Origin of the sequence: Pararoseomonas sp. SCSIO 73927 (assembly GCF_037040815.1) — a bacterium.
In the GTDB taxonomy this organism is placed as follows: domain Bacteria; phylum Pseudomonadota; class Alphaproteobacteria; order Acetobacterales; family Acetobacteraceae; genus Roseomonas.
In genome coordinates this window covers 1,645,914-1,701,677 of the sequence record NZ_CP146232.1, presented here as the reverse complement: position 1 = coordinate 1,701,677, position 55,764 = coordinate 1,645,914, and the positions used below count along the sequence as shown (strand labels likewise).

Sequence of the window (55,764 nt, the reverse complement as noted above, 5' to 3'; positions counted from 1 at the left end):
CTGTCGGGCTGGGATACCAGGTACAGATCTTCCCGCTCCTCTCGATGCGCCCGCTGCACCTGACACCCTCGGCCCTGCAATGGCTCGTCGGCGGCGGGCAGGTCTGGGGGGTCGGCATCGTCGCTGCCCTCATGCTGGTGGCCCGGTACTACGTCGTGCGATGGGCCGTCACGCCGGTACTGTCGCCCACCCGGCGATGGGCCTTCGCGACGGCCTGCACCGTCCTGATCGGCTGGCCGGCATTGTGGCTCGCCCGCTTCCATCCTGCGCAGCTTACCGCGACGCTCCTCTTCGTCCTGCTCGGCCTGTCCATCCGGCTGAGCATCCGTCGCGCGCTCCTGCCCTACATCCTGGGCGCCCTGAGCTTCTGCGCCCTCCTCATGGTCTACCAGGCCCTGGCCCTCCTGGTCCTGACCCTTCCGATCCTTGCCTGCCTGTGGGTACCCCCTGGGCAATCCGCGGACATGCGGGCCCGTCTCCGCCGAAGCGCGAGGACGGCGGTGATGGTCGGATTGGGCGCCGTCCTGTACGCGGCCTATGTCCTGGTGATCTACGTCGTCATGGATGGCGCGTACGAGGTGTCGGTGGTCACGGGCAGTGCCCAGACCGGCTTGACGGCACTGCTCAGAAACATCCCCCTCATCTACAAGGCGGCTTTCGAGCGCTCCCCCGAAAGCCTCGGCCTGTTAATCATGCTCCTTTGCATCGCCGCCCACGCGTTGAACCGCAGGGGAGGAGCCGCGCACGCCGTTCTGGGTATTCTTGCCGTCCTCTGCCTTCCCCTGCTCTCGCTCATCTATCTGAACCCGGTTCATATCCAGGATCCTGAGCGGATCATGTTCCCGATCGCGTGTGGTGCGGTCGTGGTGCTGTTCGGACTCTTCGCCCTGTCGGTGGAGGGGAGCGACGGGCGGCCCATCCACATCGTCTTCGTCGGGGCGCTGCTCGTCTCCGGCCTGGTCTCCGCTTCGGAAGCCCGCGGCAGGTGGAACTTTCAGAAGGATCTTGCGAAGCAGGTTGCGGAGCTCGCGGCAACCACCGGCAGCAGGGAGATCGCCCTGCGGGACGAGACGGGATTGCTGGGGGGGATGTACACCTTCTTCGAGGGCATCCTCTCCGACGCCGTCGCCGTGAGCGGGGTCGAGGTGCGCGTTGGCCTCTGCACCTCGTCCGGCGTGGACCGCCTCTACCGCTACACCAACCAGTACCCTCTCATCCCGCGCTGCTCAGGCTCGGGCGAGCAGAACCCGCAGGTTTTGCAGGCCGTGGCCCGGATACAGGGAGAGAGGATCGTCATCGAGCGCGCAGTACCCCGGGGCGCCGGGCAATGACCGACAGGGGGCGCCTCTTCGAAGCGTTCTAGACCCGCGCCAAGTACTCGCCGAGGATCCCGGTCGGGACGACGACCATCGATCCGCCGCCTACTTGGCCTGCCACGTGGCCGATGTGGATCGATGGCCGCCCAGGCGCCATCCGATGGCCAGAACAGACGTGCCATGTCCACCTCCTGATCAGCCGAACCCGATCAGGAGGTCGAAACACCGAGAAGCCAAGCAGCTCTTTGAGGCCCCTTCTCAGGACGAAGATGGGATACGCCGGGCGTAGGACCGTTGCGGATCGAAGGGCGGCCGCCCCTCCTTCCACCCGTACTCGAGATAGTGCGCCAGGCCGGACGGGAATACTCCGTCCTTCACGGCAGCAGCGACGTCGGCGAAGGTCTCGCAGTACCAGTCCTCGGAGAAGCCGGGGACACCGGCCTCGTCCGCAGCGAGCTGCTCCTCGGCAGGAAGAGGCAGAGCCAGGCCGGGCTGCTCGAACCAGGGCAGGGCATTATGCGGCTGGTGTCCCGGCGTCCGGCGAATGACCAGCGCGTCCTGATGATCGTCCCAGCCACGATCCTGATAGGACTGCAGGGACAGGGGGCTGCCGGCAAGGAGCCTCTCATACCACTGGCGCGACACGAGCGAGATGCCGTAGGCGGGGTTGCCGCCGTAACCGCGGTAGCCGTAGCCATCAACCAGCCATTGCCCGAGCAGGCCTCGCGCTGCAGGTTCGCCCAGCCCATAGTCCCACGACCGCAACCGCGTGGCCACGTAATCACCATGGCTCGTCACGATCAGGCGCGACTCCGTCCCCATATGGCGCAGCGCGAAATCCAGGAACTGACGGGTCTGATGCTCCGGAAGATGAGTGAGGAGGGAGCCCACCCAGATCAGATCGAAGGTTTGCCCGAAGTTCAGGTCGCGGAAGTTGGGCTCGGAATAGACGCCGCGCGCGCCGAAGGTTGCAGCAGCGAAGTCGACACCGGCACGATCCAGATCACAGACCGTGATCATCGCACGCGGGTACCGGGCGCGCAGGACGCGAGTGACCCGCCCAAATCCGCAGGGAAGGTCCAGGATAGTTTGCGGTGCAGGCGAACCGAGCAGCGAAGCATCGATGACGGAGAGAGCGGACAGGCCGACGTGCAGGTAATGCTCGGAACTGCCCGCGAACATCGTGTCGGCGGGCGACACCGCGGTGATAAGGTCTCGCAACGGGTAATCGTCAGGCCGGGTCAGGTCAGGCATTCACGAGGGCTCGCAGGAGGGGTTCTCGTATAACAACTGCGATGATGTGACGCCAGGGAACGTGAAGAGCGCCTGATGCGCGACTGGAAGGCTTACGCGACCCCGATGCGGGAGCATGAGGTTGTCGGCCAGAGGAATGGGCCGGAGAGAAATGCGAGTTCGCAGTTTTGGGGCGTGGCGGATCGTCCGACGGGACGGGGTGCAGGGCTTGTCCGGGACACATTCACCGTGATAAAAATTCACAATACCGCGTTTGCGACTTTGCGGTGCAGATTGCGTCTTGCTCGGCCAAGGCCGGTTCGGACAATGCCGTGTTTACACACGACCAATGCAGGGCCTGAATGACGACAGCCTCGGGAATGCGTCAGCAAGCTTCGACCGGCGCCAGATCGACCGAGAGGGAACGGGTCAGCGGCAACGTCTCCGCTTCGGGTTTCACCATCGACGGCCCTCTCCTGATCAAGGCGCGCCGCTTTGGCGACCACCGAGGCTATTTCATGGAGACCTACAGCCGGCGTGACTTCGAGGCCGTAGGCGTCTCGGATGCGTTCGTCCAGGACAACCAGTCTCTCTCCGCCACTCTCGGGACCCTCCGGGGCATGCACTTCCAGGCCCTGCCGCATGCCCAGGCGAAGCTGGTCCGGGTCCTGCGGGGCGCTATTCTCGACGTGGTGGTGGACATCCGCCGTGGCTCGCCGAGCTTCGGGCACCATGTGGCGGTGGAGCTCGCTGCCGACAGCGGGGAGCAGTTCTATGTGCCCGCCGGCTTCGCCCACGGCTTTCTCACCCTCCGCCCCGATACCGAAGTCGCCTACAAGGTGACCGACTACTACGCTCCGGACTGCGACCGGGGGATGGCCTGGGACGATCCCGATCTCGCCCTGCCCTGGCCCGACTTCGCGTCCCTCGGGCTGCCGCAAGGGCCTGTGCTCTCGGACAGGGATCAGCGGCACCCGCGCCTGCGCGACCTGCCGGCCTATTTCTGAGCGCCCCCCCCATGCGCGTGATCGTCACTGGTGGTGCCGGTTTCATCGGCTCTGCTCTTGTTCGGCACCTGGTTCTCGAGCTCGGGCACGAGGTGCTCGTGGTCGACAAGCTCACCTATGCCGGGGACCGCCGGACGCTGGCCCCCTGCGAGGGCCGCCCCGGCTTCGCCTTCCTGCAGGCCGACATCTGCGACGCCGAGCGGATGCGCGCCGCCCTCGCCGACTACGCCCCCGACGCCGTGCTGCACCTGGCCGCCGAGAGCCATGTGGACCGCTCCATCGCCTCCGCCGCCCCCTTCATCCAGACCAACGTGGTCGGCACCTTCGCCCTGCTGGAGGCCGCCCGCGCCCTGGTGGCCGGCTACGACGCCCCCCGGGCCGCGGCCTTCCGCTTCCTCCACGTCTCCACCGACGAGGTCTTCGGCTCCCTCGGCCCCACCGGCGCCTTCACCGAGAGCACGCCCTACGACCCGCGCTCCCCCTACTCCGCCAGCAAGGCCGCCTCCGACCACCTGGCCCGCGCCTGGCACGAGACCTACGGCCTGCCCACGATCGTCACCAACTGCTCCAACAACTACGGGCCCTACCACTTCCCCGAAAAGCTCATCCCGCTCGTCACCCTCAACGCGCTGGAGGGCAAGCCCCTCCCCGTCTACGGCGACGGCGGCAACGTGCGGGACTGGCTCTTCGTCGAGGACCACGCCCGCGCCCTGGCCGCGGCGCTGACCCGCGGCACCCCGGGGCGGACCTACAACATCGGCGGCCGCGCCGAGCGCACCAACCTGCAGGTCGTCCACGCCATCTGCGACACCCTGGACCGCCTCCGCCCCCGCTCCACCAACGAGGGCCCCACCAACGAGGACCCCGCCGACGAGGGCCCCGCCCCGCGCCGCGACCTCATCACCTTCGTCCCCGACCGCCCGGGACATGACCGCCGCTACGCCATCGACCCCACCAGGGCCGAGAGGGAACTCGGCTGGCGCTCCACCCTCACCTTCGAGGAGGGCATCGAGCGCACCCTGCGATGGTACCTCGACAACGAGGCCTGGTGGCGACCCTTGCGCGACACATACGCCGGAGAACGCCTCGGACTCCTCCCCGACAACAAGAAAGACACGGCATGATGCGCATCCTCGTGGCCGGCCGCACGGGCCAGCTCGCGCTCGAGCTGCTGGATCGCCTCCCGCGGGACGGGCACCAGGTGATCGCCCAGGAAGCGCCGGAACTGGATCTGACGGACCCGGCCTCCATCGCCCGCGCCGTGGACGCGGCCTCCCCGGACGCGGTCGTCAACGCTGCCGCCTACACCGCGGTGGACAAGGCCGAGAGCCAGCGCGACCTCGCCTTCGCCGTGAACGCGACCGGCGCCGGGCTCCTCGCCGGGGCCGCCGCCGCCCGCGGCCTGCCCTTCGTCCACCTCTCCACGGACTACGTCTTCCCCGGCGACGGGGGAGCGCCCTATGCCGAGGACGACCCGACCGGCCCGACCGGCGTCTACGGCGAGTCCAAGCTGGCGGGGGAGCAGGCGGTCATGGCCGCCAATCCCCGCAGCGCGATCATCCGAACGGCGTGGGTCTGCAGCCCGCACGGCAACAACTTCGTCAAAACCATGCTGCGCGTCGGCCAGGAGCGCGAGACCGTCTCCGTCGTGGCCGACCAGCACGGCGCACCGACCTTCGCCGCCGATCTGGCCGACGCCATCGCCCGCATGCTGCCGCGCCTGGCCGCCGCCCCGGCCGGCGACGAGGCCTTCGGCGTCTTCCATCTCACGGGCGCCCCGCACGCCACCTGGCACGACTTCGCCGCCGCGATCTTCGAGGGCGCCGCCGCGCGCGGGGTCCGGACGCCGCAGCTGCGCGCCATCACCACCGCCGAGTACCCGACCCCCGCCCGCCGTCCCGCGGACGGGCGCCTGGACTGCGGCCGCATCGCGCGCGTTCACGCCATCCGGCCTGCGGACTGGCGCCAGTCCCTCTCGCGCTGCCTCGACGCGCTCATCGGCCCCGATGGGAACAGGGCATGAAGGGCATCATTCTGGCGGGTGGCAGCGGCACGCGGCTGTACCCGGCGACGATGGCGGTGTCGAAGCAGCTGCTGCCCGTCTACGACAAGCCGATGATCTACTACCCGCTCTCGGTGCTCATGCTCGCCGGGATCCGCGAGGTGCTGATCATCTCCACCCCGCACGACCTGCCCCTGTTCCAGCGCCTGCTCGGCACCGGCGAGCAGTGGGGCATCCGCCTCTCCTACGTCGCCCAGCCCAGCCCCGACGGCCTCGCCCAGGCCTTCCTCCTGGGCGAGGAGTTCCTCGCCGGCGCCCCCTCCGCCCTCGTGCTGGGGGACAACATCTTCCACGGCTCCGAGCTGGACGGGCGCCTGGCCGAGGCCCGCGCCAACGGCCCCGGCGCCTCCGTCTTCGCCTACCGCGTGGCCGACCCCGAGCGCTACGGCGTGGTCGAGTTCGACGAGGCCTACCGCGCCCTCTCGCTCGAGGAGAAGCCGGCGCGCCCGCGCTCGGACTGGGCCGTCACCGGCCTCTACTTCTACGACGGCCGCGCCTCCGAGATGGCCCGCCGCGTCAGGCCCTCCGCCCGCGGCGAGCTCGAGATCACCGACCTCAACCGCCTCTACCTCGAGGAGGGCAGCCTGCGCGTCATCCGCCTCGGCCGCGGCTACGCCTGGCTCGACACCGGCACCCATGACAGCCTGCTCGAAGCCGGCGAGTACGTGCGCGCCATCGAGAAGCGCACGGGCATGAAGGTGAACGCCCCCGAGGAGGTCGCCTGGCGCATGGGCTTCATCGACGACACCGCCCTCCAATCCCTCGCACAAGCACAACGCAAGAGCGGCTACGGCCACTACCTCGAAGGCCTGCTCAACCAACGGCGGTGACCCTCTTCCCAGTGCCGCCGACGGTTGCTAAGGCGTTCCGGTGAACGAAGCGCCGTGACCAGTCCCCCGCCCATCGTCTCCGGGCCATCCTCTCCCGTGCGAGCCGAGGAGGGATGCGAGCCGGTCGTTACCGCCGCCGCGCTGACCAGCCAGATGCGGCGGGACAGGAAGCGCCTGAAGGACGTGCAGGCCGAATTGGAGGTGCTGCGCGGCCAGGTCCTGCGCATGCAGTCGCACCCTGCCCGCCTTGCCCTGATGCGGGCTCGCCGGATCAGGCAGCGGCTGGCCTCGTCGATCCCCAGCCTCCTGCGGGGCTCCCGCACCAGCGCAGAACAGCCGGCGGCGCAGAAATCCCCGCCTCCACCGGCCGCGCCGCGACCGGCCAGCCGCGGGCAGGTCCTGGTCATCGACGACCACTGGCCGCAGCCGGACCGTGATTCGGGCTCGGTCGATATCGTCAACCTTGTCCAGTGCCTGCGGGAACTCGGCTTCGACGTCCGGCTCGCCGCGGCGCGGGACCACGGGTACCCTTCCCCGGCCCGCGACGCGCTGGACGCCCTGGGCATCCGATGCCTCACGATGGCCGATGCCCCCTCCGTGGAAGCCTTCCTGAGGGACAGAGGCGGATCCCTGGACCTCTGCGTCCTCTGCCGCGTCTATTGCGGCGGCCGGTTCCTGGAGCAGTTGCTTCGGGACGCGCCGCAGGCCCGCATCGTCTTCAACTCCATTGACCTCGCCTTCCTGCGCGAGGAGCGGCGGGCTCTGCAGGCGGGCGACGAGGCCAGGCTTGCGGCCGCCGGGATGGTGCGCGAGCGGGAGGAGGCAATCATCCGGGGGAGCGACGCCACGATCGTCGTCTCCCGGGCGGAGCTGGATCTGCTGGCGCAGGGGATACCGGAGGCCCTGGTGGCGGAGCTGCCCCTCGCCCGTCCCCTCGCCCCGCCCACTGCGCCCTTCGGCCGCCGCTCGGGCATCGGCTTCATCGGTGGCTTCGCCCATGCCCCGAACGTCGATGCGGTGCGGCACTTCCTTGCTGCCATCTGGCCCCTCGTCCTCCGCGACCTTCCTAACCTCGAGATGACCATTGTCGGCAGCGATTTCCCGACCGGGCTGCTGGAGGGGATCCCCGGCCGGGTGCGCGCCCTCGGGCACCTGCCGGACATAGGCCCGTGGTTCGAGGGGCTTCGCCTCACCGTGGCCCCACTCACCTTCGGCGCCGGGGCGAAGGGCAAGGTCGCCTCCAGCCTTGCCGCCGGTGTGCCCTGCATCGCCACGCCCGTGGCCGCGGAGGGCATGTCGCTGCGCGACGGCGGTGGCGTGCTGATCGCGGACGAGCCGGAGGCGTTCGCGGCCCGGCTGCGGGAGGCCTATACGGACGAGGTCCTGTGGGGCCGGCTCTCCGCCGAAGGCCTGGGCTATGCCGCCTTCCACCTCTCGCTCGATGCCTGGCGGGCCAGGCTGGATGCGCTACTCCGAACGATAGGGCTATAGCCCGCCTGTCCGGGCCGGGTCGGTGGTTCAGCCTCCGACGTGGTGCTAAGGGCAAGTCCTTCGCGAACCCGGGAACATCGGACGGAATGGCGCTCGCAACACTTGAAAGGGAGCGCTGGGCTGCTGCGGTCCGGCTCGCCGCGTGGCTCGGCATCGCCGGGTTGAGCCTCTGGCTTCGGACAGGCTTCCCGGTGCACGCGATCGGCAGCGCGGAGGCCGATGACGCGCTCTTCATCCGGCTTGCCCGCTCTCTTCTCGCCGGCGAGTGGCTCGGCCCCTATGATAACCTCACCCTGGCCAAGGGGATATTCTATCCCCTTTTCATCGCCACCTCGTCCTTCCTCTCCATTCCGCTGCGCGTGGCGGAGCAGGCCTGCTATCTCGGCGCTTCCGCCCTGGCGGCCGTCCTCGTGTCGCGCTGCACGGGCCGTCGCTGGCTCGGCTTGGTGATCTTCGCGGTCCTCGCCTTCAACCCGGCCCTGTGGTCGCTCTCCCTTGCCCGGGTCATCCGCGAGAATCTCTATATCAGCCTGTCGCTGGCGCTGGTTCTCCTCACGGTTCTGGCCGCCTTCCCGCCACCCGCGTCGAAGCTCTGGCACCGGGCGGTTCTGGGCGTCTGCCTGGGCCTTGTTGCGGCCGGCTACTGGCTCACGCGGGAGGAAGGCGTCTGGCTCCTGCCCGCCCTCGCCGTTGTCCTCCTCACGGCCCTGGCCGGCCTTCTCTGGCCGAGGTGGAGGGAAGCCGGGCCGGCAGGGGCCAACCGCCTCGTCGTCCGCCTCTCCGCATCGGCGCTGCCGCTGCTCCTGGCCGGGGGAGTTTTCGCCGCGGGGCTCAGTACGGTGTCCTGGTTGAACGCCGCCCATTACGGCGTGAGTGGGAACAACGAGTTCAAGTCCAGGGCCTTCGAGCGCGGCTACGGCGCCCTCTCACGCATCCGGCACGACCACTGGCGCCGCTTGGTCGTGTTCCCGCGCGATGCGCGCCAGCGCGCTTACGCCGCCAGCCCTGCCGCACGGGAACTGGAGCCGTACTTCGAAGGGGCCGGAGGTGAAGGATGGCGCCGGGTGGGCTGCACGCAGTCCCTGATGCCCAGCGCGGTGGAATGCCCCGAGATCCTCGCGGGCTGGTTCATGTGGGCCTTGCGGGATGCCGTCACCGCCGCGGGGCATGGCCGCTCCGCGGTCGCTGCGCGCGACTTCTACCTGCGCCTGGCGTCCGAGATCGACGAGGCCTGTGACAGCGGCCGGCTGGACTGCCTGCCCCGCCGCGCCACACTCGCACCACCCTTCCGCGTCGAGTACCTGCGCCACGCAGCCGGCGCGGCCGTCACATTGTTGGAGCGTCTGGTCACCATGCGGGAGGGCCCCGTGGGGTCGGCGCCCAGCATCGGCCCACGCTCCGCGATCCAGGTTTTCGCCGATGCGGTCGGACCGGTCTTCCCCCCCGATGGCCCACAACGGCGGCTGCAGGGCTGGGTCGGCGCCACGGCCGGCCGTCCCGACATCAGCCTGCGCGGGCCGGAGGGAGTCACGGTGTCGGCCTCCGTTGCGCGCTGGCCGGGCGACTACATCCGCAGCACCTACCCCGACATGAACGGCCTCGCCTTCGCACTAGAGACATCATGCCCGCCCTCGCAGTGCGTCATCGTCGTAGAGGTGGAGAATGGCCCGCGCGTGAGCCTTCCCTGGGACAGCGCGCGCCAGGGCATGATCCTGGATACCGGGACGGTCCGGCTCTACGGCGACCTCCTGACGAGCCTGGACACCGATCGGATGGGATCGCGCCGGCGCTCCGTGCAGACGAGCATTGCCGGAGTCATCGGCGCGGGCTACGCCAACGGCTTCCCTGTCCTGGGAGGGCTGGGCCTCATCGGCCTGCTGCTCGCCCTGGTCCGCCACCGCCGCCGGCCCGTGCCGGCGTGCCTGATCGCGCTCATGCTCGGCTGCGGCGCGGCATTCTCGGCCCGCCTGGCCCTGCTCGCCTATCTCGACGCCACCTCAATCCCTTCGGCGAACCTCCTTTACCTCTCGCCGGCTTTGCCCTTCGTCATCATCTTCTCGGTCCTCGGCACTTGGCTCGGCTTCCGTGCCCTGAGGACGGACAGGGCAGAGACACCGGGGTAGTCCCGCGCCCGGGTGACCCTGCTTTGTGGATTCAGGAGCCTCGCCCTATAAAGTCGCGCGCCCAGTCGGACGAAGGGCGGGGATGGGCGAGGACAGATGGCTGAGACGATGCCGGATCCAGTTCAGGATCTCGCGATCGGCGACGAGTTGACCTGGAATGCGGTGCGCATCGCCGAGCCAGGTCCGTGGGTCGGCCACATCCCGTTCGCTTTCTGGCTGGTGAAAGCCCTGCGCCCGGCAAGCCTCGTAGAATTGGGGACCCATTCCGGCAACTCGTACTTCGCGTTCTGCCAGGCCATCGAGGCGTTCTGTCCGGGAGCCCGCGCCTATGCCGTGGATACATGGCAGGGTGACGAGCACGCCGGACATTACGGTGAGGAGGTCTACGCCGACGTCGCTCGCTTCAACGCCGCGCACTTCTCCCGTTTCTCCACCCTGCTCCGCATGACGTTCGACGAGGCGCGCGGCTACTTCCCCGATGGAGGGCCGGATGGCGGCATCGACCTCCTGCACATTGACGGTCTGCACAGCCACGAAGCCGTCCGCCAAGATTTCGAGACCTGGCGCTCCACTCTTTCGTCCCGTGGCGTCGTCCTCTTCCACGACATCAATGTCCGCGAGCGCGGCTTCGGCGTCTGGCGCCTCTGGGAGGAGTTGCGCGCCGAGTATCCTGCCTTCGCGTTCGATCACTCCAACGGTCTCGGCGTGCTCGGCGTCGGGCCGGAGCAAGCGCCGGCCCTGCGCACCCTTTTCAGCCTGGATGGAGAGCGGGCAGCGGCCTTTCGCCGGCAGGTCGCCATGCGTGGCCAGACTTTCCAGCGCCAGGCGGAGATCCTCGCCCTGCGCGGCCAGATTGCCATCAAGGATGCCCATATTGCGGACCTGACCGGCCAGATCCAGGCCGCTGCCGGGAACGCGGAAGCCGCCCGGGCGGAGTTGGGCGGGAAGGCCGAGACGCTGCGCGCGGAACTGGCCTGGAAGGATGCCCTGCTACTCACGCAGCGCGAGGTAACCGCCGCCAAGGATGTCATGATCGCGTCGCTCGGCGACGCCGCCGCCGCCCGTGCCGCGGCGCTCGCGACGCGCGACCGGATCATCGACGCGCGGGATCAGCTCGCCGTCGCCCTCAACGCGGATCTGCGGAACCAGAGGCACGAGTACGAGGTCCGCCTCCTGCAGGCGCAGCAGGACCGCGAGGCGATGATGGCGGAGGTGCGGCATCACTCGGCTCGCGCCGAAGCGGCTGCTGCCTCGGTCGACGCGACCGCGCAGGCCGTCGCCGCCCGCTACGTCAGCTCCACGTCCTGGCGCATCACCCGGCCCCTGCGTGTGGCGGTGCGGCTCCTGCGCGAACGGCGCCTTGCACCATCGCTCTCACAGCCGAGCCTGCCCCCGCCCCTGCCGGCTGCTCCGCCCCCGCAGGCCGAGGCGCCGGCAGCGGAGGCGCCCGCGGTCCCGTCGGTGAAAGCGGCGATGCGCGCCACCCTGTCCGCGCGTCTCAGCGCCTTCCTGGCCACCACCGCGCGCCTGGAACTGCCGCGGGCCGAGGCGCCCGAGGTCAGCATCATCCTCGTGCTCTACAACCAGGCGGAGCTGACCTTCGGCTGCCTTGCCTCCATCGCGGAGACGCTCTCGGGCAAGGATGCGCCGGGGATCGAGGTGGTGATCCTCGACAACGGCTCGGCGGACCGCACGGACCAGCTGCTGGACCGGATCGATGGCGCGACGGTCATCCGCAGCGAGACGAACCTGCACTTCCTCAAGGGCGTGAATCGCGCAGCCAGGTCCGCCACCGGCCGCACCCTGCTGCTCCTGAACAACGACGCGCAGCTCCTGCCCGGCGCCGTCGCGTCGGCGCTCCGCACGCTGGATTCTGCCCCCGACATCGGCGCGGTGGGCGGGCGCATCATCCTGCCGGACGGGACGCTGCAGGAGGCGGGCTCCATCCTCTGGCGCAACGGTGCCGCCTCCGGCTTCGGCCGCGGCGACGACCCGAACGGGCCGGACTACATGTTCCAGCGCGACGTGGACTACTGCTCCGGCGCCTTCCTCCTCACGCCGCGCGCGGTGTGGGAGGAGCTGGGCGGCTTCGACGAGCGCTATGCCCCCGCCTACTACGAGGAGACTGACTACTGCCTCCGCCTCTGGGAGAGCGGGCGGCGCGTGGTCTTCGACCCGGACGTGGCGATCATCCACTACGAGTTCGGCAGCTCCGCCTCCTCTGACGCGGCGTTGGCGCTGCAGGCCGCGAACCACCGCATCTTCACCGAAACCCATCGCGCGTGGCTGGACGGCCAGTTCCCGCTGGATCCGATGAACGTGATCGCCGCCCGCACCACGCGCTCTGATCGGCCACGCGTGCTGGTCATCGAGGATCGCGTCCCGAAGGTGGAGCTCGGCACCGGCTATCCGCGCGCCAACCGCCTGCTTCACGAGCTGGTGCGGGCCGGCGCCGATGTGACGCTGTTCCCGGTCTTCCGCCATCCCGAGACCTGGCACGGCGTCCGCCGCGCGCTCGACAAGCGCATCGAGGTCCTGATCGCGGCCGAGATATCCCAGCTCCGCGCCTACCTGAACGCCCGGCGCGGGCACTTCGACGCGATCATCGTCTGCCGCCCACCGAACATGGCGTCCTTCGAGCAGGCGATCGGCGCGGAGCGGGACCTGATCGGGCAGGCGCGCGTCATCTACGACGCCGAGGCGCTGTTCGTCACTCGCACGCTGCAGCGCCGGACCGCCAGTGGCGATCCTGCGCCGGATCAGGAGCGGCACGAGATGGTCGCCGCGGAGGTCGCGCTCACGCGGCTCGCGGATTCCGCCCTGTCCGTGTCCGCCTCGGAACAGGAGACGCTCAAGGCCTATGGCGCAACGGATGTGCATGTCCTCAGCCACGCCATCGACGACGAGCCCCTGCCCGGCGCCTACGAGGAGCGCGACCAGATCGTATTCCTGGGCGCGGTCCAGTCGGATGACGCGCCCAATGCGGACGCGGTCCGCTGGTTCGCTCAGGACGTCCTGCCCGCCCTTCGCCGCCATCTCGGGACAGAGGTGAGGCTCACCGCCATCGGCATGGTCGAGGCACCGAGCGTGCGCGCACTCGACGGCACCGCACTCGACCTCAAGGGCATGGTGGAGGACTTGCGTGGGGCGCTGTCCCACGCGCGCGTCATGGTGGTGCCGAGCCGACTGGGCGCGGGTATCCCGCTCAAGGCCCTGCAGGGGGCGGTGCTGGGCATCCCGATGGTGGTCACCTCGCTCATCGCGGAACAGCTCGACTGGAAGGACGGCCGGGAGGTGCTGGTCGCCGACGACGCGGCCGCCTTCGCCGCCGCCTGCGCCCGCCTGTACGGCGACCGGGCGCTATGGGAAGCGCTGCGCTGCAACGCGCTGGAGCGGGTCCGGCAGGACTGCTCGCCGGAGGCCTTCACGGCCACGGTGCGCGCCCTGGTGGCCGCCATGCCGATCACCCGCCGCAGGCCCGAGGCGCTCGTGGAGGCGGAGCGCCGGCGCCCCGCGCCGCCGCCGGCCGCCGGTGAGCCGAACACCAGCCGTCCGGCCGAATCCGACTACAGCTTGGCCATTCCCTTCGACTTTCCGCCGCTTCCGGTACCGGCGCCGCGCATCGCCGTGATCTGCCACCTCTATCATCCCGAGATCGGGCGCGAGGTTCGCGCCTACCTGCGGAACCTGCCCGTTCCCGCGAACATCTTCCTCTCCACCGACACCGCCGAGAAGGCCGCGATCATCCGCGCCTGTTTCGCGGACTGGGAGGGGGGGCGCGTGGAGGTGCGGGTGGTGCCGAACCGCGGCCGCGACATCGCGCCGAAGCTCGTCGGCTTCGCCGATGCCCATGCGGATCACGACCTGGTGCTGCACCTGCACTCCAAGAAGTCGGAGCACGCGCATTTCCTGGCCCCCTGGCGCAGCTTCCTCTTCGAGAACCTGATGGGCTCGCGGGAGGGCGTCGCCAGCATCCTCGACGCCTTCGCGCGCCTGCCGGGGCTCGGGATGATGGCGCCGCAGCACTACGAGGCGATCCGCCGCTGGATCGGCTGGAACGGCAACTACGACGCCGCGAAGGAGCTTGCCGCGCGCATGGGCATCGCGCTCTCGCCGGTGCGCGCGCTCGACTTCCCCTCGGGCTCCATGTTCTGGGCCCGCCCGGCCGCGCTGAAGCCCCTGCTGGACCTGAACCTGTCCTTCGACGACTTCCCGGCGGAGGGCGCGCAGCTCGACCACACGCCGGCCCACGCGATCGAGCGGCTCTACTTCCTGGCCTGTGAGCGCAGCGGCCATGCCTGGCTCAAGATCGCGCAGCCCGCGCTCTACGCGGAGACGGGCACGATCGTCACGGCGCGCAGCCCCCAGGAGCTGGACCGCTTCCTCGGCGAGCACGGCGCCGCGCTGACCGGGCCGGTGATGCTGCCGGTGCGGCAGGAGCCCGCGCCCCTGGTTACCCGGGTGCCGCCGGGCCTGGCGCGCCGCCTCGCCGCGCGAGGGTTCTGAGCTTGCTCGGCCTGTTCCGGAAGGCGCGGCTGCCCTCTGCGGGCGCCGGCCGCGTCTCTGTCGTGATCCCGCTCTACAACCACGCCGCCTATATCGGGGCGGCCGTGGAGAGCGCCCTGGCCCAGGGCCCGGTGCTGCGGGAGGTGATCGTCATCGACGATGGCTCGACCGATTCCTCGGCCGAAACGATGCGGCAGGTTGCCGTGCGCGACCCGCGCATCCGCTTCCGCAGCAGGCCGAACCAGGGCGCGCACGCCACCATCAACGAGGGGCTGGACGAGGCGACAGGCGAGTTCGTCGCGGTCCTCAACTCCGACGACGCCTACCTGCCCGGGCGGCTGGACGCGCTGGTGCTGCGGCTGGACGCGGAGCCGGGCGCCGCCCTCGCCGCCTCCGGCATCGCCTTCATGGACGGGAACGGCGCCCCGGTGGAGAACGGCTGGTACCGGGAGGCCATGGCGTTCCGCGAGGGCCGGGACACGGCCACCGCGCTGGTGAACGCCAACTTCCTGATGACGACCTCCAACTACCTGTTCCGGCGCGACCTGCCCGGGCGGATCGGCGGCTTCGCGGCCCTGCGCTACACGCACGACCTGGACTTCGCCCTGCGGGCCCTGGCGCTGGGGTACGGCATCGCCCTGCTGGAGCAGCCGCTGCTGTGCTACCGCCAGCACGGCGCCAACACCATCTCGGAGGACCATCGGAAGGTGCGGGTGGAGTGGGCCGCCTCCGCCGCCGCCTATCTCACGCTGCTCTGGGACCGGCCCGGCGCGCCGGAGCCGGACTGGGACGCGGCGGGCGGAATGGCGGAGGTGCTGCGGCGGCACGAGCTGACGCGCATGGTGCCGCCCTGCATGGCCTACCTGCGCCGTCACGGTGGCGGCCGGCTCGACACCAGCCCCCTGCTGGCGGACGAGGCCTTTCGCGCGCGCATGCTGGACTGGGCCTGATGCGGATCCTCTTCCTCAGCAATCTCTACCCACCGAACGTCGTCGGCGGCTACGAGCGGCTGTGCCACGAGGTGGCCTCGGACTTCGCGGCGCGCGGCCACGAGATCACGGTCCTGACCAGCGCCCATGGCGGCAAGGTGGCGGAGTACCCGGGCCAGCGCGTGCTGCGGACGCTGGAGCTGCTGACGGGCAGCGAGATCTACATCCCCTTCCCCGGCACGGCGGAGGACCGGGCCGCCGTGAACGCGCGCAACCTGGAGCGGCTGCGCGCGGTGCTGGACGAGGTGCGGCCGGACGTCGTCTTCGCCTGGAACCTCTTCTTCCTCGACGCCTCGATCCTCGACGCGCTGGAGGCGAGCCCCTACCGCACCGTCGTGATGCTCACGGACAACTGGCTGCTCGTGATGCGGAACCCGGCCTTCGTGGCCGATTTCTTCCGCGAGATCGTGCACGGCCCCGGCCGCTTCGTGCCGCCCCCGCCGCCGCCGGCCTGGCGCGCCATGGCCGGGCGGGCGAAGCGCCGCCTGCAGCGGCTGGCCGGCATCACGCCGCGGGGCCAGCTGCAGGCGGTCTTCGGGGCGCGCTTCATGCGGGATTTCTACGCCGCGGGAGGCACCTATTTCCGTTCCCACCGCGTGATCCACAACGGGGTGCGCCAGTCGCCGCGCACCGGCCCGGCGCCGGACCGCGCCGCCACGGTGCGGCCCGGCCATCTGCGCCTGCTCTTCGCTGGCCGGCTGGTGGATCTGAAGGGCGCCGATACGGCGGTCGAGGCTCTCTCCCTGCTCAACCCGTCCGAACTGGGCGTGGAGCGGATCACCCTCACGATCGTGGGCGACGGGCAGGACCACGCCTATCTCGAGCGCTTCCGGGCCCTGCTCGCGGCCAGCCCGCGCGCGGCCGACATGGTGATGGAGCCGGTGGTGCCGGAGGCGGAGCTGCCCGCGCTGTTCGACCGCCACGACATCTACCTCTTCCCCTCCCTCTACGAGCCCTTCTCGCTCACCCTCATCCACGCGCTGGCCTGCGGGATCCCCACCATCGCCTCCGACATCGGCGGCAACCCGGAGATCGTGGAGGATGGGCGGAGCGGCCTGCTGTTCCGCAAGGGCGATCCCGCCTCCCTGGCGGAAACCATCGCCCGCCTCGCGCGCGATCCCGCGCTGCGGCAGCGGCTGGCGCTTGGCGGGCAGGAGGTGAGCCGGCAGTTCACCTTCGAGCGCATGACGGAAGCGATGGAGCGCTTCCTGAAGACCGCCGAATGACGCCGGAGGCCCTGGCCGGCCGGCGCTGCCTCGTGCTCGGCGCGGGCGGCTTCATCGGCTTCAATCTCTGTCGCGCCCTCGCAGCTGCGGGGGCGCAGGTGCACGGCTTCGGCCGCGCGCCCGACTTCGCCGAGAACCCCGCGGCGGAAGCCTGGACCGACGCGGAGTTCGGCGACCACGTGGCCCTGGCCAGGGCGCTGGACGGGGTGGAGGTGGTGTTCCACCTTCTCGGCGGCAGCGTTCCCGGCGAGGCGGAGCGGGACCCGGCGGGCGACCTGCGCACGAACGCCGCGGCGTCGCTGGAACTGCTCAGCCTCTGCGAGGCCGCCGGCGCGCGGCGCCTGGTCTTCGTCTCGTCCGGCGGCACCGTCTACGGCCCGACCGCGGTGCTGCCGATCCCGGAGGACCATCCCACGAACCCCATCTCCGTCTACGGAGTTCACAAGCTGCTGGTCGAGAAGCATCTCGGCCTTCGCGCCTATCGGGACGGCATGCAGGCCATGGTGCTGCGCGTCGCCAATCCTTACGGGCCCTATCAGCGCCCCGGCCGCGGGCAGGGGCTGGTGCCGAACCTCATCCTGCGCCGCCTCTCCGGCCAGCCGATCGAGATCTGGGGCGACGGATCCACCGTGCGCGACTACCTGCACGTCGATGACCTGGTCCGCGCCATGCTCGCCGCGGCGGTCTATCAGGGCCGCCATCGCGTGATGAACGTGGGGTCCGGCACCGGCCGCTCCGTGAACGAGGTCGTGGCCTCGGTGGACGAGGTGCTGGGCCTTCAGGATGCGGAGGTGCGCCACCTTCCCCATCGGCCCGCCGATGTTCCGCGGAACGTCCTAGACGTGTCCCGCATCCGCGCCGAGCTGGGATGGAGCACGCGGGTGGGATGGCTGGAAGGCCTCCGCCAGACGGCGGAGTGGCTGCGCCAGACCTACGGGACCGGCGGCGTTCCCGCCGTTGCAGTTCGGGCCCCATGACATCCATCCAGCCCTACCCTGCCGGATCCCCGGGCCGTCGCCCACGCCGTACCGTCCTCTGGGAGATCACCCCCCCGGCCCACGCCGTCGGGGCCTGGAACCGCATCGCCTTCCCGGTGACGGGTGCGACCGAAGGCACGCTGCTGATCCTCGTGCTGACGGATGGGCGGGGCACCGCGCCGGACATCTCCCTCTACCTGCCTCCGGGTCCGGAGAGCGGGGACTGGCAGGTCCTGGCGGCGGTACCGCCAGGGACGGGCGTGGTACGCCTAGTTGCCATCGGCCCTGAGGCCGTGGGGGTTCGGGCGGGCGAGCCGCGTTTCATGCGGCTTAGCCGGGCGGTGGCTTCGGCCTGGCTGCTGGCGCGGACACCCTTCCGCTCGCTCCTCCCAATCCTTCGGAAGCTGCCTCGCCCGGCATCCTTCTTCCGAGGCTTGCGCGAGCTGCTGGCGGAGATGAGCCGGGCCGCCTATCCGCCGCCGGCGCACTACCACGAGTGGGTCCGGCTTTTCGACCGCTGGTCCGGTGAGGATTTCGACCCGGAGACACCCCGGGCGTCGCTGGGCTACGTCGTCTTCGCGGGAGGCGCGACACCGGACGCGCTGGCAGCCACCCTCGCCAGTCTCGACGCCCAGCCGCAGCCGCCGCCGCGGATGGTTGTCGCCGGCGCCTCCGGAGGCGACCTGGCCTCGTGGCTCGCCGCGCAGGACGTGGACTACCTGGGCCTCCTCCAGGCGGGCGAGGTTCTGCCGGCCCATGTCGGCTGGCTGGCGGGCGAACAGCTGCTCGCCCTCGGTCGCCCGGACATCGTGGTGGCGGATGAGGATGACCTGTCGGGACAGGGAAGCCGCCACGCCCCCCGCTTCAAGCCGGTGCCCAGCCACGTCGCCATGCTGTCCGGCCTCCCGGCGCAGGGTCTCTGGCTCGTCTCGCGCGGCACGTTGCAGCGGCATCTTCCGGCACCCACCGCGCGGGCGGAGGCCTTTCGCCTCGACCTCTGGCTGCGGCGGTACCGCGCCTCGCCGGATCAGTTCAGCGCGCGCATCCCCTACATCCTCTCCCACCGCCGCGCGGACACCGGGACAGCGCTCCCGGCGGAGCTCGCCGCTCTCGTGGCGGAGCACCTGGAGGTCTGCGGTCCCGCCCTCCACTGCTCTCCCGGGGAGCCGCTGCGCTTCGCCCTGCGGGACGACGCACCGCTGGGGCATGTGACGGTCATCATTCCCTCCACCCTGCGGCAACCGCACTCACTCGGCTGCATCAGCGCCGTGCTGAGGGATACGGACTACCCGGCCATGGATGTCCGCGTGGTCGTGATGCAGCGCGGCCCGCTGGATGCCGCGCAGCAGGCCGCCGCGAAGACGCTGCTGGCCGATGACCGCGTGACGGTCATGCCTTTGCAGGCGCCCTCCTTCAACTTCTCGGCCGCGAACAACCGCGCGGCCACCGGGGCGCGCGGCGAGCACATCCTGCTCCTGAACGACGACGTCTCGCCGATCCGGCCGGACTGGCTGCGCTGGATGACCGCCTTCATGAAGGATCCGCAGGTCGGGATGGTCGGGGCACGCCTGATCTACCCGGACGACCGGGTTCAGCACGGGGGAGTGATCATGGGGCTGGCCGGCCTCTGCGACCACGCGCACCGCTTCCTGCCGCGCGCGGAGCCCGGCTACATGTCCCGCGCCGTCGTCTCACAGGAGCTGTCGGTCGTCACGGGCGCCTGCATGCTCGTGCGGCGCACCCTGTATGAGCGAACGGGCGGACTGGACGAGGCTTACCCCAGTGCGTTCAACGACGTGGATTTCGCACTGCGCGTCGGCGAGACCGGCCACTCCGTCGTCTACGCCGCGGAGGCCGAACTCCATCACCACGAACTGCAGACCTATGGAGACCACTACGCCGGGGAGCGCCGGGCCTCCGAGACGCTGGAGGTGACGCGCATGCGGCAGCGCTGGGCGGAGGTCGTCGCGGCGGACCCGTTCCACAACCCGAACCTCAGCCTGGCACCGTTCATGGAATGGCAGCCAGCCTTCCCTCCTCGGCTGGCGCTGCATCAAGGGTAGACCCTATCCCGCTCTCCGGGGCGGGCCGGGCGGCACCGGAGGAGGGAGTGGCAGCGACGGCGACGGGCGCGACACGGTCCGGCGCGGGCCGGGCCGGTCCGAAGGGGCCGGCGGCATCTGCGGCCAGAGCAGGATGAGGCCGGCCAGCAGCCCTGCCGGCACCAGCCCTTTGCAGAACGGCCGCGTCGCCCTGCTGCGTCCCGGCCCGCGCGCGCGACGAGGAGCCCGGCTCGGCTGCACCGTCACCGGCGGCGCTTCCCAACCTCCGCGCCGGAACAGCGCGTCCGCCCGCGCGAGGTCCGAGACCTGCAGCAGCAGCACGCCCACCCGCGCCGCCAGGGCGTGGGCTGCGGGCGTGTAGGTGGCGTTGGAGACCACCGCCGCGAGGTCCGCCCCGGCGAAGCCGCGGCCGGCCAGTGCCTCCTGCACCGCCCGGTTGCCGACCGGCCGCGCGTGCAGCTTGCACTGGAGCACGACGGAGCGCCCGCCCTTGCGTGCCAGCACGTCCACGCCCTGGTCGGCGGAGCCGCGGCCGAGGGTGACGGACCAGCCCCGGGCCGCGAGAAGGTTGGCGCAGTGACGCTCGAAGTCGCGCGGGGAGAGGTTGGCGGGCAGTTCCGACGCCGCGGCATCGTCGCGGAGGAGAAAGAGGACCGCGAGGGCGAGGAGCGCGACGGAAGCGAGAAGAATCCCCGTTCCCATGGCGACTCCGGCCGGCCAGACATCACCGGCGGGCCGCCGGGCGGCCTGTCAGGGCTTGCGACTCGGGGCAAGCACCTTCGACAGGCCTATTAGGTGCCGTTCTTCACAAAGTACTTCAACTCCGCCCGGCAAGTTCGGGGCAGGTTTTTGCAGTCCGAACAACGATTTCGGCCGCAGCGGCCCGCTGCAGCCCGATGGGACAGGGATGAGGGAAAGATCCAGGGCGGGGAGAGCTCCTCCCCGCCCCGGGGCCGATCAGCGGGTCGGCCGGGGCTTCTCGCCCGAGTAGTCGTAGAACCCGCGGCCGGTCTTGCGCCCGAGCCAGCCGGCCTCGACGTGCTTCACCAGCAGCGGGCAAGGGCGGTACTTGCTGTCGCCCATGCCCTCGTGCAGCACCTGCATGATGGCAAGGCAGGTATCCAGGCCGATGAAGTCCGCCAGTTCCAGCGGCCCCATAGGCTGGTTGGTGCCGAGCTTCATGCCGAGGTCGATGGAGGCCACGTCGCCCACGCCCTCGTGCAGGGTGTAGACCGCCTCGTTGATCATCGGCATCAGGATGCGGTTAACGATGAAGCCCGGGAAGTCCTCGCTCGTCGCGATGGTCTTGCCCATGCGCTCCGCGAGGGCAACGGTCGCCTGGTAGGTCGGCTCGTCCGTCGCGATGCCCCGGATCACCTCCACCAGCTTCATCACCGGCACCGGGTTCATGAAGTGCATGCCGATGAAGCGCGGCGCGCGGTCCGTGGAGGCCGCAAGGCGCGTGATGGGGATGGAGGAGGTATTGGTCGCAAGGATGGCGGAAGGCTTCAGGTGCGGGCAGAGGGCGGCGAAGATCGACTTCTTCACCTCCTCCCGCTCGGTGGCCGCTTCGATGACGATGTCGGCGCCGGAGAGCGCCGCCATGTCCGTCCCGGTGGAGAGCCGGCCGAGCGCCGCGTCGCGGTCCTCGGCCGAGAGGCTGCCCTTGGCGACCTGACGCTCCATGTTCTTGCGGATGGTGGAGAGCGCCTTATCCAGCGCCTCCGCCTTCACGTCGATCATGGTGACGGCGAGGCCCGATGCGGCCGCGACATGCGCGATGCCGTTGCCCATCTGGCCGGCACCGATGACGCCGACGGACTGAATGGTCGGCGCCGCGTCACTCACTTGGAGAGCTCCGCCTCGATCTCCGGGATCAGCTTGAAGATGTCGCCGACCAGGCCGTAGTCGGCCACCTGGAAGATCGGCGCCTCCTCGTCCTTGTTCACGGCGACGATGACCTTGCTGTCCTTCATGCCCGCCAGGTGCTGGATCGCGCCGGAGATGCCGAAGGCGATGTAGAGCTCGGGCGCCACGATCTTGCCGGTCTGCCCGACCTGCTGGTCATTCGGTGCGTAGCCCGCGTCCACCGCGGCGCGGGAAGCACCGACGGCGGCGCCGAGCTTGTCCGCGATCCCGTCCAGGATCTTGAAGTTCTCGGCGGAGCCGATGGCGCGGCCGCCGGAGACCACCACGCGGGCCGCCGTCAGCTCGGGACGCTCGCTCTTCACGATCTCGGCGCCGACAAAGGTGGAGACACCCGGATCGGCGGCGGAGGGCGCGGCCTCCACGGTCGCGGAGCCGCCCTCGGCCTCGGCCGGGTCGAAGGAGGCGGCGCGGACGGTGATGACCTTCTTCGCGTCCGAGGACTGCACGGTCGCCAGCGCGTTGCCCGCGTAGATCGGGCGCACGAAGGTATCGGCGTCCACCACGGCGGAGATGTCGCTGATCGGCTGCACGTCCAGCAGCGCGGCCACGCGCGGCATCACGTTCTTGCCGAGCGCGGAGCCCGGCGCCAGCAGGTGCGTGTAGTTCCCGGCCAGCGCCTGCAGCAGGGCGGCCGCCGGCTCGGCCAGCAGGTGCTCGGCCGTGTCGTGGATCACCTTGGCGACGCCGGCGATCTTTGCGCCGGCCTGCGCCACGGCCTCCGGCCCGATCACCAGCAGGTGGACCTCGCCGAGCTTGGTGCCGGCGGCGATGGCGGAGCGGGTAGGCTGGTTGATGGCCTTGCCGTCGTGATCGGCGAGAACGAGGACGGTCATCTTCAGATCACCTTGGCTTCGTTGCGCAGCTTGGAGACGAGCTCGGCGGCCGACGCCACCTTCACGCCGGCCTGGCGCTTCGGCGGCTCCTCCACCTTGATCACCTTCAGACGGGGCGCGGTGTCCACGCCAAGATCGGCGGGCTTCATCGTCTCGATCGGCTTCTTGCGGGCCTTCATGATGTTCGGAAGGCTGGCGTAGCGCGGCTCGTTCAGGCGCAGGTCGGTGGTGACCACCGCCGGCAACGTCAGCTTCACCGTCTCCTGCCCGCCATCCACCTCTCGGGTCACGTTGGCCGCACCATCGGCGACCTCCACCTTGTTCGCAAAGGTGCCCTGGCCCCAGCCCAGCAGCGCGGCGAGCATCTGGCCGGTGGCGTTCATGTCGTCGTCGATGGCCTGCTTGCCCATGATGACGAGCTGCGGGCCTTCCTTGTCCACGATGGCCTTTAGCAGCTTCGCCACCGCGATCGGCTCCACCGTGCCCTCGGCCTCGACCAGGATGCCGCGGTCCGCGCCCATGGCGAGCGCCGTGCGGATCTGCTCCTGCGCCTGGGCCGGGCCGATGGAGACGGCGACGATCTCCGTCGCCACCCCCTTCTCCTTCAGGCGCACGGCCTCCTCGACGGCGATCTCGTCGAAGGGGTTCATGGACATCTTGACGTTGGCGGTCTCGACGCCCGAGCCATCGGGCTTCACCCGGACCTTGACGTTGTAATCCACCACGCGCTTGACGGGGACGAGGAGCTTCATGCCGGCTGACGGGTCCTCTGGCGGGCACCGCGAGGGGTTCGTCGGTGCGTTTGGGGGACCGCGGGCGGCCCCTGGAAGGCGGGCGACGCCCTGCCGCGAAGGGGGGCAGGGCGTCGCATTCGCGAAGTCAAGCGGGGTCTATAAGGCGGCCCCTGGGAGGCGGCAAGCGGCCCGGGGCGGGCCGCGTTTCAGCCTCGCAGCAGGTAGAGCAGCAGCGCGAAGAGGACGAGGGTGACGGCCTGCAGCGTCACGCGCCAGCGCATCAGCGCGTTGGAGCGCTGGGGGTCGCCGTCGCCCTTAACCATGCCGACCATGCCGAAGAGCAGCGTGCCCAGCGTGCCGAGCATCCCCAGGGCAACGAGGATCGTGAGGAAGGTGATCATGATGGGTGGGATGTGGGCACCCGCCGCGCCCGCGCAACGGTCCCGTCACGATTCAGCCGCGCCGTTTTCCCTTGGCCGATCCCTTGGCCGGCACCTCCGGCACGGGCTCCGGCCCGGCCATCTTCCGCACCACCGTCAGCAGCGCCGCCTTGGTCGCGAAATCCAGTTCCCGGTAGGCGCGCAGCAGCGCCTCCTCATCCCCCGCCAGCAGCCCGAGGCTGCCCTGGTCCTCCTCCAGCACCTCCGCCGGCGGGGCCACGTCCGGGTCCAGGCCCACGAGCCAGGAGACGGAGGTTCCCAGCACCTCGGCCAGCCGCACCAGCCGGGCCCCGCGCGGTACCGGGGCGGTGCCCTCCCGCAGCCGGAGCAGGAGATCGGGCGGCAGGCCGGCCCGGCGGAAAGCCTCCTCCGGCGAGAGGTCGAGGCGCTCCAGGCGGGCCTCGATCAGTTCCACCATGGGCGGCGGGTCGGGGGGCAGGTCCATCGGGGTTCCGGCAAGGTTCGGGGGGGCAGGGTTGCGGCGGAGGCGGCTGGAAGCGCCGCCCCTTGCCGTGAAAGATGGTGCGCCGGGCGGCCCCGCGCCGCCCGAAGAACGCATGAGGAGAAGGCGGCCATGGCGGAACCGGCGGACCGGCGCATCCTGGACCTGTTCGGCATAGACCTGCCGATCATCCAGGCCCCCATGGCCGGGGCGACGACCCCCGCCATGGCCATCGCCGCCAGCGAGGCCGGCGGCCTCGGCTCCCTTCCCGGTGCCCAGTACGCGCCCGACACCTTCCGGGCCGCCGTGACGGAGGTTCGGGCCGGCACGCGCCGCCCCTTCAACCTGAACTTCTTCGCCCACGACACCCCGCGCGACGACCCGGAGCGTCAGGCCGCCTGGCGCGCCCGCCTGGAGCCCTACTATGCCGAGGCCGGGCTGGGCCCGGACACCCCGCCTTCCGGCGCCGGCCGCGCTCCTTTCAACGAGGCCTTCTGCGCCGTGCTGGAGGAGGCGCCCCCCGCCGTGGCCAGCTTCCACTTCGGCCTGCCCGCCCCCGCCCTGCTGGCGCGGGTGAAGGCGGCCGGCTGCAAGGTGGTGGGCTGCGCCACCACCGTCGCCGAGGCGGTCTGGCTGGAGGGCCATGGCGCGGACGCCATCATCGCCCAGGGCTTCGAGGCCGGCGGCCACCGCGGCAACTTCCTCACCCACGACATGGCCACCCAGGTCGGCACCATGGCCCTGGTGCCGCAGGTGGTGGACGCCGTGCGGGTGCCCGTGATCGCCGCCGGCGGCATCGCGGACGCTCGCGGCGTGCGAGCGGCACTGGCCCTCGGCGCCGCGGCCGTGCAGGTCGGCACCGCCTACCTCCTCACGCCCGAGGCCCGCATCCCCGCCCTTCACCGCGCCGCGCTGGAGCGCGCCACCGACGACGGCACGGCCCTGACCAACCTCTTCACCGGCCGCCCCGCCCGCGGGATCCTCAACCGCCTGATGCGGGAAGCCGGTCCCCTCTCCGACCTCGCCCCGCCCTTCCCCACGGCCGGCGCCGCCCTGGCGCCGATCCGCGCGCGGGCGGAGGCGAAGGAGCGGGACGACTTCACCAACCTCTGGGCCGGGCAGGCGGCCGCCCTGGCCCGGCCGATGACGGCGGGGGAACTGACCCGGCGGCTGGCGGGGGATTGATCCTTCGCTTCCGGTCTGTCCCGGGGAGAGGAAGAAGGAATTCTTCCTCTCCCCGGACCCCTCACCATCATCTTTTTCTAGGAGTTGGTCTTTCTCGGCCGGCGGTGTGCCTCGGGTCGATGACCCGAGGCGACTGCAGGGGCAGGAAGGGGCCCGTAACGCGGAGATCCCGTCCCAGGACGGCGCGGCGGCAGCCAGACGGGGGTCCAGGGGCCTCAGGCCCCTGGCGGGGGTCCAGGGGGCGGAGCCCCTTGGGGCCACTGGCGCGTCCCGCACCCACCGGACCGTGACAGCCGGAAACTTGACCTCCGCTGATCCGGTGGGTTCCAACCTCGCCCATGCGGTTCCCCCGATCCTTTCTCGCCCTGCTGGTGCTGCTCTGCGCCGCGCCGGCGCTCGCCCAGGCTCCTGCTCCCGCCCCCACGGCGCCCGCCGTGGCCGCACAGGTGCCCGCCACCGCGGCCGAGACGGACCGGTTGCTGGGGCTGTTGCGGGATGACGCGCGGCGGACGGAGCTGATCCGCAACCTGGAGGCGCTCTCCGCCGCCTCCCGCGCCGCGCCGGCGACCGGGGGAGCGGCCGCGCCGGCCGCGCCCGCGAATGGGGCTGCCCCGGCCCCTGCGCCGGCGGGCGGCGCGCCCGCGGCGGAGGCGCCGGCGGAGGCCGGACTTCTCGCGCCCAACACCCTCGGCGCACAGCTGATGATGGGCGCGTCCCAGCGCCTCGCGGCGCTCTCGGACCAGCTCGTCGCTACGGCGAACGCGGTGACGGACCTGCCCAACATCGTCTCTTGGGCCTCCGGCGTCGCGCGGGATCCGGTGACACAGGCGCGGGTGCTCGACGCCTCCTGGAAGCTCGTGCTGCTCTTCGGGCTAGGGCTGCTGGCGGAATGGATCGTCTGGCGCCTTCTCGGCCGCTGGCGGGACCGGCTGGACGCCCACGCGCCGGAGCGGTCGAATGTCTGGACCTGGTTCCGGCGCATTCCCTACGTGCTGATGCGGCTGGTGCTGGACCTGCTGCCGATCGGCGCCTTCGCCGTGATCTCCTACGGGCTGATCCGGGCGGTGCAGCCGCTGCCGACGACGGAGCTAGTGCTGCTGCTGGCGAACAACGCCTACATCGCCATCCGCGCGGTGATGCTGACCAGCCGCATGCTCTTCTCCCCCAACTCCGCGCATCTGCGGCTGGTGCCTCTGCACGACGAGACGGCGGCCTATATCACCATCTGGCTGCGGCGGATCGTGGCCGTGCTGGTGGTGGGCTGGGCGGTGGCGGAGGCCGGGCTGCTCTTCGGCGTGCCCTGGGCGGTGTACGACGCCATCGCCCGCCTCTCGCTGCTGGTCGTCACCCTGTTCCTGGTGATCGTGATCATGCAGAACCGCCACGCGGTGGCGGACCGGCTGCGCGCGCCGGAGCTGGGGCCGAACGACCACCCGGACCGGTCCCGCCGCATGTTCCGCGCCCTGCGGGACCGGCTGGCGGAGGTGTGGCACGTGGTGGCCATCCTCTACATCCTCGCCCTCTGGGGCGTCTGGGCCCTGCAGGTGCGCGACGGGTTCGAGCGGCTGCTGCGGGCCAGCGCGCTGACCCTCATCGTGCTCGGCGGCGCCAAGCTGGTGGATTACGGGCTGCGGCGGCTGCTGGAGCGGGGCTTCCGCATCACCCCGGACCTGGCCAAGCGCTACCCGGGGCTGGAGGCGCGGGCCAACCGCTACCTGCCCGTGCTGAAGGGCGTGGTCTCCGGCATCGTCACCCTGATCACGTTCCTCGTGCTGCTGGAGACCTGGGGGATCGACGCCTTCACCTGGTTCCGCAGCGGCGGGCTCGGCGCGCGGGTGGTCAGCAGCCTCGTCTCCATCGGCCTGACGGTGCTGGCGGCGATCACGGTGTGGGAGGTGGCGAACGCCGCCATCCAGCGCCGGCTGACGAAGCTGGCGCGGGACACCCAGGCCGCGCGCTCCGCCCGCATCCGCACCCTGCTGCCCATGGCGCGCACGGCGCTGCTCATCATCATCGTGGTCTTCGTCTCGCTGAACGTGCTGAGCGAGATCGGGGTGAACGTGGCCCCGCTGATCGCCGGTGCCGGCGTCGTCGGCGTGGCCATCGGCTTCGGCTCGCAGACGCTGGTGAAGGACGTGATCACCGGCATGTTCCTCCTGTTGGAGGACGCGGTGGCCGTGGGCGACACGGTGACGATCGGCAGCATGACCGGGGTGGTGGAACAGCTCTCCATCCGCTCCATTCGCCTGCGGGCGCTGGACGGATCGGTGCACATCATCCCCTTCAGCACCGTGACCTTTGTGACGAACATGACGCGCGACTTCGCCTTTGCCGTCGTGGACGTCTCCATCCCCTACGGCGAGGACACGGACCGGGTGATGAAGCTGATGAAGGAGATCTCGTCCGAGATGCGGCAGGAGCCGCGCTGGGCCGGCGCCACGCGCGACGAGATCGACGTGATGGGCGTGGACAAGCTGCTGGAAACCGGCGTCGTCGTCCGCGCCCGCATGAAGACCGATCCCTCCCAGCGCTGGCCGGTGACGCGGGAGCTGAACCGCCGCATCGAGGCGCGGTTCGAGCGCGAGGGTATCCGCATCAACTCCCCCTGGCGCAAGGCGCCGGAGGAAGAGGCGGCGGATCCGGCGGGGGAGCAGCCGGCGGCGGCCTGAGGCGGGTCGGGCGGGCGGGCTCCTGGCCGCGAGGCGCCCGGCGCGGCAACCGGCCCGCCCCGGGACCGTTGCAAGGCCTGACCCAACCCAGGAGGGACCGATGGCCGAGGCCCAGACCGAGCACGAGCAGCGCGAGAAGGTCCGCGAGCTGATCAAGGACGTGGAGACGGCCGTGCTCGTCACCCACGGCGATGAGGACAAGCTGCGCGGCCGCCCGATGGTCGCCGCCGGGCTGGACCCGGACGGGAAGACGCTGTGGTTCTTCTCCGGCGCCGGCACGGAGAAGACCGAGGAGATCGCGAAGAACGACCGCGTGCTGCTCTCCTACTCCGATCCCTCGAAGCAGAACTACGTCGCCGTCTCCGGCACGGCGCGGGTGGTGCGGGACGTGGCGAAGCAGAAGGAGCTGTGGAAGGAGTCGATGAAGACCTGGTTCCCCAAGGGGGCCGAGGACCCGCGCATCGCCCTGATCGCCGTGGAGATGACCGGGGCGGAGTACTGGGACAGCCCCTCCTCCACCCTGCTGCACGCCTACGGTTACGTGAAGGCCGTGGTGACCGGCACGCCGCCGAAGGGCGGCGAGAACGAGCGGGTCTCCTTCAAGCAGGCCTGATCCGGTCACGTCCCGAGAAGGAAGGGGCCGCGTGCCGGGGCCCCTTCCGCGGAACTGGCACCCCAGGCGCCGGCATCCTGGGCGTCATTGCTCCGGGCCGGGGCTCCGGCGGAGCGGCATCGGACGGGCGCGCATCAGCTTCACGATGCGCTGAGATTCCCACAGCTCGCCCTTGGCGGTCTCGCCGATGAGGATCCGGGCGCGGTCGACCGCGCTGGTGTCGTCTAGGGAATCGAAGTCGAGGGGGGGATGTCTCCGCCCATCCTCCGCCACCTCGTAGAGGCGATAGGTTGGCATCGTCCTGCCCTGATGGCCTGCCAGCATTTGTAGCACGGGCGCGGTGGATTTCCGAGTTTTTTTGTCGGGTTTGCGCCGCCGCGGCTCCCGGCCCCCTCCGGGAGAGGCCCGGGGCTTCTCCACCCCGGCCCGCCATTCCCGGTCCGTCATTCCCAGTCGCTGGTGCCGGTTCGCTGTTACTGGGCCGCCGCTCGCGGCCACGCCGGAAGGCTGGGCTAGACGGTGGATCGGCCGGCGCGCAGCCGCTCCACCTCCTCGCGCAGCGCGGCCAGCTCCTCGCGCATGGCCTCCACCTCGTCCGCCGGCCCGGCCGGGGCGGTGCCGCCCGCGCCCGCGCCGCGCGGGAAGGGAGAGAAGAGGCTCATGGCGCGCTCCAGCATCGCCAGGTTCTGCTTGCCCATCTCCTCGAAGGGGGCGAAGGCGTTGAAGCCCCCCATGCCTCCTCCCATCGCCTCCTGCGCGGTGCGGCGCATCGCCTCCTGCTGCCGGGCGAAGGTGCCCATCGTGGCCTCCAGGTAGCGCGGCACCACGGCCTGCAGGCTGTCCCCGTAAAGGCCGATGAGCTGGCGCAGGAAGGGGATGGGCAGCAGGTTCGTGCCCTTGCTCTCCTCCTCCACGATGATCTGAGTGAGGACGGAGCGGGTGATGTCCTCGCCGGATTTCGCGTCGGAGACGGTGAAGTGCCGGCCCTGGCGGACCATGGCGGCCAAGTCCTCCAGCGTGACGTAGGACGAGGTCTCGGTGTTGTAGAGCCGGCGGTTGGCGTACTTCTTCACCACCACGGGCGGGCTCACCGGGGTCTCCGGCGCGGTCTCCGCCGTATTTCCCTGGGGCGCGTCCATCTTGGCCATGGCCGGTCATCCTCCCCCGGGCTGCCACCGGGTCTGTGGTTCCCGCGGGGGTTCCTGCGGGATCCGGCCGCTGGCGACTTCTGCCGTGCCGGGAGACGATGCTAAACCGGCTTTGCCGCGCTGCGGAAGGCGCGTCGCGCAAGGCCGGCCGGGGGCTTGGGCGGGCGGCCCTCTGGCAGGCCCGGCGAACGGATGCGCGGGCGGGGATGCCAGCTGGGGAATGCATGAGCGGTTCGGAGAGCGGCGGGGCGGAGGACGGGTCGCCGGGTGGGGGACCGGGCGAAGCACCGGACCTGGCGCGCCTGGCGGCGGACTGGGTGGCGCTGTGGCAGGGCGAGATGGCGGCGATGGCCATGGACCCGGAGATCCTCTCGGCCTGGGCGGCCTCGCTCGCGGCAGCGTTCCGGCAATGGACCCATCCCTGGGCGGAGGCGGCCCGGGCGGAGGCGGCCCGGGCCGCGCCGCCCTGGCCGCCCGGCCCCGGGCCGATGGGGTATGGGGCGCCCGCTTTCGGGACAGCGGGTCCCGGGTGGCCGGGGTTCCCGGTCGGCGTCGTGCCGCCCGGCTTCGGCCCACTCGGCTTCGGCCTACCCGGCGCGGGCCCCTTCCCGCCCCCGGCCATGGCTTGGCCCCCCGTCCCGGCCGCTCCATTCCCGCCTTTCCCTTTCCCGCCACCCGTCGCCCCCGCGGGGGCGCCCGATGACGCCGCGGCGCGGCCCGCGGCCGCTGCCGGCGCACCTGGCCCTGGCCGTGAACCGGGCCCTGGTGACGATGGCGGCGATTCCCTCCGCGCCCGGCTCGACGCCGTGGAGCGGGAGTTGGCCGGGCTTCGCGCCGCGCTCGGCGGCGGGGCGGGCGGAACACGCGCGGATCCTGCGGGAACTCGGCGCCCGCGCTGAGAAGGGGGGCGCTGAGAGAAAGGGCACCGGGACGGGCGATTTCGCCGCCGCCGTCTGGCAGCGCCTCGCGCGGGAGGACGCCGCCCTGCTCCGGGGCATCGCGGCCTACCGTGCCCACCCCTGGCGGCGGGAGATGCCCGATCCGCCCGCCCTGTGGTCCGAAGGGCCGGCCCGGCTGCTGGATTACGGCGGAGAGGGACCCGCGGCGCTCTTCGTCCCCTCCCTGGTGAACCGCGCGACGGTGCTGGACCTCATGCCCGGCCACTCCATGCTGCGCTGGCTGGCCGGGCACGGTGTCCGGCCGCTGCTGCTGGACTGGGGTGCCCCTGGCGCGGCGGAGCGGGGCTTCACCCTCACGGACTGGATCGCCGGGCGGCTGGAGCGGGCGCTGGGCGCGGCCCTGGCAGTCACGGGCGGGCCAGTGGCGCTGGTGGGCTACTGCATGGGCGGGCTGCTGGCCCTGGCCGCGGCCCTGCGGGCACCGGCCCGGGTGCGCGGCCTGGCGCTGCTGGCCACCCCCTGGGACTTCCACGCCGGCAGCGCCGGACCCCGCGCGCGCGCCGTGGCCGGGCTGCTGCCAGGGCTCGAGCCCGCCCTCGGCACCACGGGCACCCTGCCCGTGGACGTGCTGCAGCTCCTCTTCGCGGGGCTGGATCCCTTCGGCATCGCCCGGAAGTTCCGCGCCTTCGGGCGGCTCGACCCCACCTCTCCCCGCGCCGCCCACTTCGTGGCGCTGGAGGACTGGCTGAACGACGGCATTCCCCTTCCCGCCCCCGTAGCGCGCGAATGCCTGGGGGGGTGGTACGGCGCCAACACCCCGGCTGCCTGCGCCTGGCGCGTGGCAGGGGCGGCGGTGGACCCCCGCGACTGGCGGGGCCCCTCCTTCCTCGCCATCCCGCGCGGGGACCGGATCGTGCAGCCGGAGAGCGCGCGGGCCCTGGCGGCCGGACTGCCGGGGGCGACGGTGCTGGACGTGCCGGCCGGGCATATCGGGATGGCGGCAGGGATGAAGGCGGAGGCGGTGCTGTGGCGGCCCTTGCGGGACTGGCTGGCCTCTGCCGGGCAAGGTCCGGCCTGATCCTGCGCGTCCGGTCCGTGGCCACGGAGAGGAAGAAGGAATTCTTCCTCTCCCCGGACCCCTCACCATCATCTTCTTTCAGAAGTTGGGGGGAGCCCGGCTGACGGTGCGCCTCGGCTCGATGAGCCGAGGCGACTGCTAAGGGCAGGATCGGCCCCGATTCCGGAGGGCCGACACCCTCCGTCGATTCCACGCCGGCCTTGTGCGAGGCACGAGCCCCGGGCAGCTGTTGCACCGGCGGGCCCTGCGCCCCCGTGACGATCAGCCGAAAGGATTGCGGACGGAATCCGTGTTCCGGCCGGTCTGGACCGCGTCGGGCAGCCGTTCTGCCTCTCCCTCCAACGCGGCCAGAGTGGCGTCCAGCAGCGCTTTCAGCCGCCGGGCGCGCTCCAGCCCGGCACGGTCGCGCGTGAGGTCCAGGCTGCCGTGGAGGGAGACGCGGTCCAGCCGGTTCTCCGCCGTCAGCCCGCCGATGCGGAGCGTGGCGGCCTCGTCGGCATAGGGGTGGAAGGGCATGGCCTGTCCCTCTCTCATCGGCGGCCGAGTACGCGGACCAGGGCCACGATCATCACCAACGCGAAAACCCCGCCCAGGATCAGCCCGATCCGCCCACCCGACGGGTTGCCGGACGGGGCGGGCCGCTCCGGCGGCGCGGGGGGCGCGGCCGGGGGAGTGCCCCGGGGCTGGTTCTCGCAACTGCCCGCGATGTTGCTCGGGCGCGGCTCCGGCAGTTCCATCGCGCGCGCCTTCACAGCGGCGGGCAGGGCAGGAAAGGCGTCCAGCCCCGCTACCTCGCGCAGCCCGTCCAGCGAGACGGCGCGCCAGGCCAGGCCGGGCGCGTTGTGGGCAAGGTAGACCCCAGCCTCTCCGCGCCCGGGCAGGTAAATGGCCTTGTAGAGCAGGGTCGGCACCAGCACCCGCCCGTTCAGGCGCTGCAGCGTCGTGCCCTCGAAGACCGGCCCGGTCAGGACCCAGACCTCGCCCTCCTCCATCGCCAGCTCGCGCACGGTGCTCTCGATCCCCTCCCACAGGCAGCGGTTCGAGCCGGGGTGCTGGGGCACCATGTTGGCGAGGGAGAAGCTCTCCGCCTGTGCGGACGCGCTCGGCATGTCGCCGGAGGGCGCCATATGCCCCCGGTCGAAGCCGGAGCGGGCATAATCGGAAAGGCGCGCCCGCTCCTCCTCCGGCAGCGCGTCCTCGGCGTGGAAAGCGTCGTCCCTCTCCATCTCCCGCGCCCGCTGGATGCGGCGCCGGGTCAGGTGCTCCGCCGCGGCCAGCGCCGTGCGGGACACGCCGCTGTGGAGGACCGAGAACGCCTCGAAACACAGCTCCCGCACCCCGGCCCCCAACGACGGGCGCAGAATATCCGGGGCCTGGCCGCCCGGATGGTGCTGCGGACAGGCGGAGGGGGCTGCTCTCACGCCGGAGGGCAAGAACAGCACGGCAGCGAGGAGCAGCGCGAGGGCCCAACCGTCCTGGCGGGTCCGGCGCCAGGGGGCGCCGCCCCCTGGAAGCCCCGCCAAGGGCCTGAGGCCCTTGGATCCCCCTCTGGCTGCCGCCGCGCCGTCCTGAGACGGTGTCTCTGCCTGAGGGGTTTCTTCCTGCCGCTGCAGTCGCCTCGGGTCATCGACCCGAGGCGCACTGTCTGCCGAGTCAATCCAAAGCCTGAAAGAAGATGATGGTGAGGGGTCCGGGGAGAGGAAGAATTCCTTCTTCCTCTCCCCGGGACAGACCGCCATCTCAGGACGGGACAAGCCGGCGTCGCCTCGGGGCGTATTTGTGGCGCGGCGTGGCTCGGTGGTCATGGGCCCCATGTAGCCCGCTGTTCGCGCGGCGCCATCAGGGCAGGACTTGGCCCACGGCCCAGATGGCCGCGAGGCCGAGGGCAAGGCCGGGGAGGAGGCGCCGCCCGGCGAGGGCGAAGACGGCCAGGGCCACGCCGGCCCCGGCGAGGCGTGCCGCGAGGGGCCAGGGGCCGGGAGAGACGAGGGCGAGGACGACCCAGGCGGAGAGGGCGGCCTCCGAGACGGCGGTGGCCCAGGCGATGGCGGGGTGGTCGGCCGGAAGGCGCCAGGCGAGGGCGATTCCGGTGCCGCGCAGAGCGAGCATGAGGAGGACCGCCGCCAGGAGCGGGGCCCAGCCGCCTTCCGTCATCGGCGGCGCAGGAGGAAGGCGGCGGTGCCGCCGAGGAGAGCGGCGAGGAGGATGCCCCAGGCCGGGGGGACACCCTGCGGGAGGAAGAGGGCGAGCGGGGCGGCGACGGCGCCGCCGAGGGAGGCGCGCCAGGGGCCGCCCCGGGCGAGGCCGGCGGCGATCATGAGGGCAAAGTAGAGCACATTGACCATGAGGAGGAGGCGCAGCACGGCCGGGGAGAGGCTTCCGGCCAGAGTATAGCCGAGGGTGGTGGTGAGCAGGCCCACAATCCAGCTGGCGAGGGCGAAGCCGAGGAACCATCGGGCGCGGTGGGGCGGCGGCAGGTCGGGCAGGCGGCGCATCGCGGCGGCCCAGGGCGTGATGGCGACGAAGGGCACGCAGAGCGGGGCGAGGGGGCCGCGGATGAGCGGGGCCAGGGCGGCGGCCATGGGCAGGAAGCGAGCATTGGCCATGACGCAGCCCGCCACGGCCGCCGTGCCGGCGCCGGGGGTGGTGCCCGAGGTGGCGCCGAGCAGCACCATCTGCCCGGCCATGCCGTAAATGCCGGCGGAGGAGGCGAGGCCCCAGCCCAGACCGAAGCCGGCGGCCTGCACGGCGGCCCCGAAGGCGACGAAGGTGGCGGCCATGGCGACCATCTGGGCGCCGAAGGCTTCCGCAATGCCCTGACGGAAGGCGGGATGCATCCGGGGAGCCTGCCATGGCGGGCGCCGGGCCGGGAGGGCCGGGCTCGCCGTTTCGGTTGGCCGTTTCGCTTGACCCGGGCGGTCGGGAGGCGGAAATCTTCCGGCATGGAACAGAGTGCCGAACCCGAGATCCTCGTTATTGGCGGGGGGCCGGCCGGGTCCACCGCCGCCGCGCTGCTGGCGAAATCCGGGCGCGACGTGGTGCTGGTGGAGAAGGAGGCGCATCCCCGCTTCCACATCGGCGAGAGCCTGCTGCCGCGGAACCTCGACATCCTCGAGCGCCTGGGGATGCTGCAGGCGGTGCGGGAGATGGGGGTGCACAAGCCCGGGGCCGAGTTCGTCTCCGATCGCACCGGCCGTTCCTGCGCCTTCCCCTTCGCCCATGCGCTGAACAGGGCGCGGACCCATTCCTGGCAGGTGCGGCGGTCCGAGTTCGATGCCGCGCTGTTCTCCAATGCCCGGCGCCTGGGGGCGACGGCGCTGGAGGAGACGCGGGTCACGGACATCGCCTTCGGCGCGGGGGGCGAGCGCTCCACCGTGACGGCGCGGACGAAAGAGGGCGTGGCGCTGACCTTCCGCCCGCGCTTCGTGCTGGACGCCTCCGGCCGCGACACCTTCCTGGCCGGCAAGCTGCGGCTGAAGGAGAGCAACAAGCACAACAACACCGCCGCCATGTACGCCCACTTCACGGGGGTGGAGCGGCGCGAGGGCGAGCTGGACGGCTACATCTCCATCCACCTGGCCGAGGACGGGTGGTTCTGGCTCATCCCGCTGCCGGGCGACGTGATGAGCATCGGCTTCGTGGGCAACCAGGCGGCCTGGAAGGGGCGCAAGGGGACGGCGCAGGAGCTGTTCATGCAGCGCATCGCGAGCAGCCCCACCGTCTCCGCGCGCACGCGCGGGGCGACGATGACCAGCGAGATCTACTCCACCGCCAACTACTCCTACCGCGCCACCTCAGGCAGCGGGGAGGGTTACCTGATGATCGGGGACGCGTTCGGCTTCGTGGACCCGATGTTCTCCACCGGCGTGCTGATGGCCATGACAGCGGGGGAGCTGGGCGCGAAGGCCGCGGAGACCTGGCTGCAGGACCCCGTGCGCGGCGCCGCCGCCTGCCGCGCGGTGAACACGGAGCTGGCGCGGGCCATGGACCGGATCGGCTGGCTCATCTACCGGATCAACGACCCGGTGATGCGCAGCCTGTTCATGGCGCCGAAGAACACGCTGTGGATGCGGGACGGCATCATCAACATGCTGGCCGGCAACCTGGCGGGCGGACGCTTCGGCGACCCGCGCGCGGTGCTGCCGATCCTGTCCTTCAAAGCGGTGTACCACACGCTGTCCTGGCTGCACCGGCGCGGGATGGGACCGGAGATGCCTGAGAAGGCGCCCGAGAAGGCGTCCGCCATGGTGGCTGCGGAGTAGGGGGAGCCCTTTCCGCCCGGGGATCAGAAGGAGCTCCGCTCCAGGCCCAGGGCGGGCGGCTGGCTCGGCCAGACGCCCATCTCCTGAATGGCCCGCAGCAGCTCATCGAAGCTGAAGGGCTTGTTCAGGCGGCGCGTCCGCTCGTCGAAGGCGCGGCCCGCCCAGTTGGAGGGCATGCCGGACAGGTAGATCACCCGCAGCTCCGGCTGCGCGGCCCGGGCCCGCTCCACCACGTCGAACCCGTTCATGGGCTCGCCGAGGTTGATGTCGCTCAGCATCAGGCGGCAGGGATTGGAGGCCAGGAGTTCCAGCGCCTCGTCCCCGTGCTCGGCCATCCGCACGGCGTAACCGGCATCCTCCAGTGCCTGGACCATCACGTCCAGCACCAGGTCGTCATCCTCCAGGACGAGCACGTCGCACATGGGGGCGGTTCTTCCATTTCATGTCGAGAGAGGGAACAACGCCGCGGGCCGCCCGGGGGAAGGGAGGTCACCGGATTGTTTTCACGGGAGCTTCCGGGACGCCGCGGCGTCGCCGTCCAGCGCCCGCGGCGGGGCCGCCCGGGCGCGCATGGCCCATCCTGCTTAATCACCGGGTCCGTCATCGCCACATCCGGTGGATTGACCGGACGTTCTTTGGAATAGAACGGGTTCGCGTCCTAAGGATCCATCCCGTGACCGACCTGCCCCGCTGCGTCTCCATGAAGAGGAGGGTCCCCGCGAGGGCTTCTAGATCGAGCCCGGGCCGATCACGACCGCCGAAAAGGTCGCGCTGATCGACGCGCCGGCAGCGACGGGGCTGAAGAGCATCCAAGTGGCCGCCTTCGTCTCGCCGAAGCTCGTGCCGGGCTGGGCGGATGCGGAGGCCGTGGTGGCGGGTTTCGCGCCGCGGCCGGGGGGGGCCTGCACGGCCCTGTTGTTCAACGCGGCGAGGCTGGAGCGGGCGCTGGCCTTCCGGGACCGGCTGCACCTGACCGGGCTCCATCTCCCTCTCCGCCTCCGAGGCCTTCTCCCGCAGGAACCTGAACCGCGACCGCGCCGGGCAGGTGGAGGCGATGCGCAAGCAGACGGCCGCGCACCTGGCCGTGAGCCTTCCGTAAACCGGATCGGCATCATGGCGGCCTTCGGCTGCAACTTCTCCGGCGCCGTGACGCCGGAGCAGGTCTTCACGGCGATCGCGGACGGGATGTCCGTCTCCGCGGAGGCCGGGGTGGCGATCACGCGCCTCTCGCTCACCGACACCACGGGCTGGGCCAACCCGGCCCAGGTGGAGTGGCTGGTGGGCGAGGTTCACTCGCACTAGCCGGAGCCGGAGATCACCCTGCACCTGCATGACACGCGCGGCCTGGCCGTGGCCAACGCCCATGCCGGGCTGCGTATGGAGGTGGCGAGCTTCGACGCGACCGTGGGCGGCCTCGGCGGCTGCCCCTTCCCCGCGCACGAGGGCGCGCCGGGCAACATTGCCAGCGAGGAACTGGCCCTGCTCTGCGAGGAGCTGGGGATCGGGACGGGGATCGACCTGGACGCGCTGATCGAGGCCGGGCACCTGGCGGAGCGCATCGTCGGGCACCGCCTGCCCACTGCGCTGGTGCGCGGCGGCAGCCCGCGCGGCTTCCGTAGGCGGGCGGCCCAGGGGGCAACGAGGTGGCGGCCTAAGCGTCGGCGCCGGAGGGGCTACGCGTCCTCGGGTTCTCCCACATCATCAAGGGATCCTGCGCGGGCCTGCTGCTGGCCGACCTGGGCACGGATGTGATGAGGGGTGGCGCCGGTGACGACCGGTGCGGAGACCCGACGTGGTGCCGGCGAACCACGGCCCGGGCACGATGGAGCAGCTGGAAGATCCTCCCGGCCGGCAATCCGGGGACAAGTCCCGAGGCCGGCTCCACCCCGGACAAGGTCAGATCCCTGCGCCGGGAAGGGATCCTGGCGCAGGGTTGAGGCGTGCTCTTATGGAGCGGCGCCGGCAGTCCCGTCGGTGGACGGAGCGGGAGAAGGCTCCGCCCGCTGATGCTCGGCCAGGCGCCGGTCCAGCGCGGCCGTCTCGGCCTGCAGTGCGGCAAGCCGCCGCTCCGCCTCGGCCACCGCGTCCTGCCGGGCCCGCAGCGCCGTCTCTGCCTCGCTCAGCTGCGCACCCAGCGCGGTCAGCCGCCGCTCGCCCTCGGCCGTCTGCCGCTCCGCCCCGGCCTGCCGCTCCGCGAGTGCCCCCTGCGCCCGCTCGGTCTCTGCTGCCAGCGCGGCGACGCGGCCCTGCGCCGCCTCGCCCTGCTGCGCCAGCCCGGCCAGCCGCTGCTCCGCCTCGCCCACCTGCCCGCGCAGCGCGGACAGCCTCCCCTCCAGCGCCGTCGTCTCCCGGGAAGCGCCGGCCTGGCGCTCCGCCAGTGCCTGCTGGGCCCGCTCGGCCTCCGCGGCCAGCGCCGCCACCCGGCCCTGCGCGGCCTCCGCCTGCCTGCCGAGTTCCGCCACCCGCGCCTCCGCCTGCGTCATGGAGGTGGCCATCTCCCGGCCGCGCCCTTCCGCCGCCGCGGTTGCCGCCCGGGCCGCTTCGGCCCTTTGCGTCAACGCCGCCAGGTCTCCGGCCGTCCGCCTCTCCTGCGTCAGCGTGCCCTCCAGCTCCGTGATCCGCGCCACCTGGATCCGGCGGGCCTCCTCCGCGCGCTCCAGCCCGGCGCCGCGAGAGAGGGCCAGCGACCAGCCGACGGCCAGCAGGACCAGCCCCACGCCACCGGCGGCCAGGACTGGCCAGGACACGCCGAAGAGGCCCGGCGGGGAGGAAGGCGGCGGGGGCGCCGCGGGGGCCACTGTTCTCGGCGGTGTCACGGGCCCGCTCACCCGTGCCCGCGGGTTCTTTCGGTTGCCTGCCATGCTCTCGCACCCCGTCGTGATGTGGCGGGGGAGGTAGCACGTCACCCTGCCCGCCCTAGTGAAGATTGAGTCCTGTGGATCGCGCCGCACCGGAGATGCTTCCTCCGGATCCCGGGGCCGGGCCCCGACATCGAACGGCCGGGCCGGCACGGGTCGTCGGCTCTGCCTCCCACGGCCGAGGTGACCGCGATGAGGGGCGGCCTCAGAGGAGGGGGAGAACTCCTCCCCTCCCTGGGACCGGTTCGGCATTCACGCTTGCAGCAGCCGCACGATGCCGTCGAGCTGGTCGAGGTCGCGATAGGAGATCGTCACCTTGCCGCCCCGGCCGCCGTGCTCGATGGCCACTCGCAGGCCCAGCCGCTCGGAGAGCTCGCGCTCCAGCGCGCGCGTGTCCGCGTCCGGCTGCCGGCGCCCGGCACGGGGGCGCTCGCCCGCGGCGGCCAGGGCCTCGGTCTGGCGCACGTTGAGGCCGCGGGTGACGACCTGCTCGGCCAGGCGCACCGGGTCCGGCGCGGTGAGCAGGGCACGGGCGTGGCCAGCGGTGAGGCTGCCCCGGCCGAGCATCTGGCGCACGGAGGGCGGCAGGCCCAGCAGACGCATGGTGTTGGCGACGTGGCTGCGGCTCTTGCCGACGGCGTTGCCGAGCGCCTCCGGCCTCAGGCCGAACTCCTCGGTCAGGCGGCGGTAGCCCTCGGCCTCCTCCAGCGCGTTCAGGTCCTCGCGCTGCAGGTTCTCGACAAGGCCGGCGGCCATGGCGGCGCGGTCGTCCATCTCCCGCACCACCACGGGCACCTCATGCAGGCGGGCGGCCTGGGCGGCGCGCCAGCGGCGCTCCCCGCCGATGATCTCATACTGGCCGCCGGCGCCGGGCTTGGGGCGGACGAGGATGGGCTGGAGGACCCCGTGCTCCCGGATGGAGGCGGCGAGCTCGGCGAGGGCTTCCGGGTCCATGGGGCCGCGGGGCTGGAACGGGCCGGGCTCTAGCACCTCCACGGGAAGGCTCTGCGGTACGGCGGAGGCGGCGGCGGAAGCGGGCTCGTCGCCGAGGAGGGCGGAGAGGCCCATGCCGAGGCGGGTGGGCTTGCGGCTCACTTCGTGGCCCCCGCGGGCTTGGCGTCCGCTTTCTGTGCCCGTGCACGGGCCCGATCGCGCTTCAGGAGCTCCGCCGCCAACTGGATGTAGGCCTGGGAGCCGGCCGAGCGCACGTCGTAGAGGATGACGGGGAGGCCGTGGGAGGGCGCCTCGGAGACGCGGATGTTGCGGGGGATCACCGTGTCGTACACCCGGTCCTTGAAGAAGCTCCGCACGTCGCGCGCGACGAGCTCGGAGAGGTTGTTGCGGCGATCGAACATGGTCAGGACGATTCCGTCCAGGGCAAGCGCCGGGTTCAGGCGCTTTACCCTCTCCACCGTGCGCGTCATCTGCGAGATGCCCTCCAGCGCGAAGAACTCGGTCTGCAGAGGGACCAGCACGGACTGGCTGGCCACCAGGGCGTTGAGGGTGAGCAGGCCGAGCGAGGGTGGGCAGTCGATCAGCAGGTAGTCATAGCGCGAAAGGGCCGGACCGCCTCGGGCGAGGGCCTGGGCGAGGCGGCGCTCCCGGTCCTCCATTCCCACCATCTCGATCTCGGCACCCGCTAGGTCGTTGTCGGCAGGAAGCAGGTCGAGGCCCGGGATCTGGCTGGGCCGGATCAGGTCGGCGAGGGGACGATCCCCCACCAGCAGGGCGTAGCTGCCCGCGCCGCGGGCATTGCGGGGCACGCCGAGCCCGGTGGAGGCATTACCCTGCGGGTCCATGTCCAGCAGCAGCACGCGCTTGGTGGAGGCCAACGCGGTCGCGAGATTGATGGCGGTTGTGGTCTTGCCCACGCCGCCCTTTTGGTTGGCCAGCGCGATGCGGCGCGGGCCGGCGCCCCCCCGGTCAGCGGCCCCCCGCTCAGCGCTCGGCACGGCGGAGCTCCGTGATGCGAAGGATGGTGGCGCCGGGTTCGGTCCGGCTCTCGAAGCGCTCGGTGTGCATGGTCCACTCCGCCTCCGCGGCGGCGAGTTCGGCGGCCGCGCTGCGGCCTTTGGGGAAAAGGGCGGTGCCGCCGGGGGCAAGGAGCCGGGCGGCGTGGCCCAGCAGGAGCGGCAGGGGCGCGAGCGCCCGGGCGGTGACGAGGGCGAGGGGCGGGAGGGTTACGGCCTCGATCCGCCGGGTGTGGACGCGGACATGGGCGAGGCCGAGCTCGCCGGCGGCGGCCGTGAGGAAGGCGGCCTTGCGGCGGTCGGACTCCACGAGGTTCCAGGGGCGGGCGGTGTTCGCGATGGCGAGGACGAGGCCGGGGAAGCCGCCGCCGGAGCCGAGATCGGCCGCCTCTCCGTCGCCCACCGGCAGCAAGGGGAGGAGCTGGAGGGAATCGGCGACGTGGCGGGCGCGGAGCGTTTCCGCGTCGCGCTCGGCCACAAGGTTGATGCGGGCGTTCCAGCGCAGCAGGAGCGACAGGAACCCGTCCAGCCGCGCCTCCGTTTCACGTGAAACGGTCGGGTCCGGCGCCCTCACGCCGCGCCCGCCCGCGCGAGGGAAGCGCCGCGCCGGAGGTGGCCGGCGAGCGCGACCAGCGCCGCCGGGGTGATGCCGGGCACGCGGCTGGCGGCGCCGAGCGTCGCGGGGCGGGCAGCGGAGAGGCGCTGGCGCATCTCGGTCGAGAGGCCGGCGATGGCGGCGAAGTCCACGTCCTCGGGGATGCGGAGGCGCTCCTCGCGCTCCAGTGCGGCGAACTCGGCGGCCTGCCGGGCGAGGTAGGGCGCGTAAAGGGCCTCGGTCTCCAGCTGCGCAAGAATCCCGGGTTGGAGATCCCGCAACCATGGGAAGGCCTTCTCCAGCGCGGTCCCCCGCGCGGCCGGCAAGGCCATGACCTCGAGAGGGGTCCGGGGAATGCCATCCTGGTTGACCGGCAGGCCGGCGGCGAGGAGAGCCGCAGGGGTTGCGGTCTCCGCCCGGGCGCGGGCCAGGGCGGCGGTGGTCGCGGCGGCGAAGGCGCGGTGGCGGGCGGCCCGCTCCGGCCCGACGCAGCCCCAATCCAGGCCGCGCTCCGTCAGGCGCAGGCCGGCATTGTCCGCGCGCAGACGCAGGCGGTGCTCGGCGCGGGCCGTGAGCATGCGGTAGGGCTCCGTCACGCCCTGCGTCACCAAGTCGTCCACCAGCACCCCGGCATAGGCTTCAGTGCGGAGGAGCACGCGCGGCTCCGTCCCGCCGCCCGCGCGGTGCGCCGCATTCACCCCGGCCAGCAGGCCCTGAGCGGCGGCCTCCTCGTAGCCCGTGGTGCCGTTCACCTGCCCGGCGAGGAAGAGGCGCGGCACCGCCCGTACCTCCAGGCTCGGGCGCAGGGCGCGGGGGTCGAGGTGATCGTACTCGATCGCGTAGCCGTGGCGGAGGATGCGGGCCCGCTCCAGGCCGGGGATGGAGGCGATGACGGCCTCCTGCACCTCGCGCGGCAGGCTGGTGGAGATGCCGTTGGGATAGACGGTGGGGTCGTCCAACCCCTCCGGCTCCAGGAAGATCTGGTGCCGCTCCCGCTCGGCGAAGCGCACCACCTTGTCCTCGATCGAGGGGCAGTAGCGCGGCCCCGCCCCCTGGATCTGGCCGGTGTAGATCGGCGCCCGGTCGAGGGAGGCGCGAATGATGGCGTGGGTTCCCGGCGCGGTGGCGGTAATGCCGCAGACCACCTGCGGGTTGGTGATCCGCTCCGTCATCCAGGAGAGCGGCTCCGGCGGGTCGTCGCCGGGCTGGGCGTCGATCCCCGCCCAGTCGATCGTGCGGCCGTCCAGCCGCGGCGGGGTGCCGGTCTTCAGGCGGCGCACCGGCAGGTTTAGGGCGGCGAGGGCGAGGGCGAGGCCGATCGAGGCCGGGTCGCCGTGGCGGCCGGCGGGCAGGCGCTCCGGGCCGAGATGCATCTCGCCGCGCAGAAAGGTGCCGGCGGTGACGACGAGGGCGCCGCACCCGATCCGCTCCCCCTCCCCCGTCACCACAGCGGCGATGCCACCGTCCCGGTCCCGCTCCAGCGCCTCCGCCACGCCCTCCTGCAAGGTCAGACCCGAGGTGGTGCGGAGAAGGCCCTGGATCGCGGCGCGGTAGAGGGCGCGGTCCGCCTGGGCGCGGGGGCCGCGCACCGCCGGCCCCTTGCTGCGGTTCAGGAGCTTGAAGTGAATGCCGGCGGCATCGGCCGCCCGGCCCATCAGCCCGTCCAGCGCGTCCACCTCGCGCACCAGATGGCCCTTGCCCACCCCGCCGATGGCGGGGTTGCAGGACATCTCGCCCAGCCGGTCCAGCCGGTGGGTGAGGAGCAGGGTGCGGGCGCCGCAACGGGCCGCTGCCGCGGCCGCCTCGGCCCCGGCATGCCCGCCACCCACCACCACCACATCGAAAACGCGCCCCATGGGGCGGCTATACCGCCACCGCCGGGCGGGGTCACTTCCCGATGCAGAACTCGGCGAAGACGCGGTCCAGAACGGCCTCCGCGCCGACCCGGCCGGTGAGCCGGCCCAGCGCCTGCAGGGCCTCACGCAGGGCGTCGGCGCGCAGTTCCGGCAAGGCCGCCGCCCGGGCCTCATCCAGCCAGCGCAGCGCGTCCTGCACCGCGGCCCGGTGGCGGGGGCGGGCCAGGAGCGCGGCACAGGAGGACGGGGCGAGGCGGGCGGCGGCCTCCTCCAACCGGGCGCGCAGCGCCGGAAGCCCCTCCCCCGTTCGCGCCGAGACGGCCACGGCGCCCTGCGGCACCGCGCCGCCGAGATCGGCCTTCGACGCCACGGTAATGCAGTCCCGCCGCGCGACCAGGGCCAGGGTCGCTTCATCCGGTGGCGCGTCGCAGGGCAGTACCGCCAGCAGGATGTCGGCCGCCTCGCCCCTGTGCAGGGCGCGGCGCACGCCCTCGGCCTCGATCTCATCGCCCGCCTCCCGCAGGCCCGCCGTGTCGGCCAGCACGGCGGGGAGTCCGGCGAGGAGGATGCGGGCCTCCACGATATCACGGGTGGTGCCGGCCCGGGCGGAGACGATCGCCGCCTCTCGCCCGACAAGCGCGTTCAGGAGGGAGGACTTGCCGGCGTTCGGCGCCCCGAGGATCGCCACGTCCAGCCCGGTGCGCACCCGCTCCCCGCCCCTGTCGACGGCCAGCCGCTCCGCCATCTCGGTGGCGAGGGCGGCGACGGAGTCGGCGACCCCGGCGTCCAGCCCGGCGGGCAGACCCTCGTCCTCGAACTCGATCAGGGCCTCCTGCCGCGCGAGGAGGCCGGTCAGACGACCCGCCCAGTCGGCGCAGAGCACGGCCAGGCCGCCAGCGGCCAGGCCCAGCGCCTGCCGGGCCTGGGCAGCCGTCTCCGCCTCGATCAGGTCGATCACCCCCTCGGCCGCGGTCAGGTCCATGCGGCCGTTCAGCACGGCGCGGCGGGTGAACTCCCCGGGCTCCGCCGGGCGCGCGCCCAGGGTGACCAGGGCCTCGCCCACCCCGGCAACCACCGCGGCGCCGCCGTGCAGGTGGAGCTCCGCCGAGTCCTCGCCCGTGTAGGAAGCGGGGCCGGGCAGCCAGAGCACCAGGGCCTCGTCCAGCACCGCGCCGCCCGGCGCGCGCAGGCGGCGGAGCGCGGCGCGGCGGGCCGGCGGCACCCGGCCCGCCACCTTCTCCAGCACCGCCCGGCTCCCCGGGCCGGAGAGGCGCATCACCGCAATGGCCGCGCGCCCGGGCGCGGTGGCGAGCGCGAAGATCGTGTCCACGGGCGGAGCAGGCCTTAGTCCTTGCCGGGCGGCACGTCCGCCTCCGTCAGCATCAGCCGCCTGGCGCGCCCGCCCTCGACCAGGTGCGCCCGCAGGATCTCGTCGACGTCCTCCCGCGTCTCGGCGCGGTACCAGACGCCCTCGGGGTAGATCACCATCACCGGGCCGAACTCGCACCGGTCGAGGCAGCCGGCGCTGTTCACACGGATGCCGGAGATGCCGAGCTCCTTCGCCCGCGCCTTCATGTAATCGCGCAGCGGTTCCCCCCCGCGCGCGGCGCAGGAACCCCGCCGGTGCCCGTCCGGCCGGCGGTTGGTGCAGACGAAGAGGTGCGCCCGGAACCAGGGCGGTGGATCGGTGTCTGTTTCACGTGAAACGGCGACGCTGTCGGGCAAGCTGGGCACCCCTTGGTGGCGGCGGGACGGCTGTGCCACATCTAGGACGCGAAGGGGCGGGAGACGAGGGCGGGCCCGCTGATCCGGCTTGACGCCGGGCCCGGGCGGGCCGACGAATGCCGCTCGCCAGCCCATGCCACAGACCTTCCTCCACACCCCCCTCGGCACCCTCACCCTGTCCGAGGAGGACGACGCGATCGTGGCCCTGGACTGGGGCCAGGGCCGGGACCGTGAGGAGACGCCGCTGCTGCGGCGCGCCGCAGACCAGCTGCAGGACTACCTGGACGGGCTGCGGACAGGCTTCGACCTGCCGCTGAACCCGTTCGGCAGCCCGTTCCGCCAGCGCGTCTGGTCGGCGCTGCGCGACATCCCCCACGGCGAGACCCGCAGCTACGCGGAGCTGGCCCGGACCCTCGGCACCGCATCCCGCGCCGTGGGCGGCGCCAACGGCGCGAACCCCATCCCGATCATCATCCCCTGCCACCGGGTGATCGGGGCCGGCGGCGCCATCGGCGGCTATTCCGGCGGTGACGGCCTCTCGACCAAGCGGTGGCTACTGGCGCTGGAACGCCGCGCCCGCTGCCCCGACCCGGCCAGCCCAGACCTGCTGGACGGCCCCAACACGCCCGCGCGGCGCGCCGGCGGCGCGCCCGGCGCGCAGTAGGAACCCTGCCCATGAACCACGCCATTCGCCTGCACGAGCCCGGCGGCCCGGAGAAGCTGGTCTGGGAGGAGGTGCCGCTGCCCAGCCCCAGGCCGGGCGAGGCGCTGGTGCGGCACCAGGCGGTGGGGCTGAACTTCATCGACATCTACTTCCGCACCGGCCTCTACAAGGCCCCGTCCCTACCGGCCGTGATCGGCATGGAGGCGGCCGGCACGGTGGAGGCGGTAGGCGAGGGCGTGGAGGATCTCAGGCCCGGGGACCGCGTCGCCTACGCCATGGGCCCGATCGGCGCCTATGCCGAGGCCCGCACCATCCCCGCCAAGGTGCTCGTGAAGCTGCCCGACGACATCGGCTTCGAGACCGCGGCGGCGATGATGCTGCAGGGCCTTACCGCCCAGTACCTGCTGCGCCGCACCTACAAGGTGAAGGCGGGCGACACCATCCTCGTTCACGCCGCGGCCGGCGGCGTCGGGCTGATCCTCTGCCAGTGGGCCAAGGCGCTCGGGGCCACCGTCATCGGCACGGTGGGATCCGAGGCGAAGGCGGAGCTGGCGCGCGCGCACGGCGCCGACCACGTCATCCTGCAGGGCGAGGACCTCGCCGCCCGCGTGAACGACATCACCCGCGGCGCCCGCCTGCCCGTGGTCTATGACAGCATCGGGCGCGACACCTTCGCGGCCTCGCTGGACTGCCTGGCGCCCTTCGGCCTTCTCGTCTCCTACGGCAACGCCTCCGGCCCCGTCACCGGCGTCGATCTCGGCATCCTCGCCGCGAAGGGCAGCCTTTTCGTCACCCGCCCGACCCTGGCCACCCACACCGCCAAGCGGGCCGACCTTCTCTCCATGGCCGACGAGCTCTTCGCGGTGGTCCGCAGCGGCCAGGTGAGGATCGAGATCAATCAGACCTACGCGCTGCGGGACGCGGCGAGCGCGCACCAGGATCTGGAGTCCCGCAAGACGACGGGCAGCAGCATCCTCTTGCCGTAATTTTTCCGGCGCCGGTCAGCGACGCCTTGCTCCGGAAATAAACCTGAGAAAGGTTTCGCCGGAACACGAATTCCTGCTCCCGCGGGTTGAAGCCGGTAAAATACGCGCTTGCGGCGTCGTCGCCGAACAGCGCTCGAGGGAAGGAAGGCGTTCCGCCGCTCGAGCGCCGCATGGCGGCCTGGCAAGCCGCCATGGTTCGTGATGGCGTGACACGAGACCCCTTCGGAGAAGTGAGCGCAAGGTGCAGGGGTGTCCCGCGCCGGGCAGCGCGAGCCCTCTCCCGTGCTCGGCCCCTTTAGCCCGGACGTCTCACGCGGGCGGGGCCGCCCGCCTCGCGCCCTGGGTCCCGTCGGCCGCCGCGTCGATGCTCCACAGCCCCGGGCCGGCCGCGGCGATGTAGAGGAACACGAAGCAGAACAGCATCGCGGCCTCGCCGCCGTTGAGGACGGGGAAGAAGCCCCGCGAGCCGTGCCCGATGAAGTAGGCGAAGGCCATGAGGCCGGACAGCACGAAGGCGACGGCACGGGAGAACAGCCCGACGATCAGCAGGATCCCGCCGACGGCCTCCAGGATCGCGGCCGTGAGGAGCATCGCGTTCAGCGGGTAGGGAAAGGGCGCGGGCCAGGCGAAGAGCTTCATGGTGCCGTGGGTCAGGAAGGTCGCCGCCGCGACGATGCGCAGCACGCTCAGCAGCTGCGGCGCCCAGCCATGGAGGAATGTCATTTGCATGCTCTTGTCCCTGGTCTCCGGGTGAAGCCGCGGGAGCAATCCCGCGGCGGTCCGCGTGCGTCCGGCCCTTCGCCGGCGCGCTACAGCAACTGCTCGAGGCGGATCGGGAGTGCGCGGAGGCGCCGGCCCGTCGCGTGGTGGACGGCATTGGCGAGCGCCGCCGCCACCCCGACCATGGCGATCTCGCCCACGCCCTTCACGCCGGCGGGGTTGGCGTCGGCATCCGGCTCGTCGATGAAGCCCACGTCGATGCGGCCGATGTCGGCATTCACCGGCACGTGGTACTCGGCGATGTCGGCGTTCAGCCACCCGCCGTAGCGCGGGTCCACCTCGCTCGCCTCCCGCAACGCCGCGCCGATCGCCCAGACCACCCCGCCCTGCACCTGGCTCCGCGCCGTGCGCGGGCTGACGACGCGCCCGCACTCCGCGACGGAGATGACGCGCGGCACGCGGATCAAGGGAATGCGCGGCGCGACGTGGATCTCCACGAAATGGGCGATGTAGCTGAGCGCGGTGAACCCGGGATAGGTGCCGTGCAGCCCGGCGATGGCGCTGCCGCCCGCGCGCATCCTCTCGATGTGCTGAGGCCCCTGCCCCGGCGCGGCCATCGCGACCTCCACCTCGAGGTAGGGTCGCCGGATGCGGGCGAGCTGCTGGTGCATGTTCCCCGCCACCTGCCGCCCGTCGAGCAGCTCGGCCAGCGCCGCCGTCATCCGCTCGGCGGCGGCGGCGGCGACCGGGACGGAGCTCGCCGTGCCCCAGGAGCCGGCGGTGGCGTGCTGGGGCGCCGTGCTCGTGTCCCCGAGCGAGATGTGCAGCCGGTCCGGATCGATCCGCAGCCCGCGGATGAGGGCCTGCGCGATGGCGGTGCTCATCCCCTGGCCCATCTCGTGGCCCGCGCTGGCGTAGCGCGTCGTGCCGTCCGCCCCCACCCGCAGCCGCGCGACCGCCGGGTGCATCGCCGCCTGATAGATCCCGGCCGCCACGCCCCACCCGACGCGCGTGCCGTCCGGCAGCGTCATCGAGCCCGGTTCCGCCCGCCGGCCGGACCAGCCGAAGCGCTCCGCACCCTGCGCCAGGCAGGCGTTGAGGGAGCGCGAGGTCAGCCAGCGTCCGTTCGAGGGATCGATGGCGGTGTCGTTGGCCATACGCAGCGCCACCGGGTCGCGGCCGAGCGCGATCGCCAGCTCGTCCACCGCGCTCTCGAAGGCGAAGGCCGCCGGGTGCTCGAACGGCGCACGCATCTGCCCCGGCCCCGGCGTATCGAGGCGGATGTCGCCGCAGGTGCCGCGATAGTTCGCGATGCCGTAGGCCTTGGATGGGCCGGCGTGGTACCAGGCGGCCGGGTAGCGGCCCGCGCGCGAGTTCTGCTGCAGGCTGTCGTAATGGGCGGAGACCATCCGCCCCGAGGCCTCGGCCCCGAGACGCAGGCTGTGGCGCACATGCGGCCGGAAGCGGGAGTTGTGGAACACCTGGTGGCGCGGCAGCACCAGCTTCACCGGCCGCCCCGTCAGCCGCGCCGCCAGCGCGACCACGGCGGTGTGGCGGGGCACCTCGCCCCGCTGCCCGAAGCCGCCGCCGACATGGGGGCTGAGGACGTCGACATCCGCCGGCTCCACCCGCAGCAGCCGCGCGACGTCGTGCTTGATCCGGGACGCGTTCTGCGTGCCCTCGTGGATCGTGAGCCGCCCGGCGGACCAGCTGGCGATCGTCGAGAGAAGCTCCATCGGGTTGTGGTGGTTCGCCGCCGTCACGTAGACCGCCTCGAGCCGGACCGCGGCGCCGGCGAGGGCGGCATCGGCGTCGCCGAAGGTCGGCGCCTCGCCGTCCGTGCGCACCGCGCCGGGATCGTCGAAGGAGACGGTGAAGGGCGCTGCCGCGTAGTCCGCCCGGACCGCCTCCGCCCCCTCGATCGCCGCCTCCAGCGTCTCGGCCAGGACGAGGGCGACCGGCTGGCCGCGATGGGCGATTTCCGCCACCAGCATCGGCGGCGGCGGCTCCGTGCCCTGGGCCGGGGCGGGCGGCGGCGGCATGTCCGCGGGGGTGAGGACCCGCACCACGCCGGGCACGCGCAGCGCCGCCTCCACCCCGATCTCCGTCATCCGGCCCCGGGCGATTGTGGCCGGCACGGTCATGGCGTGCAGGAGGCGCGGCAGGGGAATGTCGGCGGCGTAGGCGGTCCGGCCGCGCACCTTGTCCAGGGCATCGACCCGCGCGCGGTCGGTGAAGGGCGTGGCGCTCATGAACGGCTCCTCCCGGCGGCGATCATCAGGGCCTCGGCGATCACCCGCGCGCCGAGCTCGGTCTTGAACCCGTTGTGCTGCCCCGGCCGCGCCTCCGCGAAGGCGGCGCGCCCCGCCGCCAGGGCGCCCTCCGGCGTCAGCGCCCGCCCGCGCAGGGCGTCCTCGGCCGGGGCCGCGCGCCAGGGCACGGTGCCGACGCCGCCGAGGGCGATCCGCGCCTCCCGCACCACGCCGCCCTCCATCTCCAGCACGACCGCGGCGGAGGCGAGGGCGAAGGCGTAGGATTCCCGGTCGCGGACCTTGTGGTAGGTCGAGGCGCGGCCCGCCCCCGTCCTCGGGACCACCACGGCGGTGATGATCTCGCCCGGCCGCAGGGCGAACTCCTGATCCGGCGCCTCGCCCGGCAGGCGGTGCAGCGCGGCGGCAGGGATGCTCCGCCGCCCCTCAGGCCCCTGCAGCTCGATCCTGGCGTCGAGCGCGACGAGCGCCACGGGCAGGTCGCCGGCCGAGACCGCCGTGCAGGCCTCGCTGGTGCCGAGGACGGCCTGGCCGCGGTCGAGCCCCCCAATGGCGGCGCAGCCGGATCCGGGCTGCCGCCTGTTGCAGGGATAGGCCCCGTGCCCCGCGCGGAAGTAGGGGCAGCGCGTCCGCTGCAGCAGGTTGCCGCCGATCGTGGCCATGTTCCGGAGCTGCTGCGAGGCCGCCTTGAGCAGGCTCTCGGACAGCACGGGGTGCTCGCCGCGGGCGGCCAGCGCCTCGGCGACGTCGCTCATCAGCGCCGTCGCGCCGAGGCGCAGCGCGTCCCCCTCGATCCGGATCCCGTCCAGGCCGGGAACCGCGCCGAGGTCGATGAGGAGCGCCGGCCGCTCCACGCCGAGCTTCATGAGGTCAAAGAGCGTCGTGCCGCCCGCGATGTAGCGCGCCTCGCCGCGCGCGTCGGCGAAGGCGGCGATGGCGGCTTCCAGGCTCGCCGCGCGGGTGTAGGTGATCGGCCGCATGGATCAGCCCTCCCGCGTCTCGGCGACGGACAGGATCGCGGCCACGATCCCGGCATAGGCGCCGCAGCGGCACAGGTTGCCGCTCATGAACTCGCGGACCGCCTCCGCGCCCGTCGCCCTGCCGTCCCGCACGAGGATGGCGGCCGACATGATCTGCCCGGGCGTGCAGTAGCCGCACTGCAGCGCGTCGTGGTCGATGAAGGCGCGCTGCAGGGGGTGGAGCGTCCCGTCCGGGGCGAGGCCCTCGATCGTGGTCACCCGCCCGCCATCGGCCTTCGCCGCGAGGGTGAGGCAGGACACCACGCTCCGCTCGCCCAGATGGACCGTGCAGGCGCCGCACTGCCCGTGGTCGCACCCCTTCTTCGTGCCGGTGAGGCCGAGCCGCTCGCGCAGCAGGTCGAGCAGCGAGGCGCGGGAATCGATCTCGAGCTCGGCCGGCCGGCCGTTCACGGTCAGGCGGATCCGGATCGTCGCGCCCGGCTCCGTTGCCGGCACGGATTGCGCCGCCGCGCGCGGGCGGAGCGGCAGGAGGGCGCCCGCCGAGGCGCCGGCCCCCGTGCCGAGCCCCGTGCCGAGCACGACGCGGCGCGGGACCTGGGGACCGCGCTCGCCGCCGGGAATTCCGTCCGACATCGCTCACCCTCCTGTTGAGGTGCAAGCTAGTCGGGCGTGCTGGCATTAACTTGCCTTAACATTCGAATCCTCTGCCTAATCCTCCAGGCCGTCACGGATCGCTGGACACCGAGCCGGTGGCAGGGGCATGCAGCGGTGGAAGAGAGGAGGTCCGGCGGTGACGGGCGATCTACGCGATCTCGCGCACCCCATGCTGCGCGGGCTGCGCGGCGACGACGGCTGGGCCCATACCGGAGTGGGCCTGCGCCTGCGCCGGATCGCGCACCCCCGGCCGATCGGGATCGAGTACCACGGCCCTCTCTGCGGCATCGTCATCCAGGGCACGAAAGAGGTCGTGACGGGGGATCGGCGCTTCCGCATCACGGCCGGGGACGCCATCATCGTCAGCCACCATCTCCCGGCCGTCTCGCGCGTGGTGGACGGGTCGAGGGCCCGGCCCTATGTCGCCGCCGCCCTGGCAGTTGACCTCACCCTGCTCGGCGCCCTCCACCACGAGCTCGGCGGCGCCGTGCCCGGCGGCCAGGCGGCCGGGGCCATCGAGACGACCGCCGCGGGGCCGGACCTCGCGGGCGCCTTCGCGCGGCTGCTGGCCCTGGCGGCGCGGCCGGTGGAGGCGCGCGTCCTCGCCCCGCTGATCGTGCGGGAGATCCACCTGCGCCTCCTCCTGCTGCCGCAGGGCGCGGTCCTGCGGGCGCTGCTCTCGCGCGACAGCCGGGCGAGCCGCATCAGCCGGGTGATCGCGCATCTGCGCCGCGACAGCACCCGCCCGCACGCCATCCCCGAGCTCGCGCGGATCGCGGGGATGGGCCCGTCCTCCTTCCACGCCCACTTCAAGACGGTCACGGGCACCACGCCGCTCGGCTTCCAGAAGGAGCTGCGCCTGATGCGGGCGCGGGACCTTCTCCTCGACCCCGAGAGCAGCGTCGCCTCCGTGGCCTTCGCCGTCGGCTACGAGAGCCCGACGCAGTTCTCACGGGAGTACTCGCGGCGGTTCGGCAGCTCGCCGCGCGACCACCGGGAGGTGGCGGAGGCCGCGCCGGGCTGAGGCGCCCACGGCCAAGCCCAGTCCTGGGCCTGGGCCTGGGCCTGGGCCTGGGCCTGGGCCTGGGCCTGGGCCTGGGCAGCGGCCCTGCCCTGCCCTAGCCCCGGCCACAAGCGCGCGGGCCACGAAGCAACCCAGGAGGAGCGACAGACGATGATCCGGATCCCGGCAACCCGCCGCCATCTTCTCGCGACGGCACTCCTCTCGCCCCTCGCCGCCCCCGCGCTGGCCCAGCGCGCCGCGCGCCCGCCCGGCCCGTACTGGCCCGGCGGGGCCCGGCTCGCCGTGTCGGTCTGCATGATGTTCGAGGCCGATGGCGGGCAGGCGAGCGCCTGGCAGAGCGGCTCGAACGGCGGCCGGTTCCCGAACTTCCCGGCCGTCCAGAACCGCACCTACGGCGCGAAGGAGGGCGTGCCGCGCCTGCTGGACATGCTGGACCGGCGCGGGGTGAAGGCGTCCTCCTTCATGATCGGCGCCACCATGGAGCGATACCCCGAGCTCGCCCGCGAGATCGTGGAGCGCGGCCACGAGGGGGGCGGGCGCGGACGGCTCCACGTCTCCACCCACTGGATGGACCGGGAGCAGGAGCGGGCCTTCCTGCGCGACGGCTTCGAGACGATGCGGCGCATCACCGGGCAGTGGCCGAGGGGCTTCAACGCGCAGGGCCTGCAGGCCAGCGTGAACACCAACGCCCTCCTCCAGGAGCTCGGCCTCCTCTACTCCATCGACGACCGCAGCCGCGACGAGCCCTGGATCCAGACCGTCAACGGCGACCGGGACTTCCTTCTCGTCCCCTACATGCTGCACGTGAACGACCTGAACTTCTTCGAGCTCCAGCAACGGCCAATCTCCGACTACGAGCGGGTGCTCCGCCAGGAGTTCGAGACGCTCTACGCGGAGGCCGCCACCCGCCGGCGGATGATGAGCGTGCCCCTGCACGACTTCGTCGCGGGCCGTCCCGCGATCATGCCGAGCGTGGAGGCCTTCCTGGCCTGGGCCGCCGGCCACCCCGGCGTCTGGTTCGCCCGGCGCGAGGAGATCGCGGCCTGGGCCCTGGGCGAGGGGCGCGCCCTGACGCCGCGCGACGCCCCCTTCGTCCCGGTGGAGTAGCGGCGGGCACCCCCGCGCTCCCCCTAGACGCCTCTCACGCCCGCGGAAGGTCCCGGTACGGCAGGGGCGCGATCCGCGTGGCGTACCAGCTCACCGTCTGCCACACGCCGCCCTCCACGTAGGGGTCCTCCGCCCACCAGCCCCGGGCCTCCTCCACCGAGGCGTGCGCGGTGATGGCGACGGAGCCGATCATCGCCCCGCCCGGCGCGTCGAGGATGGCTCCGCCCAGCGCCAGCACGCCGCCCTCGGCCGCGGGGCGGACCCGGGCGAGGTGCCGTTCGCGCACCGCCAGCCGCCGCGCCCCGGCGTCGCCGTCGGTGCCGTCCCAGGCGATGGCGACCGCGTGCGTCGGCCGTTCCGGCACCGGCCCTTCGGGAAAGGCGGGGTAGGGAAGAGGCGCGAGGCGGAAGGGGTGGACGGCGTGGCTCTCCCACACGCCGCCGTGCCGGAACGGCTCGGCCGCGAGATAGTCCTCCAGCGCCTCCGTCCGCACCAGCATGAGGGAGCCGCGATACCCGCCGCCCTCCGGATCCAGCAGCGGCACGCCGAGGATCAGCGTCCCGGCCCCTGCCATCGGCCGCAGCAGATCGAGATGCGCCGGGCGCGCCGCCCCGATCCGCGCCCCGGCCTCGGCCGAAGCCTTCGCCAACACCAACCGGCACTCCGTCACGGCCCGTCCCTCCACCCGGAAAGGCTGGAGGAAGGGCGGGCCGGCGGCAAGGCGCTACTTGTTGGTGCGGCCGAGATGGCCGGGATCCACCCCGCCCTCGCGCGTGGTCTCGTTCGCCACGTCGCCCTCATCCGTGCTGTCGGCCTGCAGGGCCGCGGGATCGGTGCCGCGCCCGAAGGTGCCCTTGGAGGAGCCGATGCCGGGGTTGCGCTCCTCGTCGGAGGGCGGGCGGGGAATGCCGTCGCCCAGACCCTCCTCGCCCCGCTCCTTGGCGCCCATGCCGCCCTTGGGATGCTTCGATGCCGTCATGGTGGCCTTCCTTCCCTTGAGGCAGGGGTAACGGCCGGCCCCGCGCAGGGTTCCGGCCGCCGGAACGCCAGCTTCCCGGTATCGGCCCCTCAGTACATGTGCTGGCCGCCGTTGATGGAGAGGGTGGAGCCGGTGATGAAGTCCGCGTCGTCGGCCGTCAGGAAGGCCACGCCGCGCGCGATGTCGTCCGCCGTGCCCAGCCGCCCGCGCGGGATGCGCGCGATAATCTTTTCCAGCACGTCGGCCGGCACGGCGCGCACCATCTCCGTGTCCACGTAGCCCGGCGCCACCGCGTTCACGGTGATGCCGACGCGCGCCCCTTCCTGCGCGAGCGCCTTGGTGAAGCCGTGGATGCCGGACTTGGCGGCGGCGTAGTTCACCTGCCCGTACTGCCCGGCCTGGCCGTTGATGGAACCGATGTTGACGATGCGGCCAAACTTCCGCGCGCTCATCCCGTCCCACACCAGCTTGCAGAGGTTGAAGCAGGAGCCGAGATTCGTGTCGATCACGTCGTCCCACATCTTGCGGTCCATGCGCTTCATCGTGTTGTCGCGCGTGATGCCCGCGTTGTTCACGAGGATCTCGACCGGCCCGACCTCCGCCTCGATCCGCTTCAGCGCCTCCGCGCACGCATCCCAGTCCGAGACGTCGAACCGGTAAGTCCGGATCCCCGTGCGCTCCGTGAAGGCCCGCGCCGCCTCCTCGTTCCCGGCATAGGAGGCGACGACCGTCCGCCCGGCCTTGTGCAGGTGCTCGCTGATGGCCGCGCCGATGCCGCGCTGCCCGCCGGTGACGAGTGCGATCTTTCCCATCCGAGAAGTCCCTTCCGCAGGCGTTGTCTCCCCTACAAAGCTGACCCCGGCGGGAAGGCCCATCAAGGGTTAGAAGCCCACTATCGCACTGCACAACAACGATTTTCCCTCCGCGCAACCCGGGCCAACGCTTCAGGAAGCAAACAAATCCTGGCTTTTCCCGGCCTGCCCGGTGTAGGACGCCGCCCGCCCCGCGCCCGCTCCTTCAAGGATACCCCGATGGACACCCCGATCGCCGCCGTGCTCTGGCCCGACCACGCCCGCCGCGACATGGCCGCCCTGATGCGGCTGGTGGCCCATCTGGAGCGCTGCTGCCTGGAGATCGGGGCGGAGGACGCCGCCGCCCACCTCGCCGAAGCCGCCGCCTGTCTCGCCGAGGACGGCGCGCAGCGGCGCATGGCCGCCTGATCATTCCTTTCTACCGGGGGCACTGATACCCCCAGGGAGGCTCTGCCTCCCTGGACCCTCCGCCAGGAGCCTGACGCTCCTGGACCTGCATGGGGCTGCCG

At 72.1% G+C, this 55,764-nt stretch carries 53 protein-coding genes (1 of these 53 cut by a window edge); 24 read left to right on the top strand and 29 right to left on the bottom strand.

The window, feature by feature from the left end; all coding sequences use genetic code 11:
• Positions 1-1,331: the 3' portion of a hypothetical protein gene (locus VQH23_RS08090; RefSeq protein WP_338665121.1), read on the top strand. It extends 181 nt beyond the left edge of the window; 1,331 of the gene's 1,512 nt are visible here — the last part of the coding sequence; its start codon lies beyond the left edge, outside the window; its stop codon occupies positions 1,329-1,331.
• Between the two features lie 243 nt (positions 1,332-1,574).
• Here VQH23_RS08090 and VQH23_RS08085 read toward each other — a convergent pair whose 3' ends face one another.
• Positions 1,575-2,570 (bottom strand): class I SAM-dependent methyltransferase, encoded by a 996-nt coding sequence (locus VQH23_RS08085; RefSeq protein ID WP_338665120.1) that lies wholly within the window; start codon positions 2,568-2,570, stop codon positions 1,575-1,577.
• A gap of 440 nt (positions 2,571-3,010) precedes the next feature.
• On the opposite strand from VQH23_RS08085, the gene rfbC reads away from it, so the two are divergent.
• From rfbC to VQH23_RS08030, 11 genes are all read left to right on the top strand, one after another.
• Entirely contained in the window at positions 3,011-3,556 is a 546-nt protein-coding gene (gene rfbC, locus VQH23_RS08080; protein WP_338666072.1) for a dTDP-4-dehydrorhamnose 3,5-epimerase, read from the top strand.
• An 11-nt stretch (positions 3,557-3,567) separates the two neighbouring features.
• Positions 3,568-4,680 (top strand): dTDP-glucose 4,6-dehydratase, encoded by a 1,113-nt coding sequence (gene rfbB / locus VQH23_RS08075; RefSeq protein ID WP_338664186.1) that lies wholly within the window; start codon positions 3,568-3,570, stop codon positions 4,678-4,680.
• Positions 4,677-5,579: a dTDP-4-dehydrorhamnose reductase gene (gene rfbD, locus VQH23_RS08070; RefSeq protein WP_338665119.1), complete on the top strand. Its 903-nt coding sequence runs from the start codon at positions 4,677-4,679 to the stop codon at positions 5,577-5,579. Before rfbB ends, rfbD begins: the two co-directional genes overlap by 4 nt.
• Positions 5,576-6,448, top strand: coding sequence for a glucose-1-phosphate thymidylyltransferase RfbA (gene rfbA, locus VQH23_RS08065; protein ID WP_338665118.1), 873 nt, complete (start codon positions 5,576-5,578; stop codon positions 6,446-6,448). Before rfbD ends, rfbA begins: the two co-directional genes overlap by 4 nt.
• Positions 6,449-6,544: 96 nt before the next feature.
• The gene (locus VQH23_RS08060) at positions 6,545-7,939 is read left to right on the top strand and encodes a glycosyltransferase family 4 protein (RefSeq protein ID WP_338665117.1); all 1,395 of its coding nucleotides are present in this window, start codon (positions 6,545-6,547) and stop codon (positions 7,937-7,939) included.
• 86 nt (positions 7,940-8,025) lie between these two features.
• On the top strand, positions 8,026-10,062 hold the full coding sequence (locus VQH23_RS08055) for a hypothetical protein (protein WP_338665116.1): 2,037 nt from the start codon (positions 8,026-8,028) through the stop codon (positions 10,060-10,062).
• Between the two features lie 96 nt (positions 10,063-10,158).
• Positions 10,159-14,568, top strand: a complete 4,410-nt coding sequence (locus tag VQH23_RS08050) for a rhamnan synthesis F family protein (protein WP_338665115.1) — start codon at positions 10,159-10,161, stop codon at positions 14,566-14,568.
• Between the two features lie 2 nt (positions 14,569-14,570).
• Entirely contained in the window at positions 14,571-15,518 is a 948-nt protein-coding gene (locus VQH23_RS08045; protein ID WP_338665114.1) for a glycosyltransferase, read from the top strand.
• On the top strand, positions 15,518-16,783 hold the full coding sequence (locus tag VQH23_RS08040; protein ID WP_338665113.1) for a glycosyltransferase family 4 protein: 1,266 nt from the start codon (positions 15,518-15,520) through the stop codon (positions 16,781-16,783). The genes VQH23_RS08045 and VQH23_RS08040 overlap by 1 nt, the downstream gene beginning before the upstream one ends.
• Positions 16,780-17,760 carry an NAD-dependent epimerase/dehydratase family protein gene (locus VQH23_RS08035; RefSeq protein ID WP_338665111.1) on the top strand — a complete coding sequence of 327 codons (981 nt, stop codon included), beginning with the start codon at positions 16,780-16,782 and terminating at the stop codon, positions 17,758-17,760. The genes VQH23_RS08040 and VQH23_RS08035 overlap by 4 nt, the downstream gene beginning before the upstream one ends.
• Entirely contained in the window at positions 17,757-19,823 is a 2,067-nt protein-coding gene (locus VQH23_RS08030; RefSeq protein ID WP_338665110.1) for a glycosyltransferase, read from the top strand. Before VQH23_RS08035 ends, VQH23_RS08030 begins: the two co-directional genes overlap by 4 nt.
• Before the next feature lie 3 nt (positions 19,824-19,826).
• Here VQH23_RS08030 and VQH23_RS08025 read toward each other — a convergent pair whose 3' ends face one another.
• The 6 genes from VQH23_RS08025 to VQH23_RS08000 form a co-directional block, all read right to left on the bottom strand.
• The gene (locus VQH23_RS08025) at positions 19,827-20,525 is read right to left on the bottom strand and encodes a restriction endonuclease (protein WP_338665109.1); all 699 of its coding nucleotides are present in this window, start codon (positions 20,523-20,525) and stop codon (positions 19,827-19,829) included.
• Positions 20,526-20,780: 255 nt separating this feature from the next.
• On the bottom strand, positions 20,781-21,671 hold the full coding sequence (locus VQH23_RS08020; protein WP_338665108.1) for a 3-hydroxybutyryl-CoA dehydrogenase: 891 nt from the start codon (positions 21,669-21,671) through the stop codon (positions 20,781-20,783).
• On the bottom strand, positions 21,668-22,585 hold the full coding sequence (locus VQH23_RS08015; RefSeq protein ID WP_338665107.1) for an FAD-binding protein: 918 nt from the start codon (positions 22,583-22,585) through the stop codon (positions 21,668-21,670). The genes VQH23_RS08020 and VQH23_RS08015 overlap by 4 nt, the downstream gene beginning before the upstream one ends.
• 2 nt (positions 22,586-22,587) lie before the next feature.
• A complete protein-coding gene (locus tag VQH23_RS08010) occupies positions 22,588-23,337 on the bottom strand; it encodes an electron transfer flavoprotein subunit beta/FixA family protein (RefSeq protein WP_338665106.1) in 750 nt (249 codons plus the stop codon).
• 188 nt (positions 23,338-23,525) lie between these two features.
• The gene (locus VQH23_RS08005) at positions 23,526-23,720 is read right to left on the bottom strand and encodes a twin transmembrane helix small protein (protein WP_338665105.1); all 195 of its coding nucleotides are present in this window, start codon (positions 23,718-23,720) and stop codon (positions 23,526-23,528) included.
• 52 nt (positions 23,721-23,772) lie between these two features.
• Positions 23,773-24,204 carry a hypothetical protein gene (locus tag VQH23_RS08000; RefSeq protein ID WP_338665104.1) on the bottom strand — a complete coding sequence of 144 codons (432 nt, stop codon included), beginning with the start codon at positions 24,202-24,204 and terminating at the stop codon, positions 23,773-23,775.
• 129 nt (positions 24,205-24,333) lie between these two features.
• On the opposite strand from VQH23_RS08000, the gene VQH23_RS07995 reads away from it, so the two are divergent.
• From VQH23_RS07995 to VQH23_RS07985, 3 genes are all read left to right on the top strand, one after another.
• A complete protein-coding gene (locus tag VQH23_RS07995; protein ID WP_338665103.1) occupies positions 24,334-25,386 on the top strand; it encodes a nitronate monooxygenase in 1,053 nt (350 codons plus the stop codon).
• Between the two features lie 338 nt (positions 25,387-25,724).
• Positions 25,725-28,055: a mechanosensitive ion channel domain-containing protein gene (locus VQH23_RS07990; protein WP_338665102.1), complete on the top strand. Its 2,331-nt coding sequence runs from the start codon at positions 25,725-25,727 to the stop codon at positions 28,053-28,055.
• 100 nt (positions 28,056-28,155) lie between these two features.
• Complete coding sequence (locus VQH23_RS07985; protein WP_338665101.1) at positions 28,156-28,668, top strand: pyridoxamine 5'-phosphate oxidase family protein; 513 nt, start codon at positions 28,156-28,158, stop codon at positions 28,666-28,668.
• An 84-nt stretch (positions 28,669-28,752) separates the two neighbouring features.
• Here VQH23_RS07985 and VQH23_RS07980 read toward each other — a convergent pair whose 3' ends face one another.
• Positions 28,753-28,965: a hypothetical protein gene (locus tag VQH23_RS07980; protein WP_338665100.1), complete on the bottom strand. Its 213-nt coding sequence runs from the start codon at positions 28,963-28,965 to the stop codon at positions 28,753-28,755.
• A gap of 215 nt (positions 28,966-29,180) precedes the next feature.
• Positions 29,181-29,807 (bottom strand): polyhydroxyalkanoate synthesis repressor PhaR, encoded by a 627-nt coding sequence (gene phaR / locus VQH23_RS07975; protein WP_338666071.1) that lies wholly within the window; start codon positions 29,805-29,807, stop codon positions 29,181-29,183.
• Between the two features lie 708 nt (positions 29,808-30,515).
• Between phaR and VQH23_RS07970 the strand changes: the two genes are divergently transcribed.
• Positions 30,516-31,793 carry an alpha/beta fold hydrolase gene (locus VQH23_RS07970; protein WP_338665099.1) on the top strand — a complete coding sequence of 426 codons (1,278 nt, stop codon included), beginning with the start codon at positions 30,516-30,518 and terminating at the stop codon, positions 31,791-31,793.
• Positions 31,794-32,054: 261 nt separating this feature from the next.
• On the opposite strand, the gene VQH23_RS07965 is transcribed toward VQH23_RS07970, so the two are convergent.
• The 4 genes from VQH23_RS07965 to VQH23_RS07950 form a co-directional block, all read right to left on the bottom strand.
• Complete coding sequence (locus VQH23_RS07965; protein WP_338665098.1) at positions 32,055-32,327, bottom strand: hypothetical protein; 273 nt, start codon at positions 32,325-32,327, stop codon at positions 32,055-32,057.
• Positions 32,324-33,214: a DNA/RNA non-specific endonuclease gene (locus tag VQH23_RS07960; RefSeq protein WP_338665097.1), complete on the bottom strand. Its 891-nt coding sequence runs from the start codon at positions 33,212-33,214 to the stop codon at positions 32,324-32,326. The genes VQH23_RS07965 and VQH23_RS07960 overlap by 4 nt, the downstream gene beginning before the upstream one ends.
• Positions 33,215-33,632: 418 nt before the next feature.
• A complete protein-coding gene (locus VQH23_RS07955) occupies positions 33,633-33,947 on the bottom strand; it encodes an AzlD domain-containing protein (RefSeq protein WP_338665096.1) in 315 nt (104 codons plus the stop codon).
• A complete protein-coding gene (locus VQH23_RS07950) occupies positions 33,944-34,630 on the bottom strand; it encodes an AzlC family ABC transporter permease (RefSeq protein ID WP_338665095.1) in 687 nt (228 codons plus the stop codon). Before VQH23_RS07950 ends, VQH23_RS07955 begins: the two co-directional genes overlap by 4 nt.
• A gap of 105 nt (positions 34,631-34,735) precedes the next feature.
• Here VQH23_RS07950 and VQH23_RS07945 point away from each other — a divergent pair, with 105 nt between their 5' ends.
• On the top strand, positions 34,736-36,055 hold the full coding sequence (locus VQH23_RS07945; protein ID WP_338665094.1) for an NAD(P)/FAD-dependent oxidoreductase: 1,320 nt from the start codon (positions 34,736-34,738) through the stop codon (positions 36,053-36,055).
• Between the two features lie 23 nt (positions 36,056-36,078).
• On the opposite strand, the gene VQH23_RS07940 is transcribed toward VQH23_RS07945, so the two are convergent.
• Both VQH23_RS07940 and VQH23_RS07935 read right to left on the bottom strand, forming a co-directional pair.
• A complete protein-coding gene (locus VQH23_RS07940) occupies positions 36,079-36,477 on the bottom strand; it encodes a response regulator (protein WP_338665093.1) in 399 nt (132 codons plus the stop codon).
• Between the two features lie 306 nt (positions 36,478-36,783).
• The gene (locus tag VQH23_RS07935; RefSeq protein WP_338665092.1) at positions 36,784-36,963 is read right to left on the bottom strand and encodes a hypothetical protein; all 180 of its coding nucleotides are present in this window, start codon (positions 36,961-36,963) and stop codon (positions 36,784-36,786) included.
• A 205-nt stretch (positions 36,964-37,168) separates the two neighbouring features.
• Here VQH23_RS07935 and VQH23_RS07930 point away from each other — a divergent pair, with 205 nt between their 5' ends.
• Entirely contained in the window at positions 37,169-37,357 is a 189-nt protein-coding gene (locus VQH23_RS07930; RefSeq protein WP_338665091.1) for a hypothetical protein, read from the top strand.
• A gap of 12 nt (positions 37,358-37,369) precedes the next feature.
• On the top strand, positions 37,370-37,807 hold the full coding sequence (locus VQH23_RS07925) for a hypothetical protein (RefSeq protein ID WP_338666070.1): 438 nt from the start codon (positions 37,370-37,372) through the stop codon (positions 37,805-37,807).
• 194 nt (positions 37,808-38,001) lie between these two features.
• Here the strand turns inward: VQH23_RS07925 and VQH23_RS07920 are convergent, their stop codons facing one another.
• The 7 genes from VQH23_RS07920 to VQH23_RS07890 form a co-directional block, all read right to left on the bottom strand.
• Positions 38,002-38,802 (bottom strand): hypothetical protein, encoded by an 801-nt coding sequence (locus VQH23_RS07920; RefSeq protein ID WP_338665090.1) that lies wholly within the window; start codon positions 38,800-38,802, stop codon positions 38,002-38,004.
• 363 nt (positions 38,803-39,165) lie between these two features.
• On the bottom strand, positions 39,166-39,981 hold the full coding sequence (locus VQH23_RS07915; RefSeq protein WP_338666069.1) for a ParB/RepB/Spo0J family partition protein: 816 nt from the start codon (positions 39,979-39,981) through the stop codon (positions 39,166-39,168).
• A gap of 23 nt (positions 39,982-40,004) precedes the next feature.
• Complete coding sequence (locus VQH23_RS07910; RefSeq protein WP_408904306.1) at positions 40,005-40,865, bottom strand: ParA family protein; 861 nt, start codon at positions 40,863-40,865, stop codon at positions 40,005-40,007.
• A complete protein-coding gene (rsmG, locus tag VQH23_RS07905; RefSeq protein WP_338665089.1) occupies positions 40,852-41,457 on the bottom strand; it encodes a 16S rRNA (guanine(527)-N(7))-methyltransferase RsmG in 606 nt (201 codons plus the stop codon). Before rsmG ends, VQH23_RS07910 begins: the two co-directional genes overlap by 14 nt.
• Positions 41,454-43,334: a tRNA uridine-5-carboxymethylaminomethyl(34) synthesis enzyme MnmG gene (mnmG, locus tag VQH23_RS07900; protein ID WP_338665088.1), complete on the bottom strand. Its 1,881-nt coding sequence runs from the start codon at positions 43,332-43,334 to the stop codon at positions 41,454-41,456. Before mnmG ends, rsmG begins: the two co-directional genes overlap by 4 nt.
• Before the next feature lie 31 nt (positions 43,335-43,365).
• Entirely contained in the window at positions 43,366-44,664 is a 1,299-nt protein-coding gene (gene mnmE, locus VQH23_RS07895; RefSeq protein WP_338665087.1) for a tRNA uridine-5-carboxymethylaminomethyl(34) synthesis GTPase MnmE, read from the bottom strand.
• Positions 44,665-44,678: 14 nt separating this feature from the next.
• A complete protein-coding gene (locus VQH23_RS07890; protein ID WP_338665086.1) occupies positions 44,679-45,059 on the bottom strand; it encodes a (2Fe-2S) ferredoxin domain-containing protein in 381 nt (126 codons plus the stop codon).
• A gap of 133 nt (positions 45,060-45,192) precedes the next feature.
• Here VQH23_RS07890 and VQH23_RS07885 point away from each other — a divergent pair, with 133 nt between their 5' ends.
• Positions 45,193-45,723: a methylated-DNA--[protein]-cysteine S-methyltransferase gene (locus VQH23_RS07885; RefSeq protein WP_338665085.1), complete on the top strand. Its 531-nt coding sequence runs from the start codon at positions 45,193-45,195 to the stop codon at positions 45,721-45,723.
• A gap of 11 nt (positions 45,724-45,734) precedes the next feature.
• A complete protein-coding gene (locus tag VQH23_RS07880) occupies positions 45,735-46,709 on the top strand; it encodes a quinone oxidoreductase (RefSeq protein WP_338665084.1) in 975 nt (324 codons plus the stop codon).
• A gap of 309 nt (positions 46,710-47,018) precedes the next feature.
• On the opposite strand, the gene VQH23_RS07875 is transcribed toward VQH23_RS07880, so the two are convergent.
• The 4 genes from VQH23_RS07875 to VQH23_RS07860 all read right to left on the bottom strand — a co-directional run bounded on the left by VQH23_RS07875 (position 47,019) and on the right by VQH23_RS07860 (position 51,312).
• Complete coding sequence (locus VQH23_RS07875; protein ID WP_408904305.1) at positions 47,019-47,438, bottom strand: DoxX family protein; 420 nt, start codon at positions 47,436-47,438, stop codon at positions 47,019-47,021.
• Positions 47,439-47,518: 80 nt separating this feature from the next.
• The gene (locus VQH23_RS07870; protein ID WP_338665082.1) at positions 47,519-49,681 is read right to left on the bottom strand and encodes a xanthine dehydrogenase family protein molybdopterin-binding subunit; all 2,163 of its coding nucleotides are present in this window, start codon (positions 49,679-49,681) and stop codon (positions 47,519-47,521) included.
• Entirely contained in the window at positions 49,678-50,679 is a 1,002-nt protein-coding gene (locus VQH23_RS07865) for a xanthine dehydrogenase family protein subunit M (RefSeq protein ID WP_338665081.1), read from the bottom strand. The genes VQH23_RS07870 and VQH23_RS07865 overlap by 4 nt, the downstream gene beginning before the upstream one ends.
• Positions 50,680-50,682: 3 nt before the next feature.
• A complete protein-coding gene (locus VQH23_RS07860) occupies positions 50,683-51,312 on the bottom strand; it encodes a (2Fe-2S)-binding protein (RefSeq protein ID WP_338665080.1) in 630 nt (209 codons plus the stop codon).
• A 157-nt stretch (positions 51,313-51,469) separates the two neighbouring features.
• On the opposite strand from VQH23_RS07860, the gene VQH23_RS07855 reads away from it, so the two are divergent.
• Positions 51,470-52,357 carry an AraC family transcriptional regulator gene (locus VQH23_RS07855; RefSeq protein ID WP_338665079.1) on the top strand — a complete coding sequence of 296 codons (888 nt, stop codon included), beginning with the start codon at positions 51,470-51,472 and terminating at the stop codon, positions 52,355-52,357.
• Between the two features lie 150 nt (positions 52,358-52,507).
• Entirely contained in the window at positions 52,508-53,464 is a 957-nt protein-coding gene (locus tag VQH23_RS07850; RefSeq protein ID WP_338665078.1) for a polysaccharide deacetylase family protein, read from the top strand.
• A gap of 34 nt (positions 53,465-53,498) precedes the next feature.
• On the opposite strand, the gene VQH23_RS07845 is transcribed toward VQH23_RS07850, so the two are convergent.
• The 3 genes from VQH23_RS07845 to phbB form a co-directional block, all read right to left on the bottom strand.
• Positions 53,499-54,113, bottom strand: a complete 615-nt coding sequence (locus tag VQH23_RS07845; RefSeq protein WP_338665077.1) for a YciI family protein — start codon at positions 54,111-54,113, stop codon at positions 53,499-53,501.
• A 75-nt stretch (positions 54,114-54,188) separates the two neighbouring features.
• Complete coding sequence (locus tag VQH23_RS07840; protein WP_338665076.1) at positions 54,189-54,443, bottom strand: hypothetical protein; 255 nt, start codon at positions 54,441-54,443, stop codon at positions 54,189-54,191.
• An 89-nt stretch (positions 54,444-54,532) separates the two neighbouring features.
• Positions 54,533-55,255: an acetoacetyl-CoA reductase gene (gene phbB, locus VQH23_RS07835; protein WP_338665075.1), complete on the bottom strand. Its 723-nt coding sequence runs from the start codon at positions 55,253-55,255 to the stop codon at positions 54,533-54,535.
• Between the two features lie 219 nt (positions 55,256-55,474).
• Between phbB and VQH23_RS07830 the strand changes: the two genes are divergently transcribed.
• Positions 55,475-55,663: a soj family protein gene (locus tag VQH23_RS07830; RefSeq protein WP_209376055.1), complete on the top strand. Its 189-nt coding sequence runs from the start codon at positions 55,475-55,477 to the stop codon at positions 55,661-55,663.
• The last annotated feature ends 101 nt before the right edge of the window (positions 55,664-55,764 follow it).

What these genes read in the sequence shown, in the direction of transcription:
- VQH23_RS08085 (WP_338665120.1), bottom strand. Translation starts at nt 2,570, where the DNA reads ATGCCTGACCTGACCCGGCCTGACGATTACCCGTTGCGAGACCTTATC.
- rfbB (WP_338664186.1), top strand. Translation starts at nt 3,568, where the DNA reads ATGCGCGTGATCGTCACTGGTGGTGCCGGTTTCATCGGCTCTGCTCTT.
- rfbD (WP_338665119.1), top strand. Translation starts at nt 4,677, where the DNA reads ATGATGCGCATCCTCGTGGCCGGCCGCACGGGCCAGCTCGCGCTCGAG.
- rfbA (WP_338665118.1), top strand. Translation starts at nt 5,576, where the DNA reads ATGAAGGGCATCATTCTGGCGGGTGGCAGCGGCACGCGGCTGTACCCG.
- VQH23_RS08055 (WP_338665116.1), top strand. Translation starts at nt 8,026, where the DNA reads ATGGCGCTCGCAACACTTGAAAGGGAGCGCTGGGCTGCTGCGGTCCGG.
- VQH23_RS08050 (WP_338665115.1), top strand. Translation starts at nt 10,159, where the DNA reads ATGGCTGAGACGATGCCGGATCCAGTTCAGGATCTCGCGATCGGCGAC.
- VQH23_RS08040 (WP_338665113.1), top strand. Translation starts at nt 15,518, where the DNA reads ATGCGGATCCTCTTCCTCAGCAATCTCTACCCACCGAACGTCGTCGGC.
- VQH23_RS08035 (WP_338665111.1), top strand. Translation starts at nt 16,780, where the DNA reads ATGACGCCGGAGGCCCTGGCCGGCCGGCGCTGCCTCGTGCTCGGCGCG.
- VQH23_RS08030 (WP_338665110.1), top strand. Translation starts at nt 17,757, where the DNA reads ATGACATCCATCCAGCCCTACCCTGCCGGATCCCCGGGCCGTCGCCCA.
- VQH23_RS08025 (WP_338665109.1), bottom strand. Translation starts at nt 20,525, where the DNA reads ATGGGAACGGGGATTCTTCTCGCTTCCGTCGCGCTCCTCGCCCTCGCG.
- VQH23_RS08015 (WP_338665107.1), bottom strand. Translation starts at nt 22,585, where the DNA reads ATGACCGTCCTCGTTCTCGCCGATCACGACGGCAAGGCCATCAACCAG.
- VQH23_RS08010 (WP_338665106.1), bottom strand. Translation starts at nt 23,337, where the DNA reads ATGAAGCTCCTCGTCCCCGTCAAGCGCGTGGTGGATTACAACGTCAAG.
- VQH23_RS08005 (WP_338665105.1), bottom strand. Translation starts at nt 23,720, where the DNA reads ATGATCACCTTCCTCACGATCCTCGTTGCCCTGGGGATGCTCGGCACG.
- VQH23_RS08000 (WP_338665104.1), bottom strand. Translation starts at nt 24,204, where the DNA reads ATGGACCTGCCCCCCGACCCGCCGCCCATGGTGGAACTGATCGAGGCC.
- VQH23_RS07995 (WP_338665103.1), top strand. Translation starts at nt 24,334, where the DNA reads ATGGCGGAACCGGCGGACCGGCGCATCCTGGACCTGTTCGGCATAGAC.
- VQH23_RS07990 (WP_338665102.1), top strand. Translation starts at nt 25,725, where the DNA reads ATGCGGTTCCCCCGATCCTTTCTCGCCCTGCTGGTGCTGCTCTGCGCC.
- VQH23_RS07985 (WP_338665101.1), top strand. Translation starts at nt 28,156, where the DNA reads ATGGCCGAGGCCCAGACCGAGCACGAGCAGCGCGAGAAGGTCCGCGAG.
- VQH23_RS07980 (WP_338665100.1), bottom strand. Translation starts at nt 28,965, where the DNA reads ATGCCAACCTATCGCCTCTACGAGGTGGCGGAGGATGGGCGGAGACAT.
- phaR (WP_338666071.1), bottom strand. Translation starts at nt 29,807, where the DNA reads ATGGACGCGCCCCAGGGAAATACGGCGGAGACCGCGCCGGAGACCCCG.
- VQH23_RS07970 (WP_338665099.1), top strand. Translation starts at nt 30,516, where the DNA reads ATGACGCCGCGGCGCGGCCCGCGGCCGCTGCCGGCGCACCTGGCCCTG.
- VQH23_RS07965 (WP_338665098.1), bottom strand. Translation starts at nt 32,327, where the DNA reads ATGAGAGAGGGACAGGCCATGCCCTTCCACCCCTATGCCGACGAGGCC.
- VQH23_RS07955 (WP_338665096.1), bottom strand. Translation starts at nt 33,947, where the DNA reads ATGACGGAAGGCGGCTGGGCCCCGCTCCTGGCGGCGGTCCTCCTCATG.
- VQH23_RS07950 (WP_338665095.1), bottom strand. Translation starts at nt 34,630, where the DNA reads ATGCATCCCGCCTTCCGTCAGGGCATTGCGGAAGCCTTCGGCGCCCAG.
- VQH23_RS07945 (WP_338665094.1), top strand. Translation starts at nt 34,736, where the DNA reads ATGGAACAGAGTGCCGAACCCGAGATCCTCGTTATTGGCGGGGGGCCG.
- VQH23_RS07940 (WP_338665093.1), bottom strand. Translation starts at nt 36,477, where the DNA reads ATGTGCGACGTGCTCGTCCTGGAGGATGACGACCTGGTGCTGGACGTG.
- VQH23_RS07930 (WP_338665091.1), top strand. Translation starts at nt 37,169, where the DNA reads ATGGCGGCCTTCGGCTGCAACTTCTCCGGCGCCGTGACGCCGGAGCAG.
- VQH23_RS07915 (WP_338666069.1), bottom strand. Translation starts at nt 39,981, where the DNA reads ATGGGCCTCTCCGCCCTCCTCGGCGACGAGCCCGCTTCCGCCGCCGCC.
- mnmG (WP_338665088.1), bottom strand. Translation starts at nt 43,334, where the DNA reads ATGGGGCGCGTTTTCGATGTGGTGGTGGTGGGTGGCGGGCATGCCGGG.
- VQH23_RS07885 (WP_338665085.1), top strand. Translation starts at nt 45,193, where the DNA reads ATGCCACAGACCTTCCTCCACACCCCCCTCGGCACCCTCACCCTGTCC.
- VQH23_RS07880 (WP_338665084.1), top strand. Translation starts at nt 45,735, where the DNA reads ATGAACCACGCCATTCGCCTGCACGAGCCCGGCGGCCCGGAGAAGCTG.
- VQH23_RS07875 (WP_408904305.1), bottom strand. Translation starts at nt 47,438, where the DNA reads ATGCAAATGACATTCCTCCATGGCTGGGCGCCGCAGCTGCTGAGCGTG.
- VQH23_RS07870 (WP_338665082.1), bottom strand. Translation starts at nt 49,681, where the DNA reads ATGAGCGCCACGCCCTTCACCGACCGCGCGCGGGTCGATGCCCTGGAC.
- VQH23_RS07865 (WP_338665081.1), bottom strand. Translation starts at nt 50,679, where the DNA reads ATGCGGCCGATCACCTACACCCGCGCGGCGAGCCTGGAAGCCGCCATC.
- VQH23_RS07860 (WP_338665080.1), bottom strand. Translation starts at nt 51,312, where the DNA reads ATGTCGGACGGAATTCCCGGCGGCGAGCGCGGTCCCCAGGTCCCGCGC.
- VQH23_RS07850 (WP_338665078.1), top strand. Translation starts at nt 52,508, where the DNA reads ATGATCCGGATCCCGGCAACCCGCCGCCATCTTCTCGCGACGGCACTC.
- VQH23_RS07840 (WP_338665076.1), bottom strand. Translation starts at nt 54,443, where the DNA reads ATGACGGCATCGAAGCATCCCAAGGGCGGCATGGGCGCCAAGGAGCGG.
- phbB (WP_338665075.1), bottom strand. Translation starts at nt 55,255, where the DNA reads ATGGGAAAGATCGCACTCGTCACCGGCGGGCAGCGCGGCATCGGCGCG.
- VQH23_RS07830 (WP_209376055.1), top strand. Translation starts at nt 55,475, where the DNA reads ATGGACACCCCGATCGCCGCCGTGCTCTGGCCCGACCACGCCCGCCGC.